This window comes from Brachybacterium sp. p3-SID1565, assembly GCF_025143785.1.
GTDB classification, from domain to species: Bacteria; Actinomycetota; Actinomycetes; order Actinomycetales; family Dermabacteraceae; genus Brachybacterium; species Brachybacterium epidermidis.
In genome coordinates this window covers 1-48,182 of record NZ_JAMBDS010000018.1, presented here as the reverse complement: position 1 = coordinate 48,182, position 48,182 = coordinate 1, and the positions used below count along the sequence as shown (strand labels likewise).

The window sequence follows — 48,182 nt, the reverse complement described above, 5'->3', positions numbered from 1 at the left end:
GATTTCCGAGGAAGGTCACTGTGAGCACCACTGACGTCACGCCCGAAGCTGCGGAAGCGCCCACCGGCTCCATGAAGCGCAGCGGTCGTCGGTTCGGCGACAGCGTGTTCTCCAATCTCTCCATCGGCTCCGGCCTGCTGATCTTCCTCACCCTGGCCGCCGTGGCGATCTTCCTGACCCTCGAGGCGTGGCCCGCCATCCGGGCCAGCCAGGAGTTCGAGGGGACCGCCGAGTTCTCCCTGATCGAGTACACGGCGCCGTACGTGTTCGGCACCGTGCTGGCCGCTGTGATCGCGCTGATCATGGCGATCCCGATCTCGATGCTGATCGCGCTGTTCATCTCCCACTACGCGCCGCGCAAGATGGCCCAGGGCCTGGGCTACATGATCGACCTGCTGGCGGCCGTGCCCTCGGTGGTCTACGGCCTGTGGGGCGGCATCTGGCTGGTGCCCAGGCTCGAGCCGCTGTACATGTTCCTCAACAGCACCTTCGGCACCTGGCCGCGCTGGCCGGGTTTCCTGCCGTGGGTGGGCGGGGAACCGGTCGTCGCCCTGTTCGCCGGCGATCCCACCGCCCCCATGCGCAACCTGGCCTCGGCATCCGTGGTGCTCGCCGTCATGGTGCTGCCGATCATCACCGCGATTGCCCGCGAGGTGTTCCTGCAGACCCCCCGCCTGACCGAGGAGGCCGCCCTGGCCCTCGGTGCCACCAAGTGGGAGGTCATCAAGACGGTCGTGCTTCCCTTCGGGCGCAGCGGCGTGGTCGCCGCCTCCATGCTGGGCCTGGGCCGCGCGCTCGGCGAGACCATGGCGGTGCTGATGATCCTGGCCCCCGGCGCCACGTTCTCCTGGCACATCCTCGAGGTGGGACGGCACCAGTCGATCGCCGCCAACATCGCCTCGCGCCAGGCCGAGGCCTCCGGGGTCGACATGTCCCTGCTGATCTTCACGGGCCTGGTGCTGTTCGTCCTGACGTTCATCATCAACGCCATCGCCCGTGCCATCGTCGCCCGCAGCGGCCCGAAGAGCTGAGGTCACCATGAGCACCGCCATCGACAACGAGACCCCGACGATGATGCGCTCCAGCGGGGAGCGCCGCCTGCCGTGGTACCACCTGGTCTTCACCGGTCTGGTCGGCGCGGCCATCGCAGCCGTTCTCCTGCTGGCGCTGGACGCCTTCTCGATCGCCTCGATGCTGATCCTGGGATTCATCCTGCACCTGGTGATGGGCTACCTGTACTCGCTGGTGCGCGAGGGCCGCCGCTGGGCGATGGACCGCCTGATGATGCTGATCGTCATCGGCGCGTTCGCACTGGCGATGTTCCCCCTGGTCTCGCTGCTGTGGGAGGTGATCTCCCGCGGTGGTGCCCGCGTCATCGCAGCCTCACCCACGCCCTTCGCCTTCTGGACCAACGACATGTCCGGCATCATCGGCGGCGCGGACGCGGGTGGCGTGCTGCACGCGACCATCGGCACCCTGCTGATCACGCTGTGGGCCTCGGTCATCTCCATCCCGATCGGCCTGTTCACCGCGATCTTCCTGGTGGAGTACGCCGATCAGGGCTGGCGCCGGGTGCTGGGCAAGGGCGTCACCTTCCTGGTGGACGTGATGACCGGCATCCCCTCGATCGTGGCAGGCCTGTTCGGCCTGTCGTTGTTCTTGGCGTTCCTTCCGGACGGCCAGCAGGGCGTGCGCATGGGCATCATGGGTTCGGTGGCCCTGTCGCTGCTGATGATCCCCACCGTGGTGCGCTCCAGCGAGGAGATGCTGCGCCTGGTGTCGATGGACCTGCGCGAGGCCGCGTATGCCCTGGGCGTGCCGAAGTGGCTGACCATCGTGCGCGTGGTGCTGCGCACCGCAGTGGCCGGTCTGGCCACCGGCATCACCCTGGCGATCGCCCGCGTGATCGGCGAGACCGCGCCCCTGCTGCTGACGGTGGGCATGGTGACCTCCATCAACTGGAGCATGTTCGACGGTCGCATGGCCACGCTGCCCACGTACATCAACCAGCAGTACCGCAACGGCAGCGCCAACTGCATGAATGACACCGTCACCAACCCGGTCAACCAGGAGGTGTACGCATGCTCGGTCACCACGAACATCGACCGCGCCTGGGCGGCGGCCCTCACCCTGATCATCATCGTGATGGTGCTGAACATCATCGCGCGTCTGGTCAGCCACTACTTCTCTCCGAAGATCAGCCGCTGAGCTGACGCCCTCCAGCGAAAGGAACTGCGATGGCCGCACCTCTGCCCATCACCGTCGAGGACCTCAACATCTACTACGGCGACTTCCTGGCCGTGGAGGACGTCAACGTCCAGATCATGCCGCGCTCGGTGACTGCCCTGATCGGCCCCTCGGGCTGCGGCAAGTCCACCTTCCTGCGCACCCTGAACCGCATGCACGAGGTGATCCCCGGTGCATACGCCAAGGGCCGGGTGCAGATCGACGGTGAGAACATCTACGACCCCCGCGTGGACCCGGTGAACGTGCGCCGGCGCGTGGGCATGGTGTTCCAGAAGGCGAACCCGTTCCCGACCATGTCGATCCGGGACAACGTGCTGGCCGGAGTGAAGCTCAACAGCCGTCGCCTCGCGAAGAAGGACGCCGACGAACTGCTGGAGAGCTCACTGCGCGGCGCGAACCTGTGGGAGGAGGTCAAGGACCGTCTGGACAAGCCGGGCCTGGGCCTGTCCGGCGGTCAGCAGCAGCGTCTGTGCATCGCCCGCACCATCGCGGTCAAGCCCGAGGTGGTGCTGATGGACGAGCCGTGCTCGGCCCTCGATCCGATCTCCACCCTCGCTATCGAGGATCTCATCCACGAGATGAAGCAGGACTACACGATCGTGATCGTCACCCACAACATGCAGCAGGCCTCCCGCGTCTCGGACCGCACCGGCTTCTTCAACATCGCCGGCACCGGCAAGCCGGGCCACCTGATCGAGATCGATGACACCGAGAAGATGTTCACCAACCCGGCGCACAAGCAGACCGAGGACTACATCTCCGGTCGCTTCGGCTGATCGACGTACTGCGAGGGACGAGCGGTAGGAGATCAGCCAGACGGACAGGGCCTGTTCGAGGTACTGCGAGGGACGAGCGGTAGGAGATCAGCCAGACGAACTGGGTCTGATCGACGTACTGCGAGGGACGAGCGGTAGGAGATCAGCCAGACGAACGGGGCCTGTTCGAGGTACTGCGAGGGACGAGCGGTAGGAGATCAGGCAGACGGACAGGGCCTGACACCCGGATGGTTCGTTCAGCGGTCCGACGACGGCCTGCGACCACGGTCTGACATCGGCCCCGGGAAATGGCTCCCGGGGCCGACGCGTGCCTGGGGGGACCCCAGCCAGGCTGGGTTCCATGAACACAGCATCACTGACCGCCTTTCCTTCTGGGTCCACCGGTCCCACGCCCGCAGCCACCTCCGCAGCCGTGCACCACGGCACCCCCGCTCCGCTCGCCGATCCGCGCCCGGTTCCCGTGCTCAGTGCTCGTGGCCTGGTCAAGAGCTACGGCGAGGGTGGCGCCGGCACCGTCGCCCTGGACGGCGTGGACCTCGACATCGCCCGTGCCGACTCGATCGCGGTGATGGGACCCTCCGGCTGCGGCAAGACCACGCTGCTGCACACCCTCGCCGGGATCCTCCGCCCCACCTCCGGCACCGTCCTGCACGACGGCACCGACCTGGCCTCCCTGAGCGATCGCCGCCGTACGCGCCTGCGCCGCAGCGCCTTCGGCTTCGTGTTCCAGGACGGGCAGCTGCTGCCCGAGCTCACCGCCACCGAGAACGTGATGCTCCCGCGCATGCTGGGCGGCATCCACCGCGGTGCCGCTGCCACCGAGGCCCGCAGCTGGCTGGACCGCCTGGGCCTGCAGGGCATGCACGACCGCAGGCCGGGCCAGCTCTCCGGTGGTCAGGCCCAGCGCGTGGCGATCGCCCGGGCTCTGGCCGGCCGCCCCTCGGTGGTGTTCGCCGACGAGCCCACCGGTGCCCTGGACCAGACCACCGGAAAGGCCGTGCTGCGGGTGCTGGTGCAGGCCTGCCACGACACCGGGGCGAGCCTGGTGATGGTCACCCACGACGCCTCGGTGGCCACGGCCTGCCTCCGCACCGTCGCCATGCGTGACGGTCGCATCGAGCGCGAGTTCCACCGCCCGACCGACGGGATCGGAGGTGTGCGATGACCGCCCTGGTCTCCGCAGCGCCCTTGCTGCTGCGCCGTCGCGGCGCCCTCGCCGACGCCCTGCCGGTGATCGCCTTCACCGCGGCCACCGCCATCATCGCCACCGTGATCGGGGGCGCCGCGGCCTTCGCCCGCCGCATCCCCGCCGACACCAGTGGCCCTCTCACCGGTGAAGCCGAACTGATGCCGCTGCTGATGCTGTGCGCCGTGTTCGCCTCCGTCCTGCTGGTGCCCAGCGCCATCGCTCTGGGCGGATCCGCCGCCCGGCTCTCCCTGGCCCGGCGCGAGCGCGACCTCGCCGCCATGCGCCTGGTCGGAGGCACCACCGCCCAGGTAGGGGGCATCGCCGTCCTCGACGTGGCCGCCCAGGCCCTGCTGGGTGCCGCGGCCGGTGTGGTGCTGCACATGCTGGTGGCACCTCCGCTGACCGCGCTGGACTTCGGGATCACCCCCTTCACCGTGGGGGAGCTGCTGTTGCCCTGGTGGGCCTATCCGCTGCTGATCGCCGGTGTGGTGCTGCTGGCGGCTGCCTCGGGCGCGGTGTCCCTGGCCGGGGTGGTGCTGAGCCCCCTGGGGGTGGCTCGTGAGTCCCGCACGGTGCGGATGTCCGTGCTGCGCCTGCTGATCTGGGCGGTGGTGATCGTCGGCTTCGTGGCCTTCATGCAGATCATGCCGATGATGGACGCCGACGGCTCGGCGCTCGGCATGCTGATCGCCATCGGCTTCGTGGCCCTCATCGTGGCCGGCATGAACGTCGTCGGTCCGTTCCTGGTGTGGATCGTCGCCCGGATCACGGCGGCCCTCGCCCCCACCCCGGCCCTGCTGGTGGGCGCGCGCCGTCTGGCCGCAGACCCCCGCGCCGGGTGGAGGGCAGTCTCCGGGATCACCTTCGCGATGGTCATCGCCGGGTTCCTCACCATCATCGCCACCATCGAGCCCTCCACGCCCGGGGACCAGATGCTGGCCACCGCCCTGCACACCGGCGGTCTGCTGACCCTCGGGATCGCTGCCGTGCTCGCTGCGGTCACCACGGGGGTGGCGCACACCGCCCGGGTGATCGACCACGCCCCGCGGATCCGGGCCCAGCACATCGCCGGTGCCGAGGTGCCCCAGCTGCACCGCGCCCGCCTCGCGGAGATCACACTGCCGGTGCTGCTGAGCTCCGTGGTGGCCACCTTCACTGCCGGCCTGGTGCTGCTGACCGTGTTCGGCGGGGGAGCGGCCGATGTGCGCACCGCAGGGCTGTACTTCCTCGGGGTGATCGGGGCCTACGCCATGGTGATCGCCGCCGTGGTGGTCTCGGCGCCCGTGGTGCGGCGAGCGGCACTGCGCGCCGCCTGACACCGGGGCCCATGCCATGACCGCGTCGATGCGGGACCCGGGGCCACGACCGCGGCATCCTGCACCGTGCCAGGAGGGTCTCATGGCTGGTGGGTGCGGCGCGTAGGGTGGACGACATGGAAATCGAGACCGTCGCCCCGACCGAGGTGCCGGAGGGCGCCCAGCTGATCGACGTGCGCGAGCAGGCCGAATGGGATGCCGGGCATGCACCCGGTGCCCAGCACCTGCCGGCGAGCTCCCTGCTGGAGAAGCTCGGGGAGCTGCCCGAGGACGGCGACCTGTACATCGTGTGCCGCTCCGGCGGTCGCAGTGTCCAGGTCACCCAGTGGCTCAACGGCAACGGCTATGACGCCATCAACGTGCGCGGCGGCATGGACCAGTGGTTCGAGTCCGGCCTGCCCATGGAGTCCGATGGGGATGCAGAGCCGTACGTGCTCTGAACCTCGCGGCTCGATGAACGGCCGCGGGCCACGTGTGCTGGCAGCCGAGGCTCGCTCCGGGTTCGGCCCTCAGGTGCTGATCACGTCGCGCAGCAGCGCGTAGCCCACGAACGCCACCACGTCCAGCAGGGTGTGGGCGATGATCAGCGGCATGGTGCGGCGCGTGCGCCGGAACCACTCGGCGAACACCACCCCCATCAGCATGTTGGCCAGTCCCGGCCCGATCCCCTGGTACAGGTGGTACGCGCCGCGCAGCAGCGCCGAGGTGGCGGTGATCGCCACCGGCTGCCAGCCCATCTGCTCCAGCCGCAGCACCAGGTACCCGGCAACGATCACCTCCTCCACGAGCGCGTTCTTCAGCGCGTGGAGGATCAGCACCGGCACCGTCCACCAGTGCTGGTCCAGGGCGGCGGGGATCACCTCGAGGGTGGCCCCCAGGGCCCGGCCCAGGTAGTAGATCGCCAGGCCCGGAAGCCCGATGCAGGCCGTCAGTGCGACGCCCCACAGCGCGTCCCGCACAGGGCGCCGCGCATCCATGCCGAGCGCCTGGACGGCCCGGGTGCCGGTCACCGTCAGCAGCAGCAGGACCAGGGCCACGGGGGCAAGGGTGAAGACCGCATCGGCCAGCTGGTACACCAGATCGAACCAGGGCCGCTCGGAGGCGGACCGGTTCAGCGCAGTGCTCTGCTCACTGAGCGGCCCCCGCGTGAACGCGTCGATCAGCGCCATGATCGAGTAGAACGCCGAGCGCCCCAGGGACAGCGCCAGCACCACCAAGATCTCCAGGCCCAGCAGCAGCTGGATACGGGACGGGGCAGAAGAGGAGGCGGCGGGCTGCACGGCCCCATCCTCCCACCGGCCGGCAGGAGTGACCGTGCCGCACCCACCCGTGACCGCGCCGCACCCACCCGTGACCGTGCCGCACCCACCCGTGACCGTGCAACACTCGAGGGATGACCACCGATGCTCCCTCCCAGAACCGTCCCGTCGTCCTGATCACCGGTGCCTCCCGCGGCATCGGCCGCGCCATCGCCCACGAGCTCGCCGCCGATCATCACCTGATCCTCGGCGGCCGCGACCGGGACGCGCTCGAGAGCCTGGTCTCCGAGCTCCCCTCGGCCGAGCCCTTCGTCGCGGACCTCTCCGACCCGGCCTCCCTGGCCGATGCGGTGGGCGCACTGGAGCTGCCCCATGGCCTGGACGGCGTGGTCCACTCCGCCGGGATCCTGGTCAGTGGCACCGTCGAGGAGCTCACCGCCGAGGACTGGACCCGCTCCTTCGCCCTGAACGTCACCGCGGTCGCCGAGCTCACCCGAGGGCTGCTGCCCGCCCTGCGCACCGCCCGCGGCACCGTGGTCACCATCAACTCCGGCTCCGGGTACACCTCGGGCGCGGCCGGCGGGGCCTACAGCGCCTCCAAGTTCGCGCTGCGGGCCCTCACGGACGCCCTGCGCGCCGAGGAGAAGGAGCACGGGGTGCGGGTCTCCTCCGTGCACCCCGGGCGCACCGCCACCGACATGCAGCGAGAGCTGCGCAGCTTCGAGGGCGGCGAGTACCAGGAGGAGGACTACATGCGGCCCCAGACGGTCGCCGCGACCGTGGGACTGGCCCTGCGCCTGCCGGCCGACGCCGCGATCGACTCCCTGTCCGTGCGGCCCCGCTGAGCATGCCCTCCGATTCGGACGTCGTGATCGAAGGAGTGACCATGTCAGCAATCCGTGCCGTGACCGTGATCCTCGAGGACCCCTCCGCAGCGGCGCAGGCCCTGCACCGCACCTTCGGATGGACGGTCGACAGCGACTTCGGCACCTTCGCCTCGCTCGCCCTCCCCACGGGCATCCCCCTGTGGATCAACGCCCCGGCACCAGGGGAGAGCGTCACCGGCCACCTGGTGCTGCACCTGTCGGCCGCCGATGTCGATGCCGCCTTCGGCCAGGCCGTGGAGCGCGGCGCGGTGGCCGTGCGCGAACCGCAGGACATGGACTTCGGGGAGCGGTCCGCCTGCGTCGCCGTCGATGCCGCCCCCGGCCTGGTGTTCGACTTCTCCCGGCCGATCGGCTGAGCGCACCCGCAGCCGGGTCAGCATCCGCGCAGGTCCTCGTCGCAGCCGGGCGCGCCCCGCAGCGCACGGGGAGGACTGCTCTCAGCGGTTCAGCGCCCCCGGCCCGGAGACGGTCGGGTCCCCGGCGATGCGGTACCGCCACGGGAAGCGCTCGGGATGGGAGGCCTCCTCGCGCAGCCCGATGCGCGGGCCGACGGCGAGCCGCGGATGCGGCATGAGGGGTTCCTGACCGGAGCGGCCGACGCCCGGATGCTCCTCATCGACCTGATCCCGCGGATCCGCACGGCCCGTCAGGTGGAACTCGCCGCCGCTGCACAGGTCCAGGCCGTCATCGGCGAAGGTCACGCCGCAGGCGACGGTGGCGCGGCCCGGTCCCCGCGCCAGGTCCCGCTCGCTGCGGCACACCCCGGAGGCACGTCGGCGCTCGAGGGCGATCTCCTGGCCGGCGATCACCTCACCGGCCCGGATCAGGCACCCGGTGGCGGTGCCCTCGGCGTCGGCCACGATGTTCATGCAGGAGTGCAGGCCCATGTGCCGGTACACGTACAGGTGGCCGGGCGGCCCGAACATCGTGGCGTTGCGCGCGGTGCGGCCCCGGTACGCGTGGGAGCCGGGGTCCTGCGCGCCCACGTACGCCTCCACCTCCGTGATGCGCAGCGCCACCCCGCGGCCCACGAGCACGCAGCCCAGCAGCAGCGGCGCCAACTCCAGGGCGGGCCGGTCGAAGAAGGAGCGGGGCAGCGGACGCTGGCCGGGCAGGCCCGGCGGTGTTCCGGGGCCGGCCGCGTGGGAGCCGGCTCTCTCGTAGCCAGGCGAGGTCACTTCATCAGCCGCTTCACGGCCTGCATGATCTCCTCCATCTTGCGGTCCAGCTCCGCGGCGTCACCGGACTGCGCTGCGGCGTGCACGCAGTGGTGCACGTGGTCGTCCACCAGCCCCACCGCGACGGACTGCAGGGCCTTGGTGACCGCGGAGACCTGCGTGAGCACGTCGATGCAGTAGGCATCGTCCTCCACCATGCGGTGCACGCCCCGCACCTGTCCCTCGATCAGCTTCAGCCGGCGCAGGTAGGCGGACTTGGATCCCTGGTAGCCGGGGTCACCGTGCCGGCCGTGGTCGGACTCTGGAGCATGGTTCGAGCCACCGCAGCAGCCGGCGGCACCGGGGCCTCCGACAGGAGCCACCGGACCGGACGAGCCCGCGGGCTCGACGGGAGCCACGGGCGGAATGTCGTCGTTCATCAACTGTCCTCCCCCTCGGCCTGCTCGAGGTGGTCCACCAGGCGGGCCGCGTAGCCGACGTAGGTGTGTGGGGTCAGCTCCAGCAGCCGCTCCCGCTCCGCCTCCGGCAGTCCGAGCCCCTCGATGAACTCGCGCATCGCCGCGCCGTCCACCCGCTGCCCGCGGGTGAGCTCCTTGAGCCGCTCATAGGGGCTGTCCATGCCGTCCACGCCCTGCACCCCCAGGGTGCGCATCACCGACTGCACGGCCTCGCCCAGCACCTCCCAGTTGCCCTCGAGATCGGCGGCCATGGCCTGCCCGTCGACATCCAGGCCGGCCAGCCCCCGACGGATGTTGGAGATCGCCAGCAGGGAGTGCCCGAGCGCCGGGCCGATGTTGCGCTGGGTGGTGGAGTCGGTGAGGTCACGCTGCAGACGCGAGGTGACCAGGGTCTGGGACAGAGAGTCCAGCAGCGCCCCGGAGATCTCCAGGTTCGCCTCCGCGTTCTCGAAGCGGATCGGGTTCACCTTGTGCGGCATGGTGGAGGACCCGGTGCCACCCTGGGCGGAGAGCCGTTGGCGGAAGTATCCCAGGGAGATGTAGGTCCAGATGTCGGTGGCCAGGTTGTGCAGGATCCGGCCGGCGCGGGCCACATCCGCGTACACCTCGGCCTGCCAGTCGTGGGACTCGATCTGCGTGGTCAGCGGGTTCCAGGTGAGCCCCAGGTGCTCCACGAAGCTGCGGGAGACCTGCTGCCAGTCCGTGCCCGGCACGGAGATCGCATGGGCGGCGTACGTGCCGGTGGCGCCGTTGATCTTGCCCAGGTACTCATCGGCCTCGATGCGGCGCACCTGCCGCGCCAGGCGGTGGGCGAACACCGCCATCTCCTTGCCCAGGGTGGTGGGGGTGGCGGGCTGGCCGTGGGTGCGCGAGAGCATCGGCACCTCTGCGGTCTCGCGGGCCAGGGTGGTGAGGTCATCGATCACCTCGCGCAGCGCCGGCAGCCACACCCGCTCGATCGCGCCCTTGATCATCAGCGCGTAGGAGAGGTTGTTGACGTCCTCGCTGGTGCAGAAGATGTGCACCACCTCCGCGAGCGGCTCCAGGGAGGTGCCGGCCAGGCGACGCTTGATGTAGTACTCGATCGCCTTGACGTCGTGGACCGTCTCCTTCTCGATCTCCGCATGCTCGGCGATGCCCTCGGCGCCGAAGTCCTCAGGGATGGCGCGCAGCAGCGCGATCTCGTCCTCGGTGAGTGTGCGCAGGCCGGGGATCGCGCCGGCGTCGAGCAGGTGGATCATCCACTCGGTCTCCACCACCAGGCGGGAGCGGTTCAGGGCCGCCTCGGAGAGGTGATCGACCAGGGGCGCGGCCTGTGCGCGGTAGCGCCCGTCCAGCGGGGTCAGCGCGATCGGCGGAGTGATGTCGGCGAAGGAGTGGGCCATGGGGACCATTGTCCCATCACCTCGGGCCCGGCCGGCCGGGAGGTCCGCACCCCCGAGCGACCGGGTCCAGCTCGCTGCTCAGGCCTCGCGGCGCTCGCCGTCACCCAGCCCGGTCACGGCCTCCACGATCGCCGAGAGCACGCCGATCACGATGCCGGCCAGCAGCGCCCACCAGAAGGAGTCGAACTGCAGGGTCAGCCCGAACTGGGCCGAGATCCAGCTGGTCAGCAGCAGCATCAGGGTGTTGATGACGAGTTGGAACAGGCCCAGGGTGAGGCAGGTGATCGGCAGGGCCAGAAGCGAGAGGATGGGCCGCACGATCGTGGTCACCAGGGCGAGGATCAGGGCGATCGCGCCGATGGTGAGCACCTGGGTGAGCAGCGGGGCGCTGTCGTCGCCCAGGTGCATGCCCGGCAGGATCAGCGCGGTCACCCACAGGGCGAGGGCTGTGACGATGAGTTGTCCTAGGAAGCGCATGGGACCAGTGTCCCAGGTGAGCTCGGTGGAGTGCATGTCCCGAGGCGGTCAGGCATCCCAGGGGTTGACCAGCTCGACCTCCAGATGCTGGAAGTCCCGGGTGTTCCGGGTCACCACGCGCAAGCCGTGAGCGAGGGCGGTCGCCGCGATGAAGCAGTCCCGGTCAGGGCGCGGGTCAGGCACCTGCAGTGCTGCGGCACGCCGTGCCACCAGTTCGTCGACCGCGAGCACTCGGCCGTGGAAGGACTGTCGGACAGCGCCGTCCAGCCATCTGCGCAGGGCAGCGCCCTGCAAGGGATCGCGGCGCTCGAGCCTGCGCACTCCCAGATCCAGCTCGAACATGGTGATGGCGCTCAGGAACAGTGCGGTGGGCTCCTGCTCCCGGAACCATGCCACCACGTTCGTATCAGCAGAGGGCTTCCGGATCTCACTGATGACGTTCGTGTCCAGGAGATGCATCAGAACTCCGGCACCTTCGTGTCGATCCGTGCAGGGGTGAACTCGACATCCACGTCCTCGCTCATCCTGAGCCGGTTGAGGAGATCGTCCATGCCGCCCTGCGTGAGGCGCCTGTACTCCTCGAAGGTGAGGAGGACGAACGCCGGTTCACTGCGATCGGTGATGACGACCGGCCCGTGCGCAGCGGCGCGCTTGGCGGCGCTCACGTCCTGGTTGAACTGGCGAGACGTCACAGTTGTCATAGTGCCCTCCCCGTGATGTAGTTACGTACCTACATTGTTTCGCCCGTGCCGAGCTCCCGCAAGGGGTGCGGCCCTCTGGGAACGGAGGGCCTCGGCGCATACCGTGCATGCATGAGTTCGACTGCTCGGCTGTCCACGATCGTCCGCACCCCGGACGGCCGCGCCCTGCACATATACGGCCTGCGTCGAACCGGGGCGGGTGTGACGTCGACCGGGGAGCCGACCCAGGCGGCGGCCAAGACTCATGCCGTCCCATCCGGGTCGGCCTCGCTCCGCCCCCTGGTGGTGCTGGAATCGGGACTGGGCGTGAGCGGGCGGTTCTGGGGACCCGTGCAACGGGCTCTCGCCGCATCCACGGAGGCCCTGGTCCTGGCCTACGACCGGGCCGGCCACGGGCGCAGCGATCCTGATCCGGCCCCGCGCACCCTGCAGCGCCTGGCCGATGACCTCGAGACCGTGGTCCATGTCGTCCCGCACGACCGCCTGCTGCTGGTGGGGCACTCCTGGGGCGGGCCGATCGTGCGCACCCTCGCCGCCCGCCTCGCCGCCCGAGGCGCCCCACCCGCCGGCGTGGTGCTGGTGGACCCCGCCGACGAGAACTGCGACCTCTACTTCGCCCGATCCACCCGTGCCAGCGGGGTGCTGCAGGACCTGCTGTACATGCCCCTGGCCCTCACCGGGCTGCTGCAGCCGCTGGGCCGCGCCATCCTCGAGGGTCTCCCGTCGGCCGATCGTGACGCCGCGGCCCGCGCCTCCTCCACGCTCGCCGCCGCCCGCGCCACCATCGCCGAGAACCGCATGTTCACCCGCGAGATGCGGGGCCTGCTCAGCTCGCCGCCGGATCTCGGGGAGGCACCCGTGACGATCATCTCCGGCACCTCCACCAGCCAGTTCGACGACCGGATGCGGCGACTGCTGAACGAGGCGCACCGGCTCAGCGCGCAAAGCCTCCCGCGCGGGCATGTGGTGGAGGCGGATCGCTCCGGGCACATGGTGCCGATCACCGAACCGCAGCTGGTGGTGCGCGAGATCCGCGCGCTGCTGGATGCCTGAGACGCCGTTGCTGCCATGCTACCGCCTCGGCATCGCAGCGAGACCGCGGCAGGAACCGTCAGGGAACGTTGGCGCAATCGGGCGCTGCCGCGGCCAGACGGGCATCGAGTGTGAGCAGGCGGCAGCCGATGACGCGTGCCAGCACCACGTACATCGCGTCGTAGGCCGTGAGGTTGTGCCGGAGTGCCCAGACGGCAGGCAGCCGGTCGATCATCGGCACCTGTTCCACACCCAGCTGCTGGAACTCACGGAACGCCCGTAGCGCGTCGTCCTCGGTCAGATGGCCGCCCAAGGACCAGCCCCGCACAACAGAGGCCACCTCGGCGGTGAGGTGCTGGGGTGCGATCAGATCGTGGCCCTCGAGATGCGGAACGGCAGATGCACCCCGAGCAGTGCCGAGCAGGACCTCGGCGACCACCGACGCGTCGACCACGAGGGTCATGCGCTCGGCCGCTGCTGGGCCAGCACAGCTTCTGCCGGTGGAAGCTCACGCCGCCCCCGCTCGGAGATGCGGGCCAGCAGCTCGGCGCGACTGGGCTGCGTGGCCAGCCGCTCGAGCTCGTCGCGCAGGTAGTCGCTCAGCGACTTGCCCTCGAGCGCGGCCTTCGCCTTGAGTGCCCGACTGGTCTCCTCAGGAACATTGCGCACCTGGATCGTTGTCATGCACCAAGCATAGGTGGCATGCAGAGTGCATGCACAGCCCATCCCTCGGCCCGCCCGGTACGGCGATCGCGACCGGGCATAACCTGAGGCCATGACCGCTACACCGCGCTCCGAGTCGATCCGACTGCGCTCCGCGCTGGAGGCGCTGCCCGCCTACGTGGCCGGCAAGCCCGCCGCCAACGGGGCAGGCCCTCGGTTCAAGGTCTCCTCGAACGAATCGCCGTTCCCTCCGCCCGCGGCGGTGCGGGAGGCCGTGATCACCGCGATGGACAGCGCGAACCGCTACCCCGACATGGGTGCGGTGGCCCTGCGGGAGGCGCTCGGTGCCCTGCACGGCGTGGACCCCACGCAGATCGCCGTGTCCACGGGCTCGGTGGCCGTCTGCGGCGATCTGGTGCGCGCCGTCGTCGACCCCGGCGACGAGGTGGTCTTCGCCTGGCGCTCCTTCGAGGCCTACCCGATCCTGGTGGGCTCCCACGGTGGGGTCAGCGTCCCGGTTCCCCTGACCGCCACCTTCGAGCACGACCTCGAGACCATGGCCGCCGCCATCACCGACCGCACCCGCCTGGTGCTGCTGTGCACACCCAACAACCCCACCGGGCCCTCGCTGACCACCGAGCAGATCCGCGTCTTCCTGAGCCGGGTGCCGGAGCACGTGGTGGTGGCCCTGGACGAGGCCTACCGGGAGTTCCACGACCCCGACTCCGTGGCCGAGACCGCCACGATCTTCCGCGACCATCCCAACGTGGTGCTGCTGCGCACCTTCTCCAAGATGCAGGGCCTGGCGGGCCTGCGGATCGGCTACGCCGTGGCCCACCCCCGGCTGGCCCGTGCACTTGGCCAGGTCACCGTGCCCTTCGGAGCGGGATCCCTGGCCCAGGCCGCGGCCCTGGCCAGCTGCGAGCCGGCCGTGATGGCCGAGCTCGAGCAGCGGGCCGCATGGATCCGTGAGGAACGCGCGCGCGTGGCCGATGCACTGCGGGCGCAGGGCTGGGAGCTGCCGGTGAGCCAGGGCAACTTCCTGTACTTCCCGCTGGCCGAGCGCAGCGCGCAGTTCGCCGCCTTCGCCGAGCAGCGCGGCCTGGTGCTACGGGCCTATGGGGTGGACGGCGTGCGTGCCACCATCGCCGAGCAGGAGGCCAACGACCTGCTGATCGACATCTGCGGCCAGTGGCGCGAGCGCGACGCGCAGGCCTGAGAGGCGCCGACGGTCCACGGCAACCCACGGGGGCCGGTACGCCCCGAGCGGCCCTTGGGCGTACCCTCCTGGCGGCGGACCGGCAGGACCGGGCCGGATCGAGGAAGGAGCAGAGCGGATGAGCAGCGTCAGCGCGCCACGTCTGGGAGGCCCGCGGGCCTACGTGGTGTGGATCGCGGCCGTGCTCGCCTACGCCTCGGCAGTGCTGCAGCGCACCACCATGGGTGTGGCCGGACTTGACGCCACCGAGCGCTTCGGCGCCTCCGCCACCATCGTCTCCACCTTCGTGGTGGTGCAGCTGCTGGTGTACGCGCTGGCGCAGGTCCCGGCCGGCCTGCTGCTGGACCGGTACGGCTCCCGGGTCACGCTCACCGCCGGCGCCGTGCTGATGGCCGCCGGTCAGCTGCTGCTGGCCCACGCCGACACCGTCACCGTGGCGATCCTGGCGCGAGTGGTGGTGGGTGCGGGGGACGCCCTCACGTTCTCCAGTGCCATCCGCCTGGTGCCGGCCTGGTTCCCCGCCGCCCGGGTCCCGATCCTCACCCAGCTCACCGGGATCCTGGGCCAGGTGGGGCAGATCGCCTCCGCCGTGCCCTTCGTGATGATCCTGTCCCTGCACGGGTGGACCCCGGCCTTCACCGCCTCTGCCGGGGTGGCGGCCTGCGGAGCGCTGCTGGCACTGCTCCTGGTGCGAGCCACCCCACCCGGGATGCGCCGTCCCACCGTGAAGCAGGACCTTCGGCGCATCCCCCTGGTGCTGGGACGCATCCTCCGTCACCCCGCCACCCAGCTCGGATTCTTCACCCATCTCACCTCCGGGTTCCCCGGGATCGTGTTCTCCATGATGTGGGGGTTCCCGTACCTCACGGCGGGGGAGCGGCTGCCGCTGCCGGTGGCATCCGGGGTGATGACGGTGCTGGTGATCGCGGGCATCGTCTCCGGGCCCGTGATCGGCGCGCTCACCCAGCGCCACCCGCTGCGCCGCTCCACCCTGGTGCTGCTGATCATCGCCACCATCCTGGTGCCGCTGATCGCCCTGGTGCTCTGGCCGGGACCCGCCCCTATGTGGCTGCTGATCGTGCTGGTGGCAGGCCTGGCGATCGGCGGTCCCGGTTCCAACGTGGGCTTCGACTTCCCGCGCACGGACCTGGCCCGGCACCGCCTGGGCACCGCGACCGGTGTGGTGATCATGGGCGGTTTCGTCGGCGGCCTGGTGGCGATCCTGGTGATCGGCCTGGTGCTGGACGCCCTGCGTCCCGACGGTGCCTACGACCTGGAGGCCTTCCGCATCGCCTTCGCGGTGCAGATCCCGCTGATCCTCGCCGGGATCACCGGGATGCTGGTGAGCCGCCGCAACCTGCGCCGCCGCATGGCTGCCCGCGGGCAGGTGGTCCCGCCGTGGCGCGAGGTGTTCCGCAACGGCCGATGGCGGAGGATCTGACCCCCGGTCCGGATGCAGCAGGCCATCCCGGGGGACGCTCGCGGCGTGTCGGCCCGGGAACGATCACTAGGCTGGTCCGCAACCACCCGCCCGGTGCCGCGTGGCCGCGACCCAGCCCCGCAGCCCCGCCTCCACTTCGTCGTCCTTCCAGCTCAGGAGCCTTCCATGACGTTCACTCTCGGCATCGTCGGCATCGGCCAGTTCGGCTCCCACTTCGCGGAGCTGTTCGCCGCTCACCCCGAGATCGACGCCCTCTACGCGGTGGACTCGATCCCCGAGCGGATCGACGCCGTCGAAGCACGCGGTGTGCCGTTCGCCGGGCGCTTCGACACCCTCGAGCAGCTGCTGGACTCCGACGTGGACGCCGTGGCGATCTTCACCCAGCGCTGGACCCACGGCCAGCACGCCCTGGCCGCCCTGCGCGCCGGCAAGCACGTGTACTCCTCCGTGCCGATGGCCATCGAGGAGGAGGAGATCCGTCAGATCACCGAGGAGGTGCAGCGCAGCGGCCTGGTGTACATGATGGGCGAGACCAGCCAGTACAACGCCGCAGTGGTGCTGGCCCGCCGCCTGTACCGGCAGGGCGTGTTCGGTGAGGTGTTCTACGCCGAGGGCGACTACGTCCACGACATGGACCTGGGGTTCTACGACGCCTACAAGTACTCCGGCGGCGAGCAGTGGAAGTCCACCGCCTCCTACCCGCCGCTGCTGTACCCCACGCACTCGATCGGCGGCATCCTGGGCGTGATCCCGAACCACGCGGTCTCCGTCTCCGCGATCGGCCGCCCCGACACCCGCGGCGACGGGGTGTTCGACAAGAGCGTCTCGATGTTCGGCAACGACGTCTCCAACGCCTTCGCCCTGTTCGAGATGGACAACGGCGGCGCGTTCCGCACCAATGAGCTGCGCCGCGTTGGCTACCCCTCCCACAAGCGCGAGTCCCGCTTCCGGTTCTTCGGCGAGGAGTCCTCCTTCGAGGAGACCGTGGAGGTCACCTACTGGCACGACAAGCAGCGGGTGCTGGAGGTGACCGACCTGATCGCCACCGGCGCCACCATGAGCCTGGACGATCCGCGCCTGGCCGACGTCTCCCCGGCCCTGCGCGACGCCTTCGTGGCCGGTGCCGCCCCCGCCCACCACCAGGCGCGCCTGCCCAAGGAGCTCCAGGGCAAGCCCAACGGCCACGAGGGGGCCCACCACTTCCTGGTGGACGATTTCGCCCGCGCCGTGGCCGACGGCATGCAGCCCATGGTCAACGCCTGGCAGGCCGCCCGCTACACCCTGCCCGGGGTGATCGCCCACCAGTCGATGAACCGGGACGGCGAGCGCCTGCCCATCACCGACCTGGGCGACTGCCCCCTGCCGGTGCAGGACCTCGACGTCGACCAGGAGCCGCTGGACCTCGAGGCCCTGTTCGCGGCGCAGGATGCACGGAAGGGCTCCGCTGTGCAGTGAGGAGCTGCCGGGCCGTGACCGGGAGCGTGCTTCCTCTCACTCGGCGTCCGACTCGGTGTACGCCAGTCCCAGCAGCGTGCCGTCCTCGGCCACGGTGATCTCCGCTCGGGTTGCACGTCCGGTGCGTTCCTCGATCCGGGAGACATGCAGGACACGCCCGATCAGCCTGGCCTGCGGGGGGCCGGCGCGGGTGAGCTCCCCGTACACCGCCGGGACGGCGTCGAAGGCGCGCGCCACGCCGCCGGATCCCGCCATGCGGCGGATATGGGCGGAGGCGCGCTGCTCCAGCTCCTCGTAGCGGCGCTCCGCGGCTGCATCCAGCAGCCCGACGGCAGCGGCCACCTGGGAGGCGGAGGGATCCGGCTGCGGGCGCGTGACCTTGAGGGGCACCTGGCGCCCGAACCGCTTCTGCGCGGCCTGCCGAGTGATCCCCAGCTGCTCACCGATGGCGGCCCAGGTCATCCCGGTGGCGCGGGCCTCGGCGACGAACAGGTGCAGGGTGCGCTCGGCGGTATCGGCCAGATGGGCGGCCGCCGCGAGGGACTGCTGGACCTGTGCGCCCGGTGCGTCGGCCAGCGGCCCCAGGCACAGGGCCGAGGCCACGCTGATCTCATCGCGCAGTCGGGAACGGTCGTCCATGGCGGCATTGTCTCGCGCCCCGGGTCCCGTGGCTGCGCGACGTCGAGCTACAGCACATCGGGGGTCTGCGGGCCGTGCTGCTGCGGCCCGAAGGTGCCCCGAGCCCCTCGCGGCATGATCAGGTAGGCGGCGAACACCGTCAGGGCGATCCCGATCACCCCCAGCGGGGTGTCGATGAACCAGTTCATCTGCTCGAGCGTTCCCTGGGTCGCCACGATGGACACCGCCAGCCCCACGGTGCTGTTGAGCGTGGAGTGTGCGAAGGCCGCGGGCAGGGGGTTGCCGCCCGCGCGCTCGGTGATCGCCCCGAAAAGGAAGTGCAGTGCCACACACGCGATGATGAACATGCCGATCGCCAGAGGACGGGGCGCTCCGGGGTAGTTGTGTCCGATCAGCGTGATCGGCAGGTGCCACAGCGACCAGATGAGAGCACCCACCACGATCGCCCCGGTGAAGCCCAGGGGCTTCAGCTGCCGCCACAGCCAGCCGCGCCAGCCGATCTCCTCTCCCAGGGCGGGGATCACGGAGACGAGCAGGTTCACGGCGGTGACAGCCAGCACGACGGTCACGGCGACCGGCACGGGCATCTCGGCGCCGGCGTCGGCCATCGCAATGGTCGTCGCGTGTGCCCAGGTGCTGCCGGTGAGATCACCCGGCACGCCGCGCAGCACCATGATCACGGCGGAGGCGGCGTTGATCGCCAGCATCACCAGCACGGCCAGCGGGATCCACAGCGCCAGGCGCTTCCAGCGACCGCGGAAGCGCAGCCCCACCTCATCCCGCCAGGAGCCCCTGGTCACCAGCTTCACCACGATCACGGTGGCGATCGCAGGGGCGAACATGCCTGCGGACAGCACCCATGAGTACAGGGGGTGGGTGATACCGCCGGGCAGGAACCAGAACGGGGCAGCGCTCAGGGCGAGCAGCGCGTAGGCGATCGCGGCGAAGATCAGCACCGGTTTCCAGGGGACCGAATGAGGCGGGGGCAGCATCTCGGCGGGTCGGTGTGCGGGATGGGGGCTCATGACAGGAGTGTGATGCGACAGCCACCAGGAAGTCAACTGATGGTTGACATGCGCGGGCCTGCGGCCTGGATCGACTGCTCCTTGTGTAGTGGATGGTCCTCGCACGGTGGGATGCGCGGCTGCCGGAGAGTCCGCTCATGCTGGTGTACGTCGCCCTGCCCTGCATCCTCCTCGCCGTGGTGACCCTTGCAGCTGGGATGCGCGCGTGGCAGTCGCGTCCAGCTGCCGCGATCGTGAGCAGCAGTGGTCCCCACGGCGCGCCGGAGTCGGTCGGCGAGGCTCCTCCCTCTCACCCTACGGAACCGTAGGTTACGATCGAGCGGTGAGCGCGTTCTCGACCACCATCCCGCCTGTCGCCGACCAGGAGCCGATGACCCAGCTCCTGGCTCCCGACGGCACCCGGACCCCCCACGAGGAGTTGGACGCCGTCCTGGCGGGGCACAGCACCGCATCCCCCGCAGGTGCCGCTGAGGGCGATGCGTCAGCAACCGCCGACCCCGGACCGGACCTGGCCTCCCCGGAACGCCTGCGCGGCTACTACCGCGACATGGTGATGATCCGCGCGGCAGACCTCGAGGCCACCTCGCTGCAGCGGCAGGGCCAACTGGGCCTGTGGGCCAGTGCGCTCGGGCAGGAGGCCGCGCAGATCGGCGCCGGGCACGCGGCCCGCACCCAGGACTACCTCGTCCCCACCTACCGCGAGCACGGGGTCGCCTGGGCGCGCGGCATCGAGCCGATGCGCCTGCTGGAGATGTACCGCGGGATCTCCCACTGCGGCTGGGACCCGTACGAGCTGCGCACCCACCCGTACATGATCGTGCTGGGCTCCCAGGCCCCCCATGCCGTGGGCTACGCCATGGGCCTGCAGCGCGACGGCCTGGTGGGAACCGGCGACCTCGACAGCGACACCGCGGTGCTGGCCCTGTTCGGCGACGGCGCCTCCAGCGAGGGCGAGGTCTCCGAGTCCTTCACCTTCGCCGCCTCCTTCCAGGCACCGGTGGTGTTCTACACCCAGAACAACCAGTGGGCGATCTCCGTGCCCACCTCCGTGCAGACCCGGGTGCCACTGGCCCAGCGCTCCCGCGGCTGGGGCATCCCCTCGATCCGGGTGGACGGCAACGACGTGCTGGCCGTACTCGCCGCCGTGCGCTCGGCCATGGACGCGGCCCGCGCCGGGGAAGGGCCCCGCTTCATCGAGGCCATCACCTACCGCATGGCCGCCCACACCACCAGCGACGACGCCTCCCGCTACCGCAGCAGCGAGGAGGAGCAGCAGTGGGCCGACAAGGACCCGATCCTGCGCCTGCGCCGCCACCTCGCCCAGCTCGACGAGATCGACGAGACCTACGTGAAGGCCTGCGAGGAGGAGGCCCACGACCTCGCCATGCGCCTGCACCACTTCATCCACGACATGCCCGATCCGGACCCGGTAGCCATGTTCGACCACGTCTACGCGGAGCCCCATCCCGTGGTGGAGCGCGACCGCGAGCAGTACCTGCAGTACGTCGCCCAGTTCGAGGACGACGCAGACAGCACCGAAGGATCCGGCGCGACGGGCGGGGGGAGCGGCCGATGAGCACCACCAGCAGCACTCTTCCCATCGCCAAGGCGATCACCGCGGGACTGCGCGACGCCATGCGCGCCGATGACCGCGTGCTGATCATGGGGGAGGACGTGGGCGTGCTCGGCGGCGTCTTCCGCGTCACCGATGGTCTGCACGCCGAGTTCGGCTCCCAGCGGGTGGTGGACACCCCGCTGGCCGAGGCCGGGATCGTGGGCACCGCCGTGGGCCTGGCCTACCGGGGGTATCGGCCCGTGGTGGAGATCCAGTTCGACGGCTTCGTGTTCCCGGCCTTCAACCAGATCACCACCCAGGTCGCCAAGATGCACTACCGCACCCAGGGCCGGGTGAGCCTGCCGATCGTGATCCGCATCCCCCACGGCGGCGGCATCGGCGCGGTGGAGCACCACTCCGAGAGCCCCGAGGCACTGTTCGCCCACACCGCCGGACTGCGCATCCTGGCCCCCGCCACCAGCCAGGACGCCTACTGGATGACCCGCCAGGCCATCGAGAGCGACGACCCGGTGATCATGCTGGAGCCCAAGCGCCGCTACTGGGTCAAGGGCGACGTGGATCCCGACCACCGGCCCGAGCTGTCCCCCTGGGAGGCAGCCGTGGCCCGCCCCGGCACCGACGCCACCCTGCTGGCCTGGGGCCCCAGCCTCCCGCTGGCCCTGGAGAGCGCCGAGGCCGCGGCGGCTGAGGGCGTCGACCTCGAGGTGATCGACGCCCGCTCGCTGGCACCCCTGGACCTGCCCACGGTCTACGAGTCGGTCAAGCGCACCGGCCGCCTGGTGATCGTGCACGAGGCCCCCGTGCTCGGAGGTCTGGGCGGTGAGATCGCCGCCCGCGTGGCCGAGGAGTGCTTCTACCACCTGGAGGCGCCCGTGCTGCGAGTGGGCGGCTACCACACCCCTTACCCGCCGGCCCGCATGGAGCACGCCTACCTGCCCGATCTGGACCGGGTGCTGGACGCCGTGGATCGCGTCCTCGCACACTGACTGTTCCCACCCCCGTGGAAGGACCACCCCATGGCTGACCCCACCGACCCCCAGGCATCCGGCTCCGCGCCCGACAGCCGGATCGTCCGCATCAATCTCACCGACCCCGGTGAGGGCCTCACCGAGGCCGAGATCGTCGACATCAAGGTCTCCGTGGGCGACACGATCGCCATCAACGACGCCGTGATCGAGGTGGAGACCGCCAAGAGCGCCGTCGAGCTGCCCAGCCACGTCGCCGGTACGGTCACCAAGGTGCTGGTGTCCATCGGCCAGGAGGTGCCCGTCGGCGCCCCGCTGTTGGAGATCGACACCAGCGGCGGCCCCGCCCCCGAGCAGAGCCCTGCTGCCGGAGACGCGGTGGAGGCCACCCCGCAGGAGACCGCCCAGGCCGCGGAGCAGGACCGTGGCCAAGATCCTGACTCGCAGCGGGACGCCGACCCCGGGCAGAGCGTCGGTTCCGCGCAGGATGCCGGTTCAGCGCAGGACGCCGGGGCCGACGGGGCCGCGGAGGACGCGGGGGAGGACCAGCCCAAGAACCTGGTGGGCTACGGCGCACCGTCGGCCCCCCAGCGCCGCCGGCGTCGCCGCACCGCCCAGGAGGAGGACACTCAGGTCCCCATCGACCGGATCCTCGCCAAGCCGCCCGTGCGCAAGCTCGCCCGCGACCTCGGCATCGCGCTCGCCGACGTGCTGGCCACCGGGCCCGATGGCACCGTCACCCGTGAGGACGTGCTGGCCGCCCAGCAGCGCGCCATGAGCGGCGACACCGTCACCGTGCACGACGGCCAGTACTTCCCCGAGGAGTCGCCGCAGGCCCCCGAGGGCCTGGACGCCGCAATGAAGTCCAGTCGCCACCAGCCCTTCGCCGGCGTCACCAGCGACGAGCGCACCACCCGGGTCCCGATCCGCTCGGTGCGCAAGCGCACCGCCGAGGCGATGGTGGCCTCCGCCTTCACCGCCCCGCACGTGACTGTGTTCAATGAGGTCGACATGACTGCTGCCACGCGCATCGTGCAGCAGCTGCGCGGTTCGCGCGAGTGGTCCGGGGTGAAGGTGAGCCCCCTGGTGGTGGTGGCCAAGGCGCTGCTGGTGGCGATTCGCCGCAACCCGGAGGTCAACGCGTCCTGGGACGAGGACGCCGGCGAGATCGTCTACAAGCACTTCGTGAACCTCGGCATCGCCGCGGCCACGCCGCGGGGTCTGATCGTCCCGAACATCAAGGACGCCCACCTGATGACCCTGCGGGAGCTGGCCGAGGAGATCGACGAGCTCGCCAAGACCGCACGGGCCGGTCGCACTCCGCTGTCGGCAACCCGCGAGGGCACCATCACCATCACCAACTTCGGCGTGTTCAACATCGACTCGGGCACCCCGATCCTGAACCCCGGCGAGTCGGTGATCCTGGGGATCGGCGCCATCAAGGAGAAGCCATGGGTGGTGGACGGCCAGGTGGTGCCCCGGCAGATCGCACAGCTCGCCCTGAGCTTCGACCACCGCCTGATCGACGGGGCCCTCGGTGCCGAACTGCTGCGCGACATCTCCGCCGTGCTGGAGGACCCGGCGCTCGGACTCGTGTGGGGATGACCGCTGCGTTCGACTCCTCCGTCACAGCGGGCCCGCACCCGAGGCCGGCGGTGACCGCGATCCGGTGCGCCTCGGTACTCTGAGGCGGTGACCTCCCCCTCCCCACGCCCGACGGCCCGCCGCGATGACGCGCGCATGCACACCGTCGAGATGGACGCGCTGCGACTGGAGGACAGCACCGAGGCCGAGACCCTCAGCTCCGGTCCTCCGCGGACGCCCCTTCCCTCCCGGCAGGTCGTCCTCCTGGTCGCGGCCGGCGGGGCGCTCGGTGCACTGCTGCGGTTCCTGCTGAGCGCGGCCGTACCGAGCCTGGCCACGCCCACCCTGGTGGAGCTGCCCTGGGCGACCCTGCTGGCCAACGTGCTGGGATGCCTGGGGCTGGGGGCACTGGTCGGAGTGCTCGAGGTGCGGCCGGGCAGGCCCTGGATGCAGCCGCTGCTGGGCACCGGCCTGTGCGGGGGCTTCACCACCATGTCCACGGCAGTGCTGGACGGGGCGGCCATGATGGGTGCGGACTTCGCGATCCTCGCCATCGTCTACGCCACCCTCTCGCTGGTGCTCAGCATCGGCGCGCTGGTGGTGGGCATGCTTATCGCGCGCTTCCTGGCACGCCGTGGTCCGGAGCAGGTGAGCGCATGACCTTCCTGCTGAGCATGCTCGTGGTCGCCCTGGGCGGCGCCGGGGGAGCGGCCAGCCGCTGGGGCCTGATCGTGCTCATGGAGCGGCGTGCCGCCGCCCGCGAGCGGTCCGGCCACGGGCACCTGCCCACCGGCCTGGAGATGATGCCGTGGGCGACGTTCCTGGCGAACCTCCTGGCCTGCCTGCTGCTGGGGATCCTGGTGATGCGGCTGGGATCGGTGGGAGGGACCCTCGAGCTGCTGTACCTGCTGCTGGGCGTGGGGTACTGCGGGGCCCTGTCCACGGTGGCCACCGCGGCGCTGGACGTGGTGAACCTGGTGCGGCGCGGGGCGCCGGTGCTCGGGCTCGGCTACGTGCTGTTCACCATCGGCACCGGCATGGCCGCCCTATGGCTGGGCCTGGTGATCGGCTCGTGACCGCACCCCCCTCCCGGCGCGGCGCCCGCGACGCTGCAGCCCGCCGCCCTGACGCCGACTCCCGTCCCGACCGCTCCCCGCTGATCCCGGCCCTCATCGGAGGCGCCGTCCTGCTGGTGCTCGCCGCGATCTCGGTGCTCGCGGCCGACGCCGCCGGGGCCGGCAACCCCGTGCTGCGCGATGCAGGACTGATCGCCCGCACCGGGGCGCCTGTCGCCGCCCTGATCGCCGACCTCGCCGGCGCGATGTCCCTGGGCGGGGCGCTGCTGGCCGGATGGCTGCTGCGCGAGGAGGCCGACCGCTCCCGCGCCATGCTGGTGGTGGCGGTGACCGCGGGCGTGACCACGGTGGCGCGCGGCGTCGCCCTGCTGTTCTCCTACGCGATCGCCACTGGACAGCCGGTCGGATCGGACCGATTCGGCTCCGACCTCAGCGTGTACCTGGCCACGGACCTAGGGGTGTGGCTGCTGACAGCCCTGCTGGTCAGCGCCGCAGCCACCGCTGTGGCCGTCACCGGGTCCTCCCGGGGCCTGGCCCGCGTGGTCACCGTGATGATCGCCGCCGTGGCGTTCTGCGCCGCCATGACCGGGCACGCCTCCGGCGGGGACACCCACGAGGTCGCCACCTCCACCATGATGGTGCACCTGCTGGCCGTGGGCATCTGGCTGGGCGGCCTGGCCGTGCTGCAGCTGCTGCCGGCCACCTCCCGGGACGATGCTGCCGTGGTGCGCGGCTACTCCCACCTGGCCCTGATCGCCTGGATCGCCCTCGCCCTCAGCGGCGTGTGGGCGCTCGCGGTGCGCATGAACTCCCCGGCCGAGCTGCTCACCCACCCCTATGTGCAGCTCGGTGCCGCCAAGGCCGTGCTGCTGCTGGCCCTGGGGGCGATGGGCGCGCTGCAGCGCCGCCAGATCGCCACCGGCCTCGCTCGCACCGCTGCCGAAGGGCAGGGCCCGCCGCCGGTGGCGGTGTACCGCAGGCTCGCCCTGATGGAGCTGGCCCTGCTGGGGCTGGCCGTGTCCCTGGCCGCGGCCATGAGCTCCTCCCCGCCGCCGGCCGAGGCCGTCCCTCCGCCTCCGGGCCCGGCCGCCGTGCTCTCCGGCTACCCGCTGCCTCCAGCCCCGGAGCTCACCACGGTGCTCACCCAGTGGCGGCCCGACCCCTTCGGCATGGCCCTGGCCTGCGCCCTGCTGCTGTGGTGGTGGCGCCCCGCCGCGCCGTCCCGCGAGCGGGCAGCGAGCATCCGCCTGGTGGCAGGGGCTGCGCTGCTGGTGCTGGTCACCTCCGGTGCACTGAACGTGTACGCCAAGGTGCTCGTCTCCGCCCACGTGCTGCAGCACGTGCTGCTGGTGGCGGCGGGCGCCCTGATCGGCAGTGCGCTCACCGTGCCGGCGGCTGTGCGCGTGCTGGGGCGGGGACGCACTTGGCTCGCCGCCCTGGTGGCCGCCGCCCCGGTGGCGCTGCTGATCGCGGTGTACGCCGGGCCCGGGCTGCGCGTCGCGCTCGAGAGCCACGTCGCCCATCTGGGGCTGCAGGTGCTCGCCCTGGTCGGTGGTGCGCTTGCGGTGCTGCTGGTGCGCACTGCGCTTGAGGAAGCTCCTGCCGCCGAGGTTGCTGGCAAGCGTCGACGCTCCACGGTGGCCCGTGCCGCGCTGGTGGCGGGCGCGCCGCTCCTTCTGCTCGTGGTGGCGGGCATCGCCCTGTCCACCACGGACATCCTGCTGGCGGCCAGCTGGTTCGGCGCGACGGGTCGGCAGTGGTGGCCGGACGCCCTGGCCGATCAGCACGGGGTCGGATTCCTCATCGCCGGGCTGGCCGTGCTCTGCGCGGCGGTCGTTCCGGTTGTGCTCCGGAGGGGTCGCCGCCAGGCGGCCGGTTCGCAGCTCGTCCTGAAACCAGGAGTGCGCACCACAACCGGGAGCTGACAGTTCGATCCGGCGCTGGTGCGGGGATCCCGCGGGGATCCCCGCAGTGCGCATCAGTGATGCATGATGCGTGCATCACTGATGCTACGCTGAATGCATGAGAACCACCGTCAATCTCACGCCGGATGTCGAGGCCGAGGTCGCCAGGCTGCGCCGTGAGCACGGGCTGGGCACCAGTGAAGCTGTGGTCACCCTTGCGCGACGGGGGATGCAACGCGGCAGCGCGCGGCAGCGGTTCGTCCAGCGCACCGAATCGCTCGGAGCTCGCATTGATGTCAGCAACATCGGCGAGGTCCTGGACACTCTCGATCACGAATGATCGTCGACGCCAACATCCTGCTCTATGCGGTGGACGAGTCAGCTCGGGACCACCCCTCCGCCAGGTCCTTCCTCGAGGAGCACCTCAACGGTGAGGTGAGGATCGGACTTCCATGGCAGAGCCTGTCGGCGTTCCTGCGCATCGCCACGCACCCCCGGATCATGGGCACGCCCTTGTCGGCACCCACCGCAGCGGTCTTCGTGGACGACTGGCTCGGGGCCCCCGCGGCGTGGATGCCCGATGTCACCCCGGCGAGCTGGTCGATCCTGCGTGGCCTGATGGAGAAGCACGATGTGACCGGCAACCTGGTTCCCGATGCCCAGCTCGCGGCTCTGGCCATCCAATACGGGGTGCCGGTTGTCAGCGCAGACTCCGATTTCGCCCGATTCACGGACGTCACGTGGCTCAACCCCTGTGCACGGTGAATGACATGGGCAGGTGCCCATCGATCCGAGCGCACGGCACGGCGCATTCCGTCCTGCGCGGGAGCTGACGAACCGGCTCGGAGTGACGTTCCCGCGGGAACGCCTCAATGCTCCCGGTGGAGGATCGCCCCGAGCCGTGCCGCGGGCGGGTCAGGCGAACAGCGACCGCACCGTGCGCAGGCGCCCCAGCAGGCGGTCGCGGTCCACGAACGGCACCACACGGCCCTCGGAGGAGTCGGCCGGATTGCGAGTGGCCGGCGGCGTGGACTCGGCAGCGCGGCGGTTGACCGGGGCGGTGCCCAGCTTCCCGGTAATCCGGCCCAGCAGGCCGCCGCCCTTGCCCGCGGTGGTCACCGGCACCGCGGAATCGGAGCCCGCGCGGGCGCGGTGGAACTGGGTGAGGGCGGGGGAGCCGTCGCGCACGGCCTTCATCAGGTAGGCGGCGATGTCGGCCTGTTCCACCAGGATCGGCAGCACCCCACCGGAGACCCGGTTCTGACCGAGCACCACCAGGTCGTCGCGACCCCGTGGGAACGCTCCCAGGAACAGGTCCAGCTCACCGCGGGCGGTGCGGGGGATGACGTCCTCCGGGAGGTGGTCCGCACCGGTCTCGTACCCGGTGGCCAGCACGATCAGGTCGGGCCGGTAGTCGGATTCGTCGGCGTAGACCACCGTGCCGTCGGCCCGTACCCCGGTCACCGGGGCGATCGGGGTGATGCGGCCCTCGCGGATCCGGTCCAGCACGTCGTCGGAGATGATCACCGCGTCCTCCAGGACGCTCGCGGACGGCTTGGGCAGCCCGACGTCCGACGGGTCCCCGGCCATCCGGCCGATGACCGTCTGTGCGATCGCGTCGTTGAGCTTCCCGAGCGCGGCGGGCTCGCGGGAAGCAGCCACGTCCCCGGGCATGCCGGCGATGTGGCGGGGCACGATCCAGTGTCCGGTGCGCACGGACCAGCGCACCTCCAGGGCGCGACGGGCGGCGTCCACCGCGATGTCGGCCGCGGACTGGCCGGACCCCACCACCAGCACACGCCTGCCCTCCAGGCCGTCGGCGCCGTTCCACTGCTTGGAGTGGATCACGCGGACCGCGGGATCGACCTCGGCCGCCCAGGCGGGGAGGTGGGGTCGCTCGGAGATGCCGTGGGCGGAGATCACCGCGGCGTAGATGTGGATCTCCCCGGTGGAGAACTCCACCTGCCACACGCCCTCGGAGAACGGGCGCGCAGAGCGCACCTCGACGCCGGGCCGGAAGTGCTCGGTGAGGTCGTAGCGGGCCGCATAGGCGCGCAGGTACTTGCCCATCTGCTCGGGCCGCAGGTAGTCGGGGAAGGACACCGGCTGGATCATGTCCTCGTACTGCGTGAAGCGGCGCGAGGAGACCATCTCCATCGAGCGCCAGGTGGGGGAGTCCTCCCGCTCCTCGTTCCAGATGCCGCCCACGTGGGCGGAGCGGTCCACCAGGTCGAAGGGCACCTCCAGGGCCTTCAGGGCGGCGGCGGCGGCGAGTCCCGCGGGACCGGCGCCGATCACCAGCACCTTCTCGCGGGTGGGGACCGGGTCGTGGAGCTCGGACATCGAGGGGCCTTCCGGATCGGGCGTCGGGCGGGTGCACGCGGAGGTGGCTCCGGCACCGCGCCCAGCGGCAAGCAGACGTGCACCATCCTAGGCGCTGGCCTGGAGAGCCGCGCGGCCTCAGCCCAGGGCGGTGACCACCACGGACACGCCAAGGGTGATCAGGATGGTGACCGTCACGTGGGCCAGGACGGCCTGATCGCGCACCAGCTTCCGTGCGGCCGACGTGCGCGGCAGGAAGTCGCCCACCCCGGCGGTGGTCTGGATCAGCGTCGCGGCGTACACGTAGTCGCGCATCGAGCGCTCCGGCCCGGGCGTGGCATGCAGGTCGAAGGCGTCCCCCCAGGCGTCCTCCGCCACGTACTCCAGGGCGTAGGTCATCACCGAGCCGATCCAGGCGGAGACCAGCGCACCGATGGTGAAGGCGAGCAGGATCGGGATGGCGATGCCGGGCGGCCTCATCACCATCAGGGCGATCGCGATGCCCGCGCTGAGCATCAGCTGCAGCACCTCCATCACGGGCCCGCCGTACCCCGTCACCCACCGGTACAGGCGCCGGTAGCGCCGCACGCGCAGCAGCCGCATCGAGGCCACCAGGCGGTTGCGCGAGACCCCGGTCGCCGCCCAGTAGGTCAGCGCGGCGTTGATGACACCGAACGCGGCGACCGCGGCGACGGTGATCAGCATGGCGGCCGCGGTGGAATCGGCCTGATCGTCGGCCAGCACGTAGTTCAGCTCGGGGATCGTCAGGACGAGCACCATCGTGATGGCGGTGGCGATGCCCATGGCCAACAGCACCCGCAGGCCGGGGGAGAGCAGCCGCTGCCGGAGGGTGCGGGAGCGGCGTCGCTCCCGAGCGGGACGGGGACGCGCCGGCCGAGGCTGCCGCACCGATGCGGGGCGAGCGGGCTCGGCCCCGGCCTGCTGGGAGGGTGCCGTGGCGCCGGCCGACGACGCGCCGGCATTCATCGGTTCTGCCCACCCGCCATCTCGGCAGCCATCTCGGTGGCCAGGCGCACCGCTCCCGGCAGTCCGGAGGAGACGGTGCGGTGCTCCCGGCCCTCGGCGTCGAACCCGGTGACCACCTCGTCCCGGATCGGACCGGGGGTGGCAAGCACGGAACCGGCCAGCACCACGGGCAGGCCCAGGGAGGGGTCCATCTCCCGCACCGTGGTGCAGAAGTGGCGGATCGCGGTATCGAGGATCTCCCGTGCGGCCGGATCCTCCAGCACCGTGCCCGGCAGGGGAGCGAAGCGACCCAGCCCCGCCGGGTACCCGGCCGGGGCGATCCGGTCCACGGCCCGGATCAGGTCCTGGCGCACGTCGCCGGTGGGGGAGGGCGGCAGCAGGCCGTCGCGCAGATCCAGGTCCAGCATGTCGCCCACCCGCTCGGTGAGCAGGGTGCGGCGACCGCGACTGTCGAGGTCCGCGGCCACGGCCTGCACGGTGCGGCGGCCCAGCCACACTGCTGAACCGATGTCCCCCAGCAGCCACCCCATGCCGTCGCGCCGCTCCACTGCCCGGCGCTGCCGGTAGGTGACCGCAACGGCCCCGGTCCCGGCCAGCAGCAGGATCCCGTCGTCCCCCACCTCGCCGGCCAGGAACGCCACCAGGTGGTCGTCGGTGACGGTGAGTCGGGAGGCGTCGATCCCCAGCGGCGCTGCGGCCTCGTGGGTGGCGCGCTGCACTTGCTGATGCTGCGCGGGTCCCGCCCCGGCGAAGGCGAGCACCGCGTGGCTCACCTCGTGCCCCGACACCTCCCCGAGCGCGTCGCGCATGGTGGCCGCGAGCGTCGTGAACGCCTCCGGACCGCTCGAGCGCAGGTTGCAGCCCGGGCCGGTGGCTGCGCCCAGCAGCTCACCGGCGTCGGCACCGGCGCCAGGGGTGCCGGGCACCGCCCGCACCTCGATGCGGCTGCTGGTGCCCCCGATGTCGGCAGCGAGGATGATGCGCCGTGGGTCCCGTTCCATACCGGCTCCGATCGTGTTAACTTCTGTGGCACATCGCATGATGTGAAAGTTTCTTCGATCCCCCCAGGATCCTCGCTCAGCCGCGAGCCTCAAAGGAGTTTCCATGATCGCACGACGACGTGTTCTCGCAGCCGGTGCCGCCGGCAGCGCCGCTCTCACCCTGGCCGCCTGCGGGGCGGGAGGCACCGGTGGCGGCGGCACCGACCCCACGGACACCGAGGCCAATGCCGACAAGACCATCACCCTGTGGATCATGCAGGGCACCAACGCCAAGACCGATGAGTACGTCGAGGCGCTGAAGACGGCCTTCACCGAGCAGACCGGCGCCACCCTGGACGTGCAGGTCCAGCCCTGGGACGGTGCCCACGACAAGTTCGTGACCGCCATGAGCGGCGGCACCGGTCCGGACGTCGCCGAGGTGGGCACCACCTGGACACCCGAGTTCGCCGACGCCGGCGGGCTCTCCGACCTCACCGCCGAGATCGAGGAGGCCGGCCTCAAGGACAGCCTGGTCCAGGGGCTGGTCGAGTCCGGCACCCTGGACGGCAAGCTCTACGGCATGCCCTGGTACGCCGGGGTTCGCTCGATCCTCGGCAACAAGGAGAAGCTCGAGGCCGCGGGCGTGGCCGAGCAGCCCCAGTCCTGGGACGACCTGCTCACCATGATCACCGCCCTCAAGGAGTCCGACCCCGACTCCATCCCCTTCCCCGTCGCCGGTGCCAGCTCCTTCTCGATGCTGCCCTTCGTGTGGGGTGCGGGCGGCGACATCGCCACCGAGGAGGGCGGCGAGTGGACCGCCACCATCAACTCCCCGGAATCGGTGGAGGGCCTGACCTGGTACACCGACCTGGCGCTCAAGCACGACGCCTCCACCGCCGCCGCCTCCACCTGGCTGGAGACGGACTCCCTGGCCGCCTTCCTGCAGGGCGACGTGGGCATGTTCATCACCGGCTCGTGGGTGCCCGCCACCATCGAGCAGGACAACCCGGAGATGTTCGAGAAGCTCGTGGCGTACACGATCCCCGCGAAGGACAGCCCCGTGGCCAAGTCCTTCCTGGGCGGATCCCACCTGTGCCGCTTCGAGGAGTCCCAGGAGCCCGAGCTGGCCTTCGAGCTGATAAAGCTGATGGCCACCGGCGAGTTCGCCACCCGCTGGGCCACCGAGACCAACTTCTTCCCCGGTGACCAGGCCGCGCTGGACGAGGTGGTCGCCTCCGGTGACGAGCTCACCCAGGTGTTCGCCCAGCAGATGAGCGAGGGCGGCACCTCGGTGCCGGTCACCCCCGCCTGGGGCAAGATCGAGGGCAAGAAGACCATCACCACCCTGCTGACCGAGGTCCTCGGCGGCACTCCGGCCCAGGAAGCGGCCGACGCCGCCGCCGAGGAGATGGACCAGATCTTCCAGTCATGACCGCTGCCCACACCGCGGGAAGGGCCCCCACCCCGGGCCCTTCCCGGACAGTGCCCCTCGGCCGACGAGTGCGCCGCACGGCTGCGCCATGGATGCTGCTCGCCCCGGCGCTGATCGTGCTCGCGGTGCTGCTGCTGTGGCCGCTGGGCCGCGTGCTGAACCTCTCCCTGCAGGACTACGGGCTGCGCAACCTGATCCGCGGCGACTCGAACTACATCGGCCTGGACAACTACGTCCAGGTGCTCAGCGACCCGTTCCTGTGGAGGACGGTCCTGCCCAACACGGTCGTCTTCGCGGCGGTGTGCGTGGTGCTCACGATGGCGGTGGGCACCGCGGTGGCCCTGTTCCTCAACACGCTCTCCGATTTCTGGCGCGTCATCTGCACCACCGCGATCATGGTGGCCTGGGCGGTGCCCGCGCTGACCAACACCTACGTGTTCGTGTGGCTGTTCGACCCGCGTGCCGGACTGGTCGCCAACCTGCTGGGCGAGCTGGGCCTGTTCGAGCCCGGTTCGGTCAACTGGTTCTCCGACCGCCTGTCCTTCTACGCCATCGCCACCATCAATGTGGTCTACCACGGCTTCCCCTTCATCGCGGTGACCGTGCTGGCCGGTCTGATGACCGTGCCCGAGGAGCTGTACGAGGCAGCCGAGATGGACGGGGCAGGCGCGGTGCGACGCTTCACCAACATCACCGTGCCGGGGCTGCGCCCCATCTTCGCGGTGTGCATCATCCTGTCGACCATCTGGGACTTCAAGGTGTTCACGCAGATCTACCTGATGCCCGGCGGTGACGGCACCAACCGGTCCGTGATGAACCTGGGTGTGTGGTCCTACACCGAGTCCTTCTCCCAGGGCGCCTACGGCATGGGCTCCACCATCGCCGTGCTCCTGACCCTGCTGCTGCTCGCCATCACCGTGGTGTACCTGCGGTTCCTGATGAAGGAGGAGGAGCTGTGAGCATCACCGCCACCCGGGCCTCCTCGGCCGAGACCACCCACGGCAGGAGGGACGCCCGGCGCCCCGCCCGCAGCCGCAGTGCGCGACGTGCCGGCAGCGCGGTGCTGAAGGCGATCGGCATCGTCCTGGTCATGGTCTTCTCCCTGTTCCCCTTCTACTGGATGCTCTCCACCGCGGTGGACACCAGCCCGCTGTCCCGCGGAGCCTCCCTGCTGCCCAGCGGCTTCACCCTCGAGCACTTCCGGTACGTGCTGGTGGACGCCGACTTCCTGCGGTACGTGCGGGTGTCGCTGCTGGTGGCCCTGGGAACTGTGCTGATCAGCGGCATCCTGGCGCTGCTGGCGGCCGTGGCCGTCGCCCGGTTCCGCTTCCGGCTGCGCACCGTGGTGCTGGTGATGGTGCTGATGGTGCAGATGGTGCCGCTGGAGGCCCTGGTCATCCCGCTGTTCCTCCAGGCGCGCTCCCTGCAGATGCTCAACTCCCTGCTGGGCCTGGTGATCGTGTACCTGGCGTTCTCCCTGCCGTTCGCGATCTGGAACCTGCGCGGCTTCGTCGCGGCCGTGCCCAAGGAGCTGGAGGAGGCCGCCTACATCGACGGCGCGAGCTGGTTGCGCATGTTCCGCTCCGTGCTGCTGCCCCTGGTGGCGCCCGGGCTGGTCGCGACCTCGGTGTTCTCCTTCATCACCGCGTGGAACGAGTTCATCTTCGCCCTGACGTTCATGCAGGACTCCTCGAAGTACACCGTCGGCGTGGGGCTGCGCACCTTCTTCACCCAGAACACCGCCGACTGGGGCTCCATCATGGCCGCGTCGACCATCATCGCCATGCCCGTGGTGATCTTTTTCGTGCTGGTGCAGCGCAACCTCGCCTCCGGCCTCACCTCGGGAGCGGTGAAGGGATGAGCACCGGGTCGGGCAGCAGGGGTGGGGGCCAAGCCGAGCTCTGGGACCGCGACGCCCTGGGCGTGCTGCTGGCCCCCTTCACCGGCACCGAGGTGCCCGCCTTCCTGGAGGCCCCGCTGCGCGCGGGCCTGGGCGGCGTGATCCTGTTCGGCCACAACATCCCCGATGCGGCCACCTGCGCACGCCTCGCCCGCGCCCTGCACGCGATCGAGCCGGAGGTGCTGGTCGCCGCCGACGAGGAGGGCGGGGACGTCACCCGGCTGCAGGCCGGAGTCGGCTCCTCCCTCCCCACGGCCTGGGCCCTCGGCGAGGTGGACGACCCCGATCTCACCCGCGCCGCCGGCAGAGCACTGGGTGACCTGCTGGCCGCCTGCGACATCGACCTGGACCTCGCTCCCGTGCTCGACGTGTCCACCGACCCGAAGAACCCGGTGATCGGCACCCGTGCCTTCGGCGCCGATCCCGACCTCGTGGCCCGCCACGCCCGTGCCATGGCCGGGGGCATCCGCGATGCGGGCGTGGGGGTGTGCGGCAAGCACTTCCCGGGCCACGGCGCCACCCACGTGGACTCCCACACCGCGCTGCCCACGATCGAGCTGGCCCGCGAGCAGTTCGAGTACGAGCACCTCGAGCCCTGGCACCTGGCCCCCTGGATGGACGCAGTGATGACCGCCCACGTCCAGGTGCCCGCGCTCGGCGAGGGGCCGGCCAGCATCTCCCCGTGGGCTCGCGAGGTGCTCGACGAGATCTGCGGTGAGGGCGGCTTCCGCGGACTGCTGATCACCGATGCCCTGGACATGGCCGGGGTCTCCGGCCCCATCGGGTACGGCGAGGCGGTGGTGCGGTCCGTCGAGGCCGGGGCCCACCTGCTGTGCCTGGGCACCTCGATCCGCCGCGACGACGAGCAGATGCTGCGCGAGGCCCACGACGCCCTGGTCGCCGCTGCTGACTCCGGGCGCATCCCTCGCGACGTCCTCGCTCGGCGCGCCGCCGAGGTGCGGCAGCGCCGCGGATGGATCCGAGAGCGCCGGCACGGCATGGGCAGCCCCGATCTCACGGGCGCCCTGATCGCCCTGGAGCGCATCGGATCCGAGGCTGCCGCCCGCGCGGTGCGGGAGCGGCGCAGCGCCGGTGCCCTCACCGGCGGGCCCGTGGTGATCGCCGATGCGCGCCGGCGCCGCGACCACGCCTCCGGCAGCCGCCGCAGCGTCCTGGCGGAGGTGCTGCGAGAGCGGGGCGTGCAGGCACAGGAGGCGGGCTGCCCCGCGGACCTCGCCCGGCCCGGTACAGATGCGCTGGTGATCACCCGCCTGCCCCGCTCGGACCGGGAGGAGCAGGCACGGCTGGCCGAGCTGCTGCGCCTGCGTCCCGACGCGATCCTGGTGCACGTCGGGGTGCCCGACGCCGCCCGCCGCCACGACAGGTACGTGCTCGCCCACGGCGCCGGCCGCGCCTCGATGGTGGCCGCTGCGGAACTGCTGCTGGGACGCGCCTGCTCGATGGGGCGCCCGTCCTCGACGGGAGGGTCGGGCCGATGAGGGTGCTGGGGATGATGTCCGGCACCAGCCTGGACGCGATCGACGTGGCCCTGGTCGAGTTCCGGCGCGACCAGGACGATCCTGCCCTCGCTCACGCCCGGATCCTCCACCATGGCGAGCACCCCTGGCCGGTGCGGCTGCGCCGCGACCTGCTGGCCGTGCTGCCCCCGGCCAACAGCGACGTCGGCACCTGGTGTCGCCTGCACGCACAGGTAGGGGAGGCCTTCGCCGATGCCGCTCACGCTGCCCTGGAGGGTGGTGGCGCGGAGCTGATCTGCACCCACGGCCAGACCCTCTACCACTGGGTGCAGGATTCCCGCGCCGCGGGCACCCTGCAGATCGGCGACGCCTCCCGCATCGCCCTCGCGACCGGTGTGCCCGTCCTGTACGACGTGCGTTCGGCCGATGTGGCCCGAGGAGGGCACGGGGCGCCCCTGGTGCCGATCCTGGACCAGCTGGTGCTCGGCGACCGCCCCACTGCGGTGGTCAACATCGGTGGCATCGCCAACGTGTCCCTGGTGGGCGCGGGCGAGGTGATCGCGGGGGACATCGGGCCCGGGAACGCTCTGATCGACGCTGCCGTGCTGAACGGCACCGGCGGTGAGCAGGCCTGCGACCTCGACGGGGCCCTGGCCCGCGCAGGAAGCATCGATCAGGAGCTGCTGGCGGCACTGCTCGCCGACCCGTTCTACGCCGCGCCGATGCCCCGCTCCACCGGGCGCGAGCAGTTCGACGCCGCCTACGTGGACCGCCTCGCCGCGGCCCGCGGCCTCGCGCTGCCGGGCCTGCCGGACCTGGCCGCCACGCTCACCGAGCTCACCGCCACCACCATCGCCCGAGCGGTGCTGGACCTCGCCCCTGAGCGCGTGGTGCTCACCGGCGGGGGGATCCACAACCCCGCACTGCGGGAGCGGCTCGAGGACCTGCTGGCCGGTCCGGTCATAATGGACGCCGAGAGCGCCGGGCTCCCGGCGGATGCCAAGGAGGCCGTGCTGATGGCACTGATCGGCTGGCTCAGCGCCGAGCAGGTCCCCGCCGTGCTTCCCCGCGCCGACGGCACCGCGATCACCGGTGCGAGCGGGCCCGCCGTGCTGGGATCCCTCACCCCGCCCGGGGCGCTCCCCGCCGCCCAGCATCCCGGCCGGCCCCTGCGCCGCCTGCACTTCCCCGCCATCCCGACTCCCGGCGATCCCTGACACCGCAGCCCTGCCACCCCCACACCTCGACCCGACCACGAGCCCACCCCCGCTCCTCGACCCACCCCCGCACCCCCGACCGGACCACGAACCCTGCCCCGCCCCTGATCCCCCCGCGAGGACGCCCCAGGAGGACCCATGACCGACACGGACGCCACCACCCCGATCCCGCAGCGCGAGGCATGGCGGACCCTGGTCTCCCTGGTCTCCCCCACGGAGGAGCGCAATCCGCGCAGCGAGGACCTCGACACCCTGGCGGCATCGGACCTGGTGGAGCGGATCCTCGCCGAGGACGCCACGGTGGCGGCCGCCGTGCAGGCCGTCAGCGATGACATCGCCCGCCTGGTCGAGGTGTGCGTGGCCGCGATCGACGCCGGTGGCACCGTCCACTATGTCGGGGCCGGCACCTCCGGGAGGCTCGGGGTGCTGGATGCGGTGGAGCTGGTGCCCACCTACAACGCCACCCCCGACATGGTCACGGCCCACCTGGCCGGTGGCGACGCCGCCATGATGCGGGCCGTCGAGGGAGCCGAGGACGATCCCGAGGCCGGGGCCCGCGTGGTCTCCGAGCAGTGCGAGGACGAGGACGTCGTGATCGGCCTGGCCGCCAGCGGCCGCACCCCCTTCGTCGGCGGTGCCCTGCGGGCCGCTCGCGAGCGGGGCCTTCCCACCGCGCTCATCGCCGCCAACCCCGCCGCCCAGCTCGCAGGCGACGTGGACATCGCGATCCTGCTGGACGTGGGCCCCGAGGTGGTCACGGGCTCGACCCGTATGAAGGCCGCGACCGCCCAGAAGCTCACCCTGAACGCCTTGTCCACGGCGACGATGGTGCGCCTGGGGACCACCTTCTCCAACCTGATGATCAACGTGCGCCCCACCAACGCCAAGCTCATGGCCCGCACCGTGCGGATGCTGGTCCAGGCCACCGGCGCCGATCCCGACCACGCCGCTGACGTCCTCGAGCAGGCCGACGGGCAGCTGCGCGTGGCACTGGTGGCCCTGCTGGCCGGTGCCGGCGCCGTGGGCAGCGGCTCGGCCCACGGGCCCGTCGACGTCGAGGCGGCACGCGAGGCCGTCGGCCGCTTCCCCGCCGACCCGTCCCGCGACGGCGACCCCGCCGGGATCCGTTCGGCCGTGGCCGCACTGACCGAGAAGGACGGCCGGTGAGCGCGGGGACCGACGGCGGGGCCGCACGGAACGGGGGTGCGGCCGCCGGCAACGGAGGCGGGCCCGTCACGGTGCGGCTGCGGGGGCGGCTGGAGGACCTCCGGCCGGCGCTGCGCCGCATCGCCGAGATCGTGCTGGCCGATCCGCAGGCCGCCGGCGGCATGACCATCAGTGCGCTGGCCAAGGCCGCCGCCTGCTCCGAGGCCACCGTGGTGCGCCTGTCCCACGAACTGGGCTACAGCGGCTACCGGGAGTTCCGCTTCAGCCTGCTGGAGGAGACCGCGATCCACCGGGAGCGCACTTCCGGCAGCGCTTACGAGAGCGATATCGACCCTGCTGATGACCTGGAGACCGTGGTCGGCAAGATCGCCTTCGCCGACGCCCGCGCCGTGCGCGACACCGCCGGCTCCCTCGACACCGCGGTGCTGGGCACCGTGGCAGAGCTGATCGCGGGGGCACGCCGGATCGCCGTGTTCGGTGCGGGGGCCTCGGGCCTGGCAGGCATGGACCTGGCGCAGAAGCTCACCCGCATCGGCCTGTCCTGCAGCGTGCACCGGGACGTGCACGAGGGCCTGCCCGCCGCCGCCCTGCTGGAGGAAGGGGACGTGGCCGTCGGGCTGTCCCACACCGGGCAGACCACCGATGTCCTCGATGCGCTGCGCGTCGCAGCCGACTCCGGCGCGGCCACCGTGGCGATCACCAACGCCCCGGCCTCGGCCCTGGCCCGCAGCGCCCAGCACGTCCTGGTCACCGCCGCCACCGAATCGGCCTTCCGCTCCGGTGCGACTGCTTCGCGCATCGCCCAGCTCACCGTCATCGACTGCATCCTGGTGGCGGTCGCCCAGCGCCTACCGGACCTGGGCCGCCAGGCACTGGAGCGCACCCGCACCGCCGTAGAGTCGCGCCGGGTGCCCTGAGCCGGCGCGGGTGCGCCTGCGAGGTGCCGTGAGCTGGTGCCTGGTGCCTGGAGCCCCGTGCCTGGTGCCTGGTGCCTGGTGACCTGAGCCGGTTACGGGCGAGTACGTTCCAGCTCCTGGAAGCTGACCGCCCGGTACTGGGCTGGAGAGGGGGAAGCGCTGGAGGCGGCGCATGACGTCGAAGCCTCGGCACGGGAATGCCGAGGCCCCGGCGTGGAAAACAGGTGGTGTGCGGCCTCGGCGCCTCACTACACTGACCGCATGCGCATCTGATCAGCCCCGAACCCGACCGACCTTCGCGTCCAGGAGCTGATCCATGCCCTCCCATTCCTCTGCCGCCTCATCGGCAGGCGCCCCCGCCGCCCGCAGCGCGTCGACCTCGAACCCGGCTGCCCGCGCCGACGCAGGCGCCTCCGGCCTCCATCTGCGAGCCGACGGCATATCCCTGTCCTACCCGGATCGTCGAGTGCTCACCGACGTCGATCTGGTCGTGCCCGCCGGCCGGCCCACGGGGTTGCTGGGGGAGAACGGCAGTGGCAAGACCACCCTGCTGCGGATCCTGGCCGGGCAGCTGAGCCCCGATTCCGGCACCGTCATCGTCCCGAAACCGGTGGGCCTGCTCCACCAGGAGCTCCCCTTCGCGGGGACGACCACGCTGGCCGAGGTGGTGGAGGATGCCCTTTCACGATCGCGGCGACTGGAACGCGAGCTCACCGCGGCAGGGGAGGCCCTGGCCGAGGCGCACCCGTCGGCGGACGAGGCGCACCCGTCGGCGGATGAGGCGCACCCGTCGGCGCCTGCGCGGCATGGCAGCCCCGCCGCAGGGTCCACCACAGCCCCGACCCCCGCTCAGACCGCCCAGCTGTACGACCGCCTGCTCGCCGAGGCCACCCTCGCGGACGTGTGGAACGCCGACCGACGCGCTGAGGACGTGCTGCACGGCCTCCACCTCGACGACGTGCCGTCCACCACCCGGCTCGAGGAGATCAGCGGCGGGCAGCGCGAGCGACTGGCCCTCGCCCACCTGCTGATCGCCCGCCCCACCACGAGGCTGCTGGACGAGCCCACCAGCCACCTCGACGACGACGGTGCCGCCTTCCTCGCCGCCGCAGTGCGTGCCCACCCGGGGCCCGTGCTGATCGCCAGCCACGACCGCGCCTTCCTCGACGACGCCACCGCCGCACAGCTGGACCTCGATCCGGCCGAGGCCCCGCTTCGCACCCCCGTCGGCGGCCTCACCTCCTACACGGGAGGCTTCAGCGACTACCTGCTGGCCCGCATGGACGCCCGAGAGCGGTGGGAGCAGCGGTTCCGCCGCGAGCAGGACGAGCTGGACCGCCTGCGAGAGGCCGTCAAGGACGCCGCCCAGGTGGGACACGCAGGTCGCGGGCCCCGCACCGAGGCCAGGGCCTCCAAGAAGTTCTACGCCGACCGCAACGCCAAGACCGTCTCCCGCCGCCTGCGGGATGCCCGCGCCTGGCTGGAGCAGTTGGAGGACGAGCAGGTGCGCAAGCCCCCGGCCGAGCTGCACTTCACCCGCCTGCCCGTCGCTACGGGCGGTGCGGGCACCGTGCTGCTGGCGGCCACGCAGGTCGCGGTCGAGGACCGGCTGGATCCCGTCTCGCTGTCCCTCTCGGCAGGGGAGAAGCTGCTGATCACCGGAGCGAACGGGAGCGGGAAGTCCACCCTGCTGGACGTGCTCACCGGCCGGCTCCAGCCCACTACCGGATCCGTGTCCAGGCCCCGCAGCCTGCGGATCGGATACCTGGGACAGGACGACGAAGCGATCCCCGGCCGTACCGTCCGCCAGCACCTGGGGGCCGCCGCGAGTGCGGGGGAGGGGGCTGACGCCGCGGCGACAGAGCCCGATCCGGACTCCCGGGAGGTGCCCGAGCTGTTCGGACTGGTCCACCCCCGCGACCTGGACCGCCCGCTCGAGCTGCTCTCCCGCGGCCAGCTGCGTCGGGTGATGCTGGCCGGCCTGCTGCTGGAGGGGCCCGAGCTGCTGGTGCTGGACGAGCCCACCAACCACCTGGCCCTGGTCACCGCCACCCGGCTCGAGACCGCACTGCAGGAGTGGGGCGGCGCGGTGCTGATCGCCTCCCACGACCGTTGGCTGCGCAGTCGCTGGCAGGGAGAGCTCCTGGCTCTGCACTGACCGGGCTGCCACACACGTTCACGTTCCTGCCGTGCCGCGCCCGCTCTGCGGCACCCTGGCCGCACGGACCGTCGCGGGCCCCTGGCTCCTGCGACCGTCGAGCGCCCACCGATCCCCAGGAGGACCCCATGGCCGAGCCGCCCCTGAAGTTCGAGACCCTGGCCATCCACGCCGGGCAGGAGCCCGATGCCGCGGCCGGCTCCCGCGCCCTGCCGATCCACCAGACCACCAGCTTCGTGTTCCCCAGCGCCGAGTCCGCAGCGGACCGCTTCGCGCTGGCCGAGGCCGGCCCCATCTACACCCGCATCACCAACCCCACCCAGGGCGCCGTCGAGGACCGCATCGCTGCGCTCGAGGGCGGCGCCGCAGGCCTGCTGGTGGCCTCGGGGCAGAGCGCCATCACCCTGGCGATCCTGAACCTCGCCGGGGCCGGGGACTCGGTGGCTCTCTCGCCCAGCCTGTACGGCGGCACCTTCAACCTGTTCAAGCACACCCTGTCCCGCCTGGGCATCACCCCGCAGTGGGTCGAGGACCCCACCGACCCGGAGTCCTGGCGGGCCGCGGCCGATGACACCACGCGCGCCTTCTTCGCCGAGACCATCCCCAACCCCAAGCACGACATCCTCGACATCGAGGCCGTCGCCGGCGTCGCCCACGAGGTGGGGGTGCCGCTGGTGGTGGACAACACGGTGGCCACCCCCTACCTGCTGCGCCCCCTCGAGCACGGGGCCGATGTGGTGGTCCACTCCGCCACCAAGTTCCTGGGCGGCCACGGCACCTCGATCGCCGGGGCCATCGTGGACGGCGGCAGCTTCGACTTCACCGCCCGCGCCCAGAAGTACCCGCAGTTCACCCAGCCCGACGAGTCCTACAACGGTCTGGTGTTCTCCCAGGTCCCCGCGCCCTTCGCCACCCGTGCCCGCACCAACCTGCTGCGGGACATCGGCCCGGCGATCTCCCCGTTCAACGCCTTCCTGATCGGTCAGGGCCTGGAGACGCTGCCGCTGCGCATGGACCGCCATCTGGACAACGCCCGCGCGGTCGCCGAGTTCCTCGAGGCCGATGACCGCGTCCAGTCCGTCACCTGGGCCTCCCTGGACTCCTCCCCGTACAAGCAGCTCGCCGACAGGTACCTGCCGCGCGGCGCCGGCAGCGTACTGGGGTTCGTGCTGCCCGGGGGGATCGACGCCGGCAGGCGCTTCGTGGACGCCCTGACCCTCCACTCCCACGTGGCCAACATCGGCGATGTGCGCTCCCTGGTGATCCACCCCGCCTCCACCACCCACTCCCAGCTCAGCGAGGCCGAGCACCGCGCCGCCGGCATCGAGCCCGGGTTCGTGCGGCTCAGCGTGGGAATCGAGCACATCGACGACATCCTCGCCGATCTGGAGCGGGGCCTGGCCGCCGCCGGCTGAGCCGCGTCCAACGGCCGCGGGCCGCTGGCTGAGCACCCCGGTCAGGGCGGCTGGATACGCTGGGCGCATCATGCACAGCGAACCCTCCGCCCTGACCGACGCCTCTCCTGCCGGTGCCCCCGCTACGGACCAGCCCGGCTCGGCGCCCCTGGCCCCGTCCCCGCTGGACACCTGGCCCCCCGCCTGGACGCCCGCGGCCGTGGTCTTCGACTGCGACGGCATGCTGGTGAACACCGAGGCCGCCTGGGTGGAGCTGCAGGACGAGTACCTGGCCCGCCACGGCGCCGCCTTCGACGAGGAGACCCGCCGCTCCATCACCGGCCGCGCCGCCGAGGTGGTGATCGCCGCGATCGCCGAGCTGATCGGCAAGGACCCCTCCGTGGTCACCGAGGAGCTGCTGCTCGCTCACCGCACTGCTCGCCGGGAGATCCGCATGGTGCCGATGGCCGGGGCGTACGAGACCGTCAGGGCCGTCGCTGCGGTGGTCCCCGTGGCCGTGGCCTCCAACTCCCCGCGCGAGGAGCTGCAGCACAAGATCGACGAGCTGGGCCTTGCCGAGTTCGTCACCGCACAGGTGGCGGTGGAGGACGTCGCCGCCCCCAAGCCCGCCCCGGACATGTATGTCCAGGCGGCCCGTCTGCTCGGTGCGGACCCGGCCGACTGTCTCGCCTTCGAGGACTCCGAGACCGGCGCCGAGGCCGCACTCGGAGCGGGCATGCAGCTGATCGCGGTGCCGTCCCTGCCTGGGCAGGACCCCCGCGCGCCGCGCCGCCTCACCTCCCTGGAGGACCCGGTGCTGCGCAACTGGATCGCCGGCTGGACGGGGAAGGACCCGCGGTGACCGGCATCCACCGCTTCCGGGAGGCCTTCGGCGACTGGACGCCGCAGGCCGTCGTGTTCGACTGCGACGGGATGCTGCTGGACACCGAGTCCATCTGGAACCGCGCCCAGGCCGCTGTGGTCGAGACCGCCGGTGCCCGCCTGAGGGCTGAGGACCACGAGCACCTGCACGGCTCCACCATCGAGGTGGCCGCCGAGATCATCGCCGAGCGGGCCGGCGCCCCGGAGCCCGAAGTCCTGGCGCAGCTGCACGAGGCCTTCGACCGGGAGCTCGCCGTCGGCATCCGCGCCATGCCCGGCGCGACCGCGGCGGTGGAGGCAGCCGCCGCCCGGGTCCCGCTGGGCTGCGCATCCAACTCCTGGCTGGAGGCCCTCGAGGGCAAGCTCGCCGCCGGCGGCCTGCGGGAGCACTTCACGGTGCTGGAGGCCTCCGACACCGTGGCCCGCCCCAAGCCCGCCCCCGACATGTACGCGGCCGCTGCCCGTGCTCTGGGCGCCGAGCCGCAGCACGCCCTGGCCTTCGAGGACTCCGGCACCGGGGCCCGGGCCGCCCGCGATGCCGGACTGCGCCTGATCGTCGTTCCCACCCCCAGCACCCGGGCGCCCTCGGCGGATCTCGCGCTGACCACGCTCGAGGACCCCGCGCTGCTGGAGTGGATCGCCACCTGGTGAGCACGCGCGGACCGGCGGATCTCACGCGGACTGGCATCGGTGCGCCGCTGAGGTGTTCACTGGCCCCATGACCACTCCGGCCGATCCCTCTCAGCCCCTCACCGCCCGTGCTCACGGCTCGCCCCTGCGCGGCCGTTCCTGGCTCAACACCGGCGGGGTGGAACTGGACCTCGAGGACCTGCGCGGCAAGATCGTGCTGCTGGACTTCTGGACCTTCTGCTGCGTGAACTGCCTGCACGTGCTGGACGAGCTGCGACCGCTGGAGGAGAAGTGGTCCCAGGAGCTCGTGGTGGTCGGCGTGCACTCCCCGAAGTTCGAGTTCGAGAAGGACCCCGAGGCGCTGGCCGACAACATCGAGCGCTACGAGGTCACTCACCCCGTGCTCGATGATCCGGAGCTTCGCACCTGGAGCGAGTACGGGGCCCGCGCCTGGCCCACCCTGATGGTGCTGGACACGCACGGCCGCATCGCCGGGAACCTCTCCGGCGAGGGGCACGCCGCCAACCTCGACGCCCTCATCGAGCGCCTGGTCGCCGAGGGCGAGGCCGATGGCTCCCTGCGCCGCGGGCCCGCCCCCACGGTGCTGACCGAGCGCACCCCCCAGACCCTGCGCTACCCCTCCAAGGTCGCGGCTCTCCCCGATGGCCGCCTGGTGGTCTCCGACGCGGGCCAGCACCGCCTGGTGGTGTTCCGTGCCGACGGGCTCACCGTGGACGAGGTGATCGGCGAGGGCGTGCGCGGCCATCGCGACGGTGAGGCCGAGCAGGTGCGCTTCGCCGAGCCCAACGGGGTGCTGGTGCTGCCCGAGGAGGTGGCCGCCGAGGTCGGCTACGACCTGCTGGTGGCCGACACCGCCAACCATCTGCTGCGCGGCGTGCGGCTGGGGCAGGACCGCCTGCTGCGGGCCCGCACCGCCACCGAGGTGGTCACCGTCGCCGGCAGCGGCGGCCAGTGGATGCAGGGCCGGCCCCTGCCCCGCGGTGAGGGCGATCCGCGCACCTTCGACCTGTCCACCCCCTGGGACCTGGCCTGGTCCGGCGTTCTGAACCGCGCGGTGATCACCATGGCAGGCATCCACCAGATGTGGATGTTCGACCCGGTCACGCAGGGTCTCGCGGTGCTCGCCGGCACCACCCAGGAGGGTCTGGTGGACGGGCCCGTGGTGGGCTCGTGGTGGGCCCAGCCCTCCGGTGTGGACGAGATGGCAGACGGCCGGCTCGTGATCGCCGACTCCGAGACCTCCGCCGTGCGCGTGCTGGACCCGCGGGCCATGCGCGTGAGCACCCTGGTGGGGGAGGGCTTGTTCGACTACGGCTACGTCGACGGCGCCGCCGCCACCGCGCGCCTGCAGCACCCCCTGGGGGTGACCGTCCTGCCCGACGGCCGCATCGCGGTGGCCGACACCTACAACGGCGCCATCCGGGTGATCGACGAGCACGGCGCCGAGGACGGCACCGCCACCGTCGTCACCGTCGCCACCGACCTGCGAGAGCCCTCCGACGCCCTGGTGGGGCCCCCGGTGGACGGCATCGGGCAGCTGATCGTGGTGGAGTCCGGCACGCACCGGCTCACCTGGGTGCCCGTGGCCAAGGCCGCCGAGCGCGTGATCGACGAGGGCGCCCAGCGCTCCGAGCGCCCGGTGACCGAGGTGGGCCCTGGCCCGCTGCGGATCCGGGTGCTGTTCACCCCGCCCGAGGGCCACAAGCTCGACGACTCCATGGGGCCCTCCACCCAGGTGTCGATCACGACCTCGCCGGCGAGCATGGTGCGCGCGGGGGCCGGTACCAGGACCGAGCTGGAGCGGGTGCTGGAGCTGGACCCCTCGATCACCGAGGGCGTGCTGCACGTCAACGCCCGCGCCGCCTCCTGCGACGCCGATCCTGCGGTCGAGTTCCCCGCCTGCCACATGCACCAGCAGGACTGGGGCGTGCCGATCCGCGTGGTCGAGGGCGGCCCTGACCATCTGGACCTCTCCCTGCTCGCCTGACCTGCCGTCATCGGCCCCGCGCGGGCCGCTGGCCTCTCCCCCCGGACGGAAGCGCCTTCGTGGATCTCATCACCCAGTACCCCCTCGGGGACGACATCGCCGTGACCCTGCTGGTCCTGGCGGTCCTCTCGATCATCGCCCTGGTGGCGGGGGCCATCGTCCCCACCCGCCTGCGCAGACCGGCTCGCCCGGCCGCGAGGACCGGCCGTCGCCGCAGCGAGGACCCGGATGTCGAGAATCCCGACGACCGGGACCCCGACGTCGGGGATCCCGACGACCGGGACTCCGACGTCGAGGACCTCGACGACGCAGGAACGGACGTGGACGAGGATCTCGAACAGGGCGAGGCCCTCGTGGCGGACCCCGACTTCCGCGACCTCGCCGCCGATCCCGGTCTGGCGCGGCGCCTGGGCGCACAGCTGTCCACTGTCGCGTCGGTGACCGTCGCGGTGGGCATCCCCGCCCTGGTGCTGGCCTACCTGGTGCCCGGATCCACCGACCAGCGCCTGCTGCGCTCCGCGATGCTGCTGGCCGGTCTGCTGCTGGGCCCGCTCGCCGCCTGGCGGGGCGTGGCCCTGCAGATCGCCGCGCTGTCCATCGGCCCCAGCCGGCGCGAAGCGCTGCTGGGTCGCCTGGGTGCTCTCAGCGTGACCGGCGCCCTGGCCCTGGGTGTGCTGCCGGTGGCGATCGCGGTGTGGTTCCTGCGCGAGCAGGCCGGCAGCGCCCTGGTGGCCCTGGCTGGTGGCGCTGCGATCGGGGCCCTGGCCGTGCGGGTGTGCTCGGCCCCCCTGGAGACCGTGGGTGCGGCCTCCGCGGTGCTGGTGGGCACGGACGAGAACGATCTGGAGCCCGACGGCGAGGACAACCTCGGTGCCGAGCACCTGCTGACCGCCCGCATCATCCGCCACGGAGGCGGGCGCGCCGCTGACCTGGTGCTGCTGACCACCGCTCTGGCCGCCGGCGGGATCCTGCTCGGCGTCCCGGTCCTGGCGGGCGAGGGGATCCTGGTGGTGCTGCTGGGCCTGGGGGCTGCCATGCTCACCGCGGCCGCCGCCGCGGTGGTCCCGCATCGGATGAATGATGGCCAGGAGCGCACCGGGCTCCGGATGGGCGGGCTGATCCCCGCCGTGCTGAGCGGTGCGCTCACGGTGGCCGCGGCCGCGCTGTGGCTGCCCACCCAGTACAAGTCCCTGCGCTTCGACCACGTGGGGATGAGTGAGTTCACCGATCCGGCCGTGGCCGGCCCCCAGCCGTTGCCGCGAGAGGAGATGGTGCCGCAGATCGAACAGGCCACCCAGGACATGGGCCAATGGATCTCCGTCACGGACGACTCCCGCGACGCCGGCGCCTTCCTGGACGTGCTGACCCTGCACACCGTGTCGCCGAGCGCCGTGGTCGCCGGCGCGATCGGAGCCGGTGCACTGGCCGCCCTGCTGGCCCTGTTGCTGCTGGATGCCACGGCCGACCGCCGCGGCGAGACCGCGCTGCGTGCGGCCCGCACCAGCCGCACCGGGGGTGCGCTGGGTGCCACCGCGGCCTTCGGCGCTACTGCTCTGAGCGCCGCGCTCGCCCTGGCGCTGCTGCTGGGCGTGCTGGGTGTGCTCAGCGTGCTCAGCGCCGGTGTGCCGGGCCTGGCCCTGGCCCTGCTCGCGTACAGCGGCCTGGGTGCCCTGGTGGTGACGCTCGGCTTCGCGGGCTCGCTGGCCGCCCCGGCTCTGCTGGATGACCCGGGCACCGAGCCGGCTGCACGGGAGGCCGCGGCCTCGGCCGGCACCGGTCCGCGCAGCGCTCTGCTGCTGGTGGCCGCCCTCGCCGCGCTGCCCCTGCTGGGGCCGGTGGTCACCGCTCTGCAGGCGGCCCCTCGGGCCGCCACGGTCTGGGAGGACCGTGCCCTGCACGCCCTCACCCCGCAGGCCCTCCCGCTGCTGGCGGGCATAGGCATGGGCGTGGTGACCGTGCTGCTGGTCATCGCCTCGATGCTCGACGCATCCCGACGGGCAGGCGCCGCTGCAGTGGTCGAGACCCGCGCCACCATGCTCAGCGACCGTGAGCACGTGCTGCTGGATGACCTGACCTACGGGCTGCGACGCTCCGCGCTGACGCCGCTGACGGTGGCGCTGCTGATGCCGGTGGTGGCGGGCTTCGGCCTGGGGCCGGCCGCCCTTCCCGGCTTCGTGGCCGGCCTGGTGCTGACCGCAGCGGGCCTGGGGCTGTGGTCCCATGGCGCGGCCTCCGCGATGCGCTCGGCCCTCGACCTG

The 48,182-nt window shown here is 71.7% G+C and carries 47 protein-coding genes; 33 read left to right on the top strand and 14 right to left on the bottom strand.

The features are described from left to right. Nucleotides 1-20 precede the first annotated feature (20 nt). From pstC to M4D54_RS06275, 6 genes are all read left to right on the top strand, one after another. Nucleotides 21-1,031 (top strand): phosphate ABC transporter permease subunit PstC, encoded by a 1,011-nt coding sequence (pstC, locus tag M4D54_RS06300; protein WP_193865301.1) that lies wholly within the window; start codon nucleotides 21-23, stop codon nucleotides 1,029-1,031. 7 nt (nucleotides 1,032-1,038) lie between these two features. Next, entirely contained in the window at nucleotides 1,039-2,208 is a 1,170-nt protein-coding gene (gene pstA, locus M4D54_RS06295) for a phosphate ABC transporter permease PstA (RefSeq protein WP_193865302.1), read from the top strand. A gap of 29 nt (nucleotides 2,209-2,237) precedes the next feature. Then, entirely contained in the window at nucleotides 2,238-3,023 is a 786-nt protein-coding gene (gene pstB, locus M4D54_RS06290) for a phosphate ABC transporter ATP-binding protein PstB (RefSeq protein WP_193865303.1), read from the top strand. A 340-nt stretch (nucleotides 3,024-3,363) separates the two neighbouring features. Next, nucleotides 3,364-4,188 carry an ABC transporter ATP-binding protein gene (locus tag M4D54_RS06285; RefSeq protein WP_193865304.1) on the top strand — a complete coding sequence of 275 codons (825 nt, stop codon included), beginning with the start codon at nucleotides 3,364-3,366 and terminating at the stop codon, nucleotides 4,186-4,188. After that, nucleotides 4,185-5,528, top strand: a complete 1,344-nt coding sequence (locus tag M4D54_RS06280) for an FtsX-like permease family protein (protein WP_259890734.1) — start codon at nucleotides 4,185-4,187, stop codon at nucleotides 5,526-5,528. The genes M4D54_RS06285 and M4D54_RS06280 overlap by 4 nt, the downstream gene beginning before the upstream one ends. A 116-nt stretch (nucleotides 5,529-5,644) precedes the next feature. Continuing rightward, nucleotides 5,645-5,968, top strand: a complete 324-nt coding sequence (locus M4D54_RS06275) for a rhodanese-like domain-containing protein (RefSeq protein ID WP_193865306.1) — start codon at nucleotides 5,645-5,647, stop codon at nucleotides 5,966-5,968. Nucleotides 5,969-6,037: 69 nt separating this feature from the next. On the opposite strand, the gene M4D54_RS06270 is transcribed toward M4D54_RS06275, so the two are convergent. Then, a complete protein-coding gene (locus M4D54_RS06270) occupies nucleotides 6,038-6,808 on the bottom strand; it encodes a CPBP family intramembrane glutamic endopeptidase (RefSeq protein WP_259890733.1) in 771 nt (256 codons plus the stop codon). Between the two features lie 113 nt (nucleotides 6,809-6,921). Between M4D54_RS06270 and M4D54_RS06265 the strand changes: the two genes are divergently transcribed. Both M4D54_RS06265 and M4D54_RS06260 read left to right on the top strand, forming a co-directional pair. After that, the gene (locus tag M4D54_RS06265) at nucleotides 6,922-7,632 is read left to right on the top strand and encodes an SDR family oxidoreductase (RefSeq protein WP_193865308.1); all 711 of its coding nucleotides are present in this window, start codon (nucleotides 6,922-6,924) and stop codon (nucleotides 7,630-7,632) included. 41 nt (nucleotides 7,633-7,673) lie between these two features. After that, nucleotides 7,674-8,030, top strand: coding sequence for a VOC family protein (locus M4D54_RS06260; protein WP_193865309.1), 357 nt, complete (start codon nucleotides 7,674-7,676; stop codon nucleotides 8,028-8,030). 81 nt (nucleotides 8,031-8,111) lie between these two features. On the opposite strand, the gene M4D54_RS06255 is transcribed toward M4D54_RS06260, so the two are convergent. The 6 genes from M4D54_RS06255 to M4D54_RS06230 all read right to left on the bottom strand — a co-directional run bounded on the left by M4D54_RS06255 (nucleotide 8,112) and on the right by M4D54_RS06230 (nucleotide 11,873). Beyond that, nucleotides 8,112-8,852 (bottom strand): DNA-3-methyladenine glycosylase, encoded by a 741-nt coding sequence (locus tag M4D54_RS06255; protein WP_259890731.1) that lies wholly within the window; start codon nucleotides 8,850-8,852, stop codon nucleotides 8,112-8,114. After that, nucleotides 8,849-9,271: a metal-sensitive transcriptional regulator gene (locus M4D54_RS06250; protein WP_193865310.1), complete on the bottom strand. Its 423-nt coding sequence runs from the start codon at nucleotides 9,269-9,271 to the stop codon at nucleotides 8,849-8,851. The genes M4D54_RS06255 and M4D54_RS06250 overlap by 4 nt, the downstream gene beginning before the upstream one ends. After that, complete coding sequence (purB, locus tag M4D54_RS06245) at nucleotides 9,271-10,695, bottom strand: adenylosuccinate lyase (RefSeq protein ID WP_259890730.1); 1,425 nt, start codon at nucleotides 10,693-10,695, stop codon at nucleotides 9,271-9,273. The genes M4D54_RS06250 and purB overlap by 1 nt, the downstream gene beginning before the upstream one ends. 78 nt (nucleotides 10,696-10,773) lie before the next feature. After that, nucleotides 10,774-11,208: a phage holin family protein gene (locus M4D54_RS06240; protein ID WP_228018941.1), complete on the bottom strand. Its 435-nt coding sequence runs from the start codon at nucleotides 11,206-11,208 to the stop codon at nucleotides 10,774-10,776. A gap of 12 nt (nucleotides 11,209-11,220) precedes the next feature. Next, on the bottom strand, nucleotides 11,221-11,631 hold the full coding sequence (locus M4D54_RS06235; RefSeq protein WP_193865312.1) for a type II toxin-antitoxin system VapC family toxin: 411 nt from the start codon (nucleotides 11,629-11,631) through the stop codon (nucleotides 11,221-11,223). Then, nucleotides 11,631-11,873 carry a type II toxin-antitoxin system Phd/YefM family antitoxin gene (locus M4D54_RS06230; RefSeq protein ID WP_193865313.1) on the bottom strand — a complete coding sequence of 81 codons (243 nt, stop codon included), beginning with the start codon at nucleotides 11,871-11,873 and terminating at the stop codon, nucleotides 11,631-11,633. Before M4D54_RS06230 ends, M4D54_RS06235 begins: the two co-directional genes overlap by 1 nt. Nucleotides 11,874-11,984: 111 nt before the next feature. Here M4D54_RS06230 and M4D54_RS06225 point away from each other — a divergent pair, with 111 nt between their 5' ends. Beyond that, nucleotides 11,985-12,926: an alpha/beta fold hydrolase gene (locus M4D54_RS06225; RefSeq protein ID WP_193865314.1), complete on the top strand. Its 942-nt coding sequence runs from the start codon at nucleotides 11,985-11,987 to the stop codon at nucleotides 12,924-12,926. 58 nt (nucleotides 12,927-12,984) lie between these two features. Here the strand turns inward: M4D54_RS06225 and M4D54_RS06220 are convergent, their stop codons facing one another. Together M4D54_RS06220 and M4D54_RS06215 are read right to left on the bottom strand one after the other, a co-directional pair. Then, nucleotides 12,985-13,368 (bottom strand): type II toxin-antitoxin system VapC family toxin, encoded by a 384-nt coding sequence (locus M4D54_RS06220; RefSeq protein WP_193865315.1) that lies wholly within the window; start codon nucleotides 13,366-13,368, stop codon nucleotides 12,985-12,987. Next, nucleotides 13,365-13,589, bottom strand: coding sequence for a FitA-like ribbon-helix-helix domain-containing protein (locus M4D54_RS06215; RefSeq protein WP_193865316.1), 225 nt, complete (start codon nucleotides 13,587-13,589; stop codon nucleotides 13,365-13,367). The genes M4D54_RS06220 and M4D54_RS06215 overlap by 4 nt, the downstream gene beginning before the upstream one ends. 91 nt (nucleotides 13,590-13,680) lie before the next feature. Here M4D54_RS06215 and M4D54_RS06210 point away from each other — a divergent pair, with 91 nt between their 5' ends. The 3 genes from M4D54_RS06210 (at nucleotide 13,681) to M4D54_RS06200 (ending at nucleotide 17,683) form a co-directional block, all read left to right on the top strand. Continuing rightward, nucleotides 13,681-14,787, top strand: a complete 1,107-nt coding sequence (locus M4D54_RS06210; RefSeq protein ID WP_193865317.1) for a histidinol-phosphate transaminase — start codon at nucleotides 13,681-13,683, stop codon at nucleotides 14,785-14,787. A gap of 118 nt (nucleotides 14,788-14,905) precedes the next feature. After that, entirely contained in the window at nucleotides 14,906-16,228 is a 1,323-nt protein-coding gene (locus M4D54_RS06205; protein WP_259890729.1) for a nitrate/nitrite transporter, read from the top strand. Between the two features lie 165 nt (nucleotides 16,229-16,393). Beyond that, nucleotides 16,394-17,683 (top strand): Gfo/Idh/MocA family protein, encoded by a 1,290-nt coding sequence (locus M4D54_RS06200; protein ID WP_193865319.1) that lies wholly within the window; start codon nucleotides 16,394-16,396, stop codon nucleotides 17,681-17,683. 36 nt (nucleotides 17,684-17,719) lie between these two features. Here the strand turns inward: M4D54_RS06200 and M4D54_RS06195 are convergent, their stop codons facing one another. Then, a complete protein-coding gene (locus M4D54_RS06195) occupies nucleotides 17,720-18,322 on the bottom strand; it encodes a hypothetical protein (protein ID WP_193865320.1) in 603 nt (200 codons plus the stop codon). 47 nt (nucleotides 18,323-18,369) lie between these two features. Next, nucleotides 18,370-19,347 carry a CPBP family intramembrane glutamic endopeptidase gene (locus tag M4D54_RS06190; protein WP_193865321.1) on the bottom strand — a complete coding sequence of 326 codons (978 nt, stop codon included), beginning with the start codon at nucleotides 19,345-19,347 and terminating at the stop codon, nucleotides 18,370-18,372. Between the two features lie 322 nt (nucleotides 19,348-19,669). On the opposite strand from M4D54_RS06190, the gene M4D54_RS06185 reads away from it, so the two are divergent. The 8 genes from M4D54_RS06185 (at nucleotide 19,670) to M4D54_RS06150 (ending at nucleotide 27,217) form a co-directional block, all read left to right on the top strand. After that, a complete protein-coding gene (locus M4D54_RS06185) occupies nucleotides 19,670-20,923 on the top strand; it encodes a thiamine pyrophosphate-dependent dehydrogenase E1 component subunit alpha (protein WP_259890728.1) in 1,254 nt (417 codons plus the stop codon). Then, complete coding sequence (locus M4D54_RS06180; protein WP_102234789.1) at nucleotides 20,920-21,909, top strand: alpha-ketoacid dehydrogenase subunit beta; 990 nt, start codon at nucleotides 20,920-20,922, stop codon at nucleotides 21,907-21,909. Before M4D54_RS06185 ends, M4D54_RS06180 begins: the two co-directional genes overlap by 4 nt. Before the next feature lie 30 nt (nucleotides 21,910-21,939). Then, a complete protein-coding gene (locus M4D54_RS06175) occupies nucleotides 21,940-23,493 on the top strand; it encodes a dihydrolipoamide acetyltransferase family protein (protein ID WP_193865323.1) in 1,554 nt (517 codons plus the stop codon). Between the two features lie 87 nt (nucleotides 23,494-23,580). Next, nucleotides 23,581-24,132: a CrcB family protein gene (locus M4D54_RS06170; RefSeq protein WP_259890727.1), complete on the top strand. Its 552-nt coding sequence runs from the start codon at nucleotides 23,581-23,583 to the stop codon at nucleotides 24,130-24,132. Next, nucleotides 24,129-24,548, top strand: a complete 420-nt coding sequence (locus M4D54_RS06165; RefSeq protein WP_193865324.1) for a CrcB family protein — start codon at nucleotides 24,129-24,131, stop codon at nucleotides 24,546-24,548. The genes M4D54_RS06170 and M4D54_RS06165 overlap by 4 nt, the downstream gene beginning before the upstream one ends. Continuing rightward, nucleotides 24,545-26,473, top strand: a complete 1,929-nt coding sequence (locus tag M4D54_RS06160) for a cytochrome c oxidase assembly protein (RefSeq protein WP_259890726.1) — start codon at nucleotides 24,545-24,547, stop codon at nucleotides 26,471-26,473. The genes M4D54_RS06165 and M4D54_RS06160 overlap by 4 nt, the downstream gene beginning before the upstream one ends. Nucleotides 26,474-26,570: 97 nt before the next feature. Next, a complete protein-coding gene (locus M4D54_RS06155) occupies nucleotides 26,571-26,792 on the top strand; it encodes a CopG family transcriptional regulator (RefSeq protein WP_193865326.1) in 222 nt (73 codons plus the stop codon). After that, nucleotides 26,789-27,217 carry a TA system VapC family ribonuclease toxin gene (locus M4D54_RS06150; protein ID WP_193865327.1) on the top strand — a complete coding sequence of 143 codons (429 nt, stop codon included), beginning with the start codon at nucleotides 26,789-26,791 and terminating at the stop codon, nucleotides 27,215-27,217. The genes M4D54_RS06155 and M4D54_RS06150 overlap by 4 nt, the downstream gene beginning before the upstream one ends. A 150-nt stretch (nucleotides 27,218-27,367) precedes the next feature. Here M4D54_RS06150 and M4D54_RS06145 read toward each other — a convergent pair whose 3' ends face one another. From M4D54_RS06145 to M4D54_RS06135, 3 genes are all read right to left on the bottom strand, one after another. Further along, the gene (locus M4D54_RS06145) at nucleotides 27,368-28,795 is read right to left on the bottom strand and encodes an NAD(P)/FAD-dependent oxidoreductase (protein ID WP_193865328.1); all 1,428 of its coding nucleotides are present in this window, start codon (nucleotides 28,793-28,795) and stop codon (nucleotides 27,368-27,370) included. 117 nt (nucleotides 28,796-28,912) lie between these two features. Next, complete coding sequence (locus M4D54_RS06140; RefSeq protein ID WP_259890725.1) at nucleotides 28,913-29,761, bottom strand: DUF1345 domain-containing protein; 849 nt, start codon at nucleotides 29,759-29,761, stop codon at nucleotides 28,913-28,915. Further along, a complete protein-coding gene (locus M4D54_RS06135) occupies nucleotides 29,758-30,762 on the bottom strand; it encodes an N-acetylglucosamine kinase (RefSeq protein ID WP_193865330.1) in 1,005 nt (334 codons plus the stop codon). The genes M4D54_RS06140 and M4D54_RS06135 overlap by 4 nt, the downstream gene beginning before the upstream one ends. 103 nt (nucleotides 30,763-30,865) lie before the next feature. Here M4D54_RS06135 and M4D54_RS06130 point away from each other — a divergent pair, with 103 nt between their 5' ends. From M4D54_RS06130 to M4D54_RS06070, 13 genes are all read left to right on the top strand, one after another. Then, nucleotides 30,866-32,173 carry a sugar ABC transporter substrate-binding protein gene (locus M4D54_RS06130; protein WP_193865331.1) on the top strand — a complete coding sequence of 436 codons (1,308 nt, stop codon included), beginning with the start codon at nucleotides 30,866-30,868 and terminating at the stop codon, nucleotides 32,171-32,173. Continuing rightward, a complete protein-coding gene (locus tag M4D54_RS06125) occupies nucleotides 32,170-33,132 on the top strand; it encodes a carbohydrate ABC transporter permease (RefSeq protein ID WP_193865332.1) in 963 nt (320 codons plus the stop codon). Before M4D54_RS06130 ends, M4D54_RS06125 begins: the two co-directional genes overlap by 4 nt. A 131-nt stretch (nucleotides 33,133-33,263) precedes the next feature. Continuing rightward, entirely contained in the window at nucleotides 33,264-34,034 is a 771-nt protein-coding gene (locus M4D54_RS06120; protein ID WP_193865385.1) for a carbohydrate ABC transporter permease, read from the top strand. Then, nucleotides 34,031-35,572, top strand: a complete 1,542-nt coding sequence (locus M4D54_RS06115) for a glycoside hydrolase family 3 N-terminal domain-containing protein (protein WP_193865333.1) — start codon at nucleotides 34,031-34,033, stop codon at nucleotides 35,570-35,572. The genes M4D54_RS06120 and M4D54_RS06115 overlap by 4 nt, the downstream gene beginning before the upstream one ends. After that, nucleotides 35,569-36,768, top strand: coding sequence for an anhydro-N-acetylmuramic acid kinase (locus tag M4D54_RS06110; protein WP_259890724.1), 1,200 nt, complete (start codon nucleotides 35,569-35,571; stop codon nucleotides 36,766-36,768). Before M4D54_RS06115 ends, M4D54_RS06110 begins: the two co-directional genes overlap by 4 nt. A gap of 138 nt (nucleotides 36,769-36,906) precedes the next feature. After that, a complete protein-coding gene (locus tag M4D54_RS06105; protein ID WP_259890723.1) occupies nucleotides 36,907-37,935 on the top strand; it encodes an N-acetylmuramic acid 6-phosphate etherase in 1,029 nt (342 codons plus the stop codon). Then, nucleotides 37,932-38,852, top strand: a complete 921-nt coding sequence (locus M4D54_RS06100; RefSeq protein WP_193865336.1) for a MurR/RpiR family transcriptional regulator — start codon at nucleotides 37,932-37,934, stop codon at nucleotides 38,850-38,852. The genes M4D54_RS06105 and M4D54_RS06100 overlap by 4 nt, the downstream gene beginning before the upstream one ends. A gap of 316 nt (nucleotides 38,853-39,168) precedes the next feature. Further along, nucleotides 39,169-41,010: an ABC-F family ATP-binding cassette domain-containing protein gene (locus M4D54_RS06095; protein WP_259890722.1), complete on the top strand. Its 1,842-nt coding sequence runs from the start codon at nucleotides 39,169-39,171 to the stop codon at nucleotides 41,008-41,010. Between the two features lie 128 nt (nucleotides 41,011-41,138). Further along, nucleotides 41,139-42,425: an O-acetylhomoserine aminocarboxypropyltransferase/cysteine synthase family protein gene (locus M4D54_RS06090; RefSeq protein WP_193865338.1), complete on the top strand. Its 1,287-nt coding sequence runs from the start codon at nucleotides 41,139-41,141 to the stop codon at nucleotides 42,423-42,425. A gap of 70 nt (nucleotides 42,426-42,495) precedes the next feature. Next, nucleotides 42,496-43,266: an HAD family phosphatase gene (locus tag M4D54_RS06085; RefSeq protein WP_259890720.1), complete on the top strand. Its 771-nt coding sequence runs from the start codon at nucleotides 42,496-42,498 to the stop codon at nucleotides 43,264-43,266. Further along, nucleotides 43,263-43,937 carry an HAD family phosphatase gene (locus M4D54_RS06080; protein WP_259890719.1) on the top strand — a complete coding sequence of 225 codons (675 nt, stop codon included), beginning with the start codon at nucleotides 43,263-43,265 and terminating at the stop codon, nucleotides 43,935-43,937. Before M4D54_RS06085 ends, M4D54_RS06080 begins: the two co-directional genes overlap by 4 nt. 67 nt (nucleotides 43,938-44,004) lie before the next feature. Next, the gene (locus M4D54_RS06075) at nucleotides 44,005-45,924 is read left to right on the top strand and encodes a thioredoxin-like domain-containing protein (protein WP_193865339.1); all 1,920 of its coding nucleotides are present in this window, start codon (nucleotides 44,005-44,007) and stop codon (nucleotides 45,922-45,924) included. Between the two features lie 59 nt (nucleotides 45,925-45,983). Beyond that, nucleotides 45,984-48,182: pyrophosphatase (locus M4D54_RS06070; protein WP_259890718.1), on the top strand; the 2,199-nt coding region annotated here is incomplete at its 3' end.

Excerpts from the sequence above, each read along its gene's own strand:
- M4D54_RS06210 (WP_193865317.1), top strand. The coding sequence starts at position 13,681 with ATGACCGCTACACCGCGCTCCGAGTCGATCCGACTGCGCTCCGCGCTG.
- M4D54_RS06205 (WP_259890729.1), top strand. The coding sequence starts at position 14,906 with ATGAGCAGCGTCAGCGCGCCACGTCTGGGAGGCCCGCGGGCCTACGTG.
- M4D54_RS06200 (WP_193865319.1), top strand. The coding sequence starts at position 16,394 with ATGACGTTCACTCTCGGCATCGTCGGCATCGGCCAGTTCGGCTCCCAC.
- M4D54_RS06120 (WP_193865385.1), top strand. The coding sequence starts at position 33,264 with ATGGTCTTCTCCCTGTTCCCCTTCTACTGGATGCTCTCCACCGCGGTG.
- M4D54_RS06220 (WP_193865315.1), bottom strand. The coding sequence starts at position 13,368 with ATGACCCTCGTGGTCGACGCGTCGGTGGTCGCCGAGGTCCTGCTCGGC.
- M4D54_RS06190 (WP_193865321.1), bottom strand. The coding sequence starts at position 19,347 with ATGAGCCCCCATCCCGCACACCGACCCGCCGAGATGCTGCCCCCGCCT.
- M4D54_RS06280 (WP_259890734.1), top strand. The coding sequence starts at position 4,185 with ATGACCGCCCTGGTCTCCGCAGCGCCCTTGCTGCTGCGCCGTCGCGGC.
- pstB (WP_193865303.1), top strand. The coding sequence starts at position 2,238 with ATGGCCGCACCTCTGCCCATCACCGTCGAGGACCTCAACATCTACTAC.
- M4D54_RS06090 (WP_193865338.1), top strand. The coding sequence starts at position 41,139 with ATGGCCGAGCCGCCCCTGAAGTTCGAGACCCTGGCCATCCACGCCGGG.
- M4D54_RS06285 (WP_193865304.1), top strand. The coding sequence starts at position 3,364 with ATGAACACAGCATCACTGACCGCCTTTCCTTCTGGGTCCACCGGTCCC.
- M4D54_RS06165 (WP_193865324.1), top strand. The coding sequence starts at position 24,129 with ATGACCTTCCTGCTGAGCATGCTCGTGGTCGCCCTGGGCGGCGCCGGG.
- M4D54_RS06085 (WP_259890720.1), top strand. The coding sequence starts at position 42,496 with ATGCACAGCGAACCCTCCGCCCTGACCGACGCCTCTCCTGCCGGTGCC.
- M4D54_RS06215 (WP_193865316.1), bottom strand. The coding sequence starts at position 13,589 with ATGACAACGATCCAGGTGCGCAATGTTCCTGAGGAGACCAGTCGGGCA.
- M4D54_RS06180 (WP_102234789.1), top strand. The coding sequence starts at position 20,920 with ATGAGCACCACCAGCAGCACTCTTCCCATCGCCAAGGCGATCACCGCG.
- M4D54_RS06140 (WP_259890725.1), bottom strand. The coding sequence starts at position 29,761 with ATGAATGCCGGCGCGTCGTCGGCCGGCGCCACGGCACCCTCCCAGCAG.
- M4D54_RS06150 (WP_193865327.1), top strand. The coding sequence starts at position 26,789 with ATGATCGTCGACGCCAACATCCTGCTCTATGCGGTGGACGAGTCAGCT.
- M4D54_RS06260 (WP_193865309.1), top strand. The coding sequence starts at position 7,674 with ATGTCAGCAATCCGTGCCGTGACCGTGATCCTCGAGGACCCCTCCGCA.
- pstA (WP_193865302.1), top strand. The coding sequence starts at position 1,039 with ATGAGCACCGCCATCGACAACGAGACCCCGACGATGATGCGCTCCAGC.
- M4D54_RS06225 (WP_193865314.1), top strand. The coding sequence starts at position 11,985 with ATGAGTTCGACTGCTCGGCTGTCCACGATCGTCCGCACCCCGGACGGC.
- M4D54_RS06110 (WP_259890724.1), top strand. The coding sequence starts at position 35,569 with ATGAGGGTGCTGGGGATGATGTCCGGCACCAGCCTGGACGCGATCGAC.
- M4D54_RS06275 (WP_193865306.1), top strand. The coding sequence starts at position 5,645 with ATGGAAATCGAGACCGTCGCCCCGACCGAGGTGCCGGAGGGCGCCCAG.
- M4D54_RS06155 (WP_193865326.1), top strand. The coding sequence starts at position 26,571 with ATGAGAACCACCGTCAATCTCACGCCGGATGTCGAGGCCGAGGTCGCC.
- M4D54_RS06250 (WP_193865310.1), bottom strand. The coding sequence starts at position 9,271 with ATGAACGACGACATTCCGCCCGTGGCTCCCGTCGAGCCCGCGGGCTCG.
- purB (WP_259890730.1), bottom strand. The coding sequence starts at position 10,695 with ATGGCCCACTCCTTCGCCGACATCACTCCGCCGATCGCGCTGACCCCG.
- M4D54_RS06145 (WP_193865328.1), bottom strand. The coding sequence starts at position 28,795 with ATGTCCGAGCTCCACGACCCGGTCCCCACCCGCGAGAAGGTGCTGGTG.
- M4D54_RS06195 (WP_193865320.1), bottom strand. The coding sequence starts at position 18,322 with ATGGACGACCGTTCCCGACTGCGCGATGAGATCAGCGTGGCCTCGGCC.
- M4D54_RS06240 (WP_228018941.1), bottom strand. The coding sequence starts at position 11,208 with ATGCACTCCACCGAGCTCACCTGGGACACTGGTCCCATGCGCTTCCTA.
- M4D54_RS06105 (WP_259890723.1), top strand. The coding sequence starts at position 36,907 with ATGACCGACACGGACGCCACCACCCCGATCCCGCAGCGCGAGGCATGG.
- M4D54_RS06230 (WP_193865313.1), bottom strand. The coding sequence starts at position 11,873 with ATGACAACTGTGACGTCTCGCCAGTTCAACCAGGACGTGAGCGCCGCC.
- M4D54_RS06125 (WP_193865332.1), top strand. The coding sequence starts at position 32,170 with ATGACCGCTGCCCACACCGCGGGAAGGGCCCCCACCCCGGGCCCTTCC.
- M4D54_RS06115 (WP_193865333.1), top strand. The coding sequence starts at position 34,031 with ATGAGCACCGGGTCGGGCAGCAGGGGTGGGGGCCAAGCCGAGCTCTGG.
- M4D54_RS06075 (WP_193865339.1), top strand. The coding sequence starts at position 44,005 with ATGACCACTCCGGCCGATCCCTCTCAGCCCCTCACCGCCCGTGCTCAC.
- M4D54_RS06130 (WP_193865331.1), top strand. The coding sequence starts at position 30,866 with ATGATCGCACGACGACGTGTTCTCGCAGCCGGTGCCGCCGGCAGCGCC.
- M4D54_RS06235 (WP_193865312.1), bottom strand. The coding sequence starts at position 11,631 with ATGCATCTCCTGGACACGAACGTCATCAGTGAGATCCGGAAGCCCTCT.
- M4D54_RS06175 (WP_193865323.1), top strand. The coding sequence starts at position 21,940 with ATGGCTGACCCCACCGACCCCCAGGCATCCGGCTCCGCGCCCGACAGC.
- M4D54_RS06135 (WP_193865330.1), bottom strand. The coding sequence starts at position 30,762 with ATGGAACGGGACCCACGGCGCATCATCCTCGCTGCCGACATCGGGGGC.
- M4D54_RS06265 (WP_193865308.1), top strand. The coding sequence starts at position 6,922 with ATGACCACCGATGCTCCCTCCCAGAACCGTCCCGTCGTCCTGATCACC.
- M4D54_RS06095 (WP_259890722.1), top strand. The coding sequence starts at position 39,169 with ATGCCCTCCCATTCCTCTGCCGCCTCATCGGCAGGCGCCCCCGCCGCC.